The organism is Pseudomonas sp. A (assembly GCF_056270345.1).
In genome coordinates this window covers 5,180,339-5,236,177 of record NZ_CM149873.1, presented here as the reverse complement: position 1 = coordinate 5,236,177, position 55,839 = coordinate 5,180,339, and the positions used below count along the sequence as shown (strand labels likewise).

The window sequence follows — 55,839 nt, the reverse complement described above, 5'->3', positions numbered from 1 at the left end:
AAGGCGCTGGTCGAGGTGAACGTGGCGACCATCGACAACCAGAGCGGCCAGTTGATCGGCACCGACCGCGTCGAGGTGACGTCCTCCCATCTGGACAATCGTGGCGGCCTGCTGGGTGCGACAAAAGCGCTGAAACTCTCGGTCGACACCTTGGACAACCGCGGCGGTGAGCTGACCGGCAACAGCGATGTCTCGGTCACCGGGCTGAGCCTGGACAACAGTGATGGCGGCGTGGTGTTCGCCGCGGGCAACCTGGCGCTAGCCGTGCAGCGTGTTATCAACCACAGCCGCGGCCAGATGAACGGTCAGGGCGTGAGCCTGGTGGGGGCCAGCCTGAGCAACAGCGGCGGCTTCATCCGTGCGCAACTGCCGCTGGTGCTCAAGCTCAGCGGCGACCTGGACAACCAGCAGGGTACCCTGAGCAGTGAGTCGACCCTGGCGCTCACCGCCGACAGTCTCGACAACCGCAACGGTAGCCTGGGCAGCGCCGGCGCACTGTCCTTGAACCTCAAGAACGGGCTGGACAACACCCATGGCGAGCTGGTGAGCGATGCCAGCCTGCTGTTGCGCAGTGCCAGCCTGGTCAACGACCAAGGCAGCCTCAGCGCCAAGGGCGCGGTCGACCTTGTCACCGGGGCCTTGAGCAACCGTGGTGGCCGCCTCAACAGCGCGCAAAGCCTCGACCTCACCGCTGGCCAGGTCAGCAACGGCGGCAGCATCGGCAGCCTCCAGGCCCTGACCGCCAAAGTCACAGGTCTCGATCAGCTGGGCGGCAAGCTGATCAGCGACACCCGCCTGAGCCTCGACCTCCAGGGCGGCAAACTGGACAACCAGGGCGGCCTGATCCAGAGCGCAGGCCCGCTGCTGCTGGGCAACCTGGTCGATGTGAGCAACCGTTCCGGCGAAATCTCCAGCACCCAGGCGTTCACCCTCGAGGCTCGCAGCCTGGACAACGACAATGGGCGCGTGCTCGCCAGCCAGGACTTGAAACTGGTAATCGCCAAGACCTTGAGCAACATCAAGGGCCTGATCGGCGCCGCCAACCTGCGCATCGACGCAGGTAGCGTGGACAACCGCACTGGCCTGCTCAACAGCCGGGGCGACCTGCAACTGGACAGCGGAGGCCTGCTCGACAACCGCCAGCAAGGCCTGGTCAGCGCGGCGGGCACATTGAAGCTGCGCAGCGGCGACCTGAACAACCAGGGTGGCAGCCTGCTCGGCACCGGTAGCGTGGCCCTGGTCGCGCGCACGCTGAACAACAGCGCCTCCGGCCTGATCAATAGCCAGGGTCGTCTCGATATCACCGCCGAGGGGCTGGACAGCAGCAACGGCGAAGTCTCCGCGCGCGGTGACCTGGGCCTGAAGCTCGGTGCGTTGTCGGTGAACAACGGCCGCATCCTCGCGGAGCAGGCGCTGAGCCTGGACCTCGATGGCCACGACCTGAGCAACCGCAATGGCTTGATCCAGGCGGGTGGCGCGTTGAACGTGCAGCGCGTGGGTGTGTTCGACAACGTGGGCGGCGAGCTCTCCGCCAAACAGGGCCTGACCCTCTCGGCCAACCGTCTTGATAACGGCAATGGCAGGTTGATCGGTACTCGTCAGGTGTTCCTGAACGTCGGCAGCGTCGCCAACCAAAACGGCCTGTTGTCCGGTTGGCAAGGCTTGACCCTGTATGGCGGCAGTCTCGACAATCGCAATGCCGGTACCTTGTCCAGCCGCAGTGGCGCGCTGGACGTGCAACTGTCGGGGAGCCTGCTCAACAGCGGCGACGGAGCCCTGGTCAGCCAGGGCCGCATGGACATTGGCGCGGCCAGCCTCGACAACAGCGGTGGCGTGCTGTCCAGTGGCGACGCCCTGCAGCTGAACGTCACCAGCCTCGGCAACCAGAGTGGCAGCATCGATGCCCAGCAATGGATCACGGTCAATGGCACCGACCTCGACAACAGTGCCGGGCGCATCGCGGGCAACGGCAGCCTGACTCTGGATCTGCGCGGCATCTTGACCAATACCGGCGGCACCCTGGTCAGTGCCGACACCTTGCTGCTCAAGCAGGCGCTGCAAGTTGCCAACCAGGGCGGCAAGATTGTCAGCCGCGGCCGTCTGGAACTGAATGCGGGTAGCCTCGACAACAGCCAGCTTGGCACCCTTGCGGCCAAGGAGCAGGTCAAGGTCAACGCCAGCTCGATCCTGCGCAACAGCGCTCAGGGATTGATCTACAGCGAGAATGCTGATGTCCGGTTGCAGGCTGCCGAGCTGATCAACCAGCAGGGCGAAGTGCAAGGGCACAGCGGGCTGCTGCTGGATGTCGGTGCAGGGTTGGACAACCGTGGCGGCAAGCTGCTTGCCCAGGGTGGCAACCTTGTGGTGCAGCGTGCAGGCAGCTTGAGCAACCAGGGTGGCATCCTCGCCAGCCTCGCCGGCTTGCTGGACGTCAATGTCAGTGGCGTGCTCGACAATCGGCGCGATGCCAGCGGCAAGGGTGGGGTCGTGCAAGGCCAGCAGTTGCTGATGGTCGCCGGCGTGGTCGACAACAGCGGCGGTCGCATCGCCGCGCAGTCGGGTGATGCACGCATTCGTGGTGGGGATCTGATCAACGCCGGTGGCGGGCTTTACGCCAAGGGGCTGGTGCGGGTCGATGGCCTGGGGCTGGACAACAGCGCAGGACAACTGGCCGGTGGACGTATCGAGCTGGCGCTGGGTGATGAGCTGGTGAACCGCTCGGGCGTCATTGAAAGCGATACCCTGCTGCAGGTTTCGGCGGGGGCGGTGGACAACCAGAGCGGCCAGTTGCGAGCCCTGGGGGCGACAGGCAAGAGCGATTTCCAGATCCGAGGCGGCTTCGACAACCGCTACGGCCGGGTGGAAATCGGCAACACCGACCTGACCCTGAATACCGCCAGCCTGAGCAACCTCAACGGTATGGTGCTGCACGGCGGCACGGGCAACTTCGACGTGTCCATGGCGAACCTGGCCAATAGCGGTGGCAACTTGGTGACCCGCGGTGGTCTGACCCTGAACGCCGCCAGCTGGACCAACAGCAGCGTGATCCAGGCCGGGCGGCTGACCGTCAATGTCGGTGAACTGAACCAGACCGCCGAAGGGCGACTGCTGGCCTCGGAAAGCTTCAGCGGCAGTGGCAACAATTGGTCCACGGCGGGCGTGATCGCCAGTGACGGTCGTTTTGACCTGACGCTTGGTGGCAGCCTGAATGCCAGCGGGCGCACCAGCAGCCTCGGCGCCATGAACCTCACGTTGGGCCAATTGACCGTGGGAGGGAGCGCCAGCCTGTCGGCCGGCGACAACACCATGGTCAAGGTGGGCGGCCTGTTGAACAACGCCGGGCGCCTGACGTCCGCCGCCAACCTGACCCTCGAGGCCGGCGGCATCAACAACTACGGCTCGCTGGGCGGTGGCCAGGTGTTGACCGCCAGCACCACGAACCTGCTGAACCAAGGCGGGTTCATCTTCAGCGGCGCCGACATGGCGCTCTATGCGCAAAACCTGACCAACCGCGAAGGCGACATCTACAGCCTGGGCGCGATCCGCGTGGCCAGGGATGCGCAAGGCTCGCGGGCAGCCTTGCTGGAAAACATCTCCGGGACGCTTGAGAGCCTTGGCGACTTCACCATCGCGGCCACGACTGTCAGCAACAAGCGGGTGGACTTCGACCTGACGCCGACGGCGCAGTCCGGTTACATCGGTGTTCGTTGCTACAGCTGCTCCAGTTACATGAATGGCAGCGTGCCGATTTCACCGTCGTCGCATCTGGTGTGGGCGCAAACCTATGTGTATGACGCGGTTGGGCAGGTCGCGAAGCAGTCCAGCCTGTTCTCGGGCAGGAACCTCTCTGTCAGCAGCGACACGTTCGCCAACTCCAACTCCACGGTTTCCGCAGCCGGGAACATCGATATCAAGACCGGTACGTTCTCCAACACCGGAACTTCACTCAATGGCTACACGGACCTGAAGTACATCGATGTCGGAACGCCGGGCGGCGGACTGTGGAAAAGCATCTTCAAGTACAACGCCGAGAATGACCTTGGCTATAACGGTGGCATCCGCTTCTGGAATGCCGCAGGCGCAGAGTCGATGGCGGCGATTACCGGAGGGAGTCGTCCCATCGGCAGGGGAGAGACCCGTTCGTGGCTGAACTTCGCCAGTATGCAGCTGGACACCAGTCGGGATGCAGGCAAGGCTTACTACAGGTCTTCGGACTTCATGTATCCGGCCAACTATTCGAGCGGCTCGGCGGGCAATGCTCCGGCGGTCATTCAAGGTACCAATCCGTTTCTCATCAAGCGTGTCGAGAATGCCGGTTCCAACTACCTGCCCTCAGTGGTAGAGGCCGGCGGCGCCGTCTCCATTACCGCCGCCAGCAAGATCACCAATGGTGTCGAGCGCGCCTACAGCCGTGGCGCGGCAGGGGCTGCCCGCAGCCTGGACACCAAGGTGGCGGGCAGCGCGCCGGTCATCGTCCTGAACCGGCAACTGCCGCCCAACCTGGCCCAGCAACAGCTCAACCCGTTGAGCCTGCCGGGCTTCAGCTTGCCCACCAACCCGAACGGCCTGTTCCGCCTGAGCGACAAGGCTGCCAGCGCGGCAGGCGTTGCCCAGGGTGACAGCACTTCCGGCAATTGGACCTTGGGCGGTGCCAGCATCGATCTGGCACAGCGCGAGCAAGCCGTGCCTGGTGCCTCCGCACGCACCCTCAAGCTGGACGACATCGGTGCGCTTGCCGCAGGCGCGCACCAGGTGGCAGTGACCGCCCGTGAAGCCGCCGTCATCGATGGCAATGGCCGCTCGATCCAGGTGTCCCCGGTGACTGCCGTCGACAACGGCACCTGGCAATCGGGGCGCACCAGCGCCGACGCAATCACCCGCAACGAAGCGATCGGTAGCCAGACGTCCGTCGCTGACAGCACCGGTTCGGTCAGCGCGACGGGCCACGGGACCGGTAACACCGGCCCAGGTGATGGGCAGGTGGGTATCAGCCAGCCCACCCGGCCAGACCTGGCGCCTGTGGTGAGCCAAGTCCCGGTCGTGGTGCCTGCCAGCGAACGTGCGGACGTCCCTGGCGTCGATGCGCGCACGGCGAAAGTGACAGCGCCCGGCAGCACGCCGGCGACCGCGACGGCCAGCCAGGTCATCCAGCGCGTTCAGGGCCTGCCGGATCGTACGGTACCGCTCCAACCGCACAAATACCTGGTCGAAACCAACCCGCTGCTGACCGACCTCAAGCAGTTCATGAGTTCCGACTATCTGCTGGCCGGGCTGGGCTACAACCCGGACGAAAGCGCCAAGCGCCTGGGGGACGGCTTCTACGAGCAGCGCCTGATCCAGCAGGCGGTGGTGGCCGCCACCGGCCAGCGTTTCCTCGCCGGGCAGACCAGCGACGAGAAGATGTTCAAGTACCTGATGGACAACGCCATCGCCAGCAAGCAGCAGTTGAACCTGGCGGTGGGCGTGGGCCTGACCTCGGAGCAGGTCGCCGCGCTGACCCACGACATCGTCTGGCTGGAAGAAGCCACCATCAATGGCCAGAAGGTGCTGGTGCCGGTGGTCTACCTCGCCAACGCCAACAACCGCCTGGCGCCCAACGGTGCACTGGTGGCGGGTAAGAACCTCGACCTGATCGCCGGGCAGGACCTGGTCAACGTCGGCACCCTGCGGGCCACCGACAACCTGTCGGCCAACGCCGGCAACGACATCCTCAATGGCGGCCTGATCCAGGCCGGCAACCGTGTCGACCTGCTGGCGGGCAACGATATCGTCAACAAGGCCGGCGGCATCATCTCTGGTCGCGATGTCAGCCTCACCACGCTGCTTGGCGATGTTGTCAACGAGCGCTCGGTGACCAGCCATGTCACCGACAGCGCCCGCCTGTCCGCGCGCAAGGACTACGTAGACAGCGCCGCGCGCATCGAGGCCGCCAACGACATGAGCATCAACGCTGGCCGCGATCTTCTCAGCGCGGGCGGTGTGTTGCAGAGCGGGCGGGACACCACGCTGCAGGCAGGGCGCGACATCGTGCTGGGATCGGCCGAGGCCGTGGACAGTGCCGCCTACGGGCGCACCAAGACCCAGTCGATTTTCCAGAGCGGTTCCAGTGTCACCGCGGGCCGGGACTTCACCGCAGTGGCCGGGCGTGACCTGACCGCGGTGGCCAGCCGGATCGAGGCGCAACGCGATATCGATATTTCGGCTCGGGGTGACGTGACCCTGGCGTCGGCGGCGGATGAGCAGCACGCGTCCTACACCTCGAAGAAGCTCAAGACCCAGGAAGACCACGTCAGGCAGGTCGGGTCCGAGCTCAAGGCCGGCGGCGATATCGCCATCAGCGCGGGTGAAGACCTGGCCATGAGCGCCAGCCGCATCAGCGCGGGCGATGAAGCCTACCTCGTGGCGGGTGGCAAGCTTGCCTTGCTCGCCGCCGAGGACAGCGACTATTCGCTGTACGACAAGAAGAAGAAAGGCAGTTTTGGCGGTAAATACACCAAGCGTGACGAAGTCACCGATATTCGACATGTTGGTAGTGAAATCACGACTGGAGGTGACCTGACCCTGGAAAGCGGAGGGGACCAGTGGTACCAGGCGGCCAAGCTCCAGAGTGACGCCGACCTGACGATCAGCAGCAGTGGCAAAGTGACCTTTGAAGGGGTCAAGGACCTGCGTCAGGAAAGTCACGAAAAGAGCAAATCGAGCCTTGCCTGGAACAGCATGAGCGGTAGGGGTAGCACCGATGAGACCCTGCGGCAGAGCCAACTGTTGGCCAGTGGCGATCTTCTGATCAAAGCTGCCGACGGGATGAGCATCGATGTTCGACACATCGACCAGCAGAGTGTGAGTCAGGCAATCGATGCGATGGTCAAGGCAGACCCGCAACTTGCCTGGTTGAAGGATGCGCAAGCTCGTGGGGATGTGGATTGGAGGCAAGTCAAGGAAGTTCATGACGCCTACAAGTACAGCCATTCAGGGTTAGGGGCCGGGGCACAGCTGGTCATTGCCATCATCGTCACCTATCTGACAGCGGGTGCTGCCAGCGCTGCAATCGGTAGCGCGACAGGCGCAGCAGCAGGTTCTGGAACGGCGTTGGCCGCGAGTGGCACCGCAACCGCCAGTGCGGTGGCTGGTGGAGCGACGGCTGGTTCAACGGTGGCCGCGGGTTGGGCCAATGTGGCGTTGACTTCGGTTGCGACGGGACTAGCCAGCAATGCAACCATAAGCGCCGTTAACAATCGTGGTGACCTGGGCTTGGTGTTCAAGGACGTGACCTCCAGGGATTCGCTGCGAGGCTATGTGGTGTCCGGTGTAACAGCAGGTCTGACCGCCAGCATTTTCGACAAGATGACCAGCACGACCACGCAGGTGGACGGTGCCTTGCCCAATGTAAGCAAGGTCGTCGCCGAGGGCGGGTTGTCCAGTCTGGAGGGGATCGGTCGATTTGGCGCCAATCAACTTTTGCAGAATGGCACCTCGGCATTGCTGGATCGTGCTCTGGGCGGCGAAAGTCAGTTTGATGATGCGCTGCGCACTAGTCTTGCCAACACGTTTGCGGCAGCCGGATTCAATTGGGTTGGTGATGCGGGACAGAAGATCGACCCCGAGTTTCGCAGGCTGAGCAAGGTTGGGTTACACGCCATCATGGGAGGGCTGGCGGCGCAAGCCGCTGGAGGTGATTTCAAGACGGGAGCTTTGGCTGCTGGGTTGAACGCGTCGATGGTGGATACGCTCGCTCAACAGTATGCCTCGATGGCACCTGAGCAGCGCCAAAAGCTCTTGGTCATGAATGCGCAACTGATAGGGGTGTTTGCAGCCGCCGCAAGTGGAGGCGACGCAAAGAGCTTGCAGACGGGCGCTACGGTCGCCGCGCAATCGACCCAGTACAACTGGTTGCTTCACGAGGAAATTGAACGAATGGCGGCTGAAAAGGCTGCCTGTACCTCTATTGAGTGCGAAAGGGACATCGCCAAGCGATACAACGATCTCGATGTCAAGCGAAATGAAGGTCTGACACAACTGTGCAAGCTCGACAGCGCGGCTTGTAGCCGTGTAGTCAAAACCTTGCTGGACGATGTGCCAGAGATGGAAAGGGTACTGCAGACCTATCGGCACCAGGGGGATGCTGGCGTTTCCGCATTTATTGGACGAGTTATTGAGAGCAACACCGAAGCGATGCAGACAATCGCTTCGAGTCTCGGCAAGGATTCACCGCTCCTGGTAATGATCACGCAAGCGCTCTTGGGAAGAGGTGGCTCCAAGTCCAGTGTTTCACTGGGGCATGGCATCGGCGGCAAGTCGGAAAAGCCGGCTTCGATAGGGGCCAAGGCGGATGCCGAGGCGGGAATGCCCTATGAGCACCCGATCAAGCCAAATTCCAATGTAGACTTGAAACGCGCTTCAGGGGCAGCGTACGCGGCGGCTGACAATATCGATCTGTTCACTCCGAAAGACAAGCATGTCCTTGGTGGTGGGTCACAGTCGAAGGCGCGCTTCAATACCAGCGATGTGCAGGAGATCAGGGACATGATCAGCAACGGCTTACGTTCGAACTCGGCAGCGTTTTATGATAACCCGGCTCATCCGGGTACATTCAGGGTGGTCATTGATGCAGGTCGCCCAGTGGGTGTAAAGGGCCAAACGATGGTAAGGGTCATCGTCGGTGCGGATGGCAAAGTAATGAACGCGTTTCCCGTACATGAGAAATGAGTATGTTTGTAATCGACTTTGATTGGGTGACATTGCCGGATGACATGTCTGGCTACAATGCAGCGGCCTTCGTTGAAGGAGGGCTTAACATCGAGGTGCAAGGAGAACTTTTCCTGCAGGTTGAAAATTGCTTGTTACTGGAGTTGGCGGTGGTGATGAAGCAATGGCTGGCATCTGTGAAGAACGGCGCTGAACATGATTTTTACTATGCGTCGATGGATGAAGAGGAAGAGCCGATTCTCGCGTTGCGTTACTGCAGCGAGAAATCGAACTTCCTGTTGGAATCATGTTGGGTGGAAGCGCCAGGGCCCGCCGTGACACTGGCTGAGGTGATTGATTGCTTTACACGTTACATGAAACGGTTGACAGATACTCTTTACAGTCGCAGCGGTTACGTTTGGGAATAATGGTTGGCAGTAGCGAAGCGCGCTATGCCTCCTTACTTGAGCGTTTTATTGAGCGACTCGCGGTTTACGCCTGCACCCTGGACATATGGCCGAGTTTAAGGGAAACCCATTCTAGGCACATGTCGCCGATAGTTTTTGGCTCGTGAACGTGTGGCGGGCTTTGTGGCTCAATACCATAGAGGAATCACAAGCGTCCAGATCTATAAAATCTAGGTATACGAAGCATGAATGGCTTTTCTGAATCTACGTCCGAAGACAGCCATTTTATTTTTTTCAATGGATATAAGGAGGAACGGTTCGACGAGTTTGTCGAATTTGTTCTAACCACCTTGGGGGCTAGGAAGCCTGAGCGTGAGGAAGGGCCATATTCAACGCTGGTCATCACGGAGTACAAGGGGCAGAGGCTGGTTTTGACAAGCGGTTCATTCGAAGGCTGCTTTATTTCCATGGACAAGGAGGCTGCATGGTTGGCAAGGGAAATAATCAAGGCGTTCTGATATGGGGCCAGTAAGCGGCGTGTTTTTATGCGTCGGGTGCAGCGTGGTCCAAGGCGGGTGCCTGTATCGCAGGTGACGGCTGGGGCAGGATGGCGATGTCGCCTTTACCTGTTTGATAGAACGTCACGCTCAGAGCCGCCACCATTACACCCAACGCAACAGCGGTAAGCATGGCTCCCCAGATATTCAGCTTCAGACTTCCCAATCGATCGATGTCGCGGCGCACACCTGCGATCGAGTCGTCCAAGCGCTTGTCGCGCTCACTCTGGGCAACGAGAAAACCATCGATTTTCGATGCGATGGCTTCTACCCGAGCGTCCATCTTGATCTCGATGGTCTCGAGCTTGGCGTTGAGTTCGTCACGGGGCAGGTCATTCATGGTTACGGTACCCATCTTTTCTACTGGCGAGCCATGCCTACCCAAGCTCATGCCTGCTGCATAGAGCCGTTGAAAATAGTTGGCCCAGGGCTCCTGCAGCCGCCTGTCTGGCATATCGTTTTGAGGCATCTAGCCCTCCGCTTCGAATAGTGCCTGAGGCACCACGCTCTGCTCGTCCATGTTCTTCGATGCTTTTGGGCATCATCCATACGGCTTGTGGGGCGCCTGCAATGTTCTTGATAGTGCTGTCGATGAGGCAGCGATGAGGAGAGCCTAGAGCGCTACCTGGTCAGCGGCAATGCGTCGGCGGGCCTGGAGGCCCGATTCGGAAATGGACTACTCGCAACAGGGCAACAAGCTGGTATAGCCAAATGCCACCGTTTGCGTACCTGTCGTGCCTTGTAGAGAATCGCACCCTTTGCCTCGAAAGGATGCGTGCAATGAAGTTCGAAGGGACTTTCCAATACATGGGCAATCACGGGATCGTCTTCAACGTCTCGCAGATCACCCTGACCGACAGTGAGCGCGGACGCCTGCGCGAGCTGCATTTCGGTGAGGCGAGAAGCGCCCATTACGAGGTCAACAGCAAGGTCGTCGAGACCTACGACAGGATGCTGGCCAAGGGGCTGCCCTGCGTGATGAAGATTGGTATCTCCAAGCCTTTGACCCGCCAGCAGGGCGATACTCTCAATGCCCAGCGCACCAAGGTCGCCAACCTTGCCGCCTCGGCGTTCGCCGCCGCCGCGAGTTCTGTGGCATCGCCCTATGTTGGCGTGCCGGTGGGCGCTGGGGTGCGTGCCTATGCCAATGACGTCCTGCCCACCTACCATGCCGGCGATGTACTGGTCAGCATCGAGGCGCAGGTTAATGGCGGCATCGGGCCGCAGCACACCACCTCGACCCTGATCATCAAGACCTGAGGGAGACGCCTGTGTCCGAAATTACCTATGCGGTCATCGCCCTGGTGCTTTACGGCCTGTTGGATCGGTTCCTCAGGCCTTACCCGCTGCGCAAGTGGCTCGGGGTGGCGCTGGCGGTGGTCGGTGTCGTTGGTTGCATCCTTGTGAGCCAGACCCGTTCGTTCGGGTTGGACCTGGGATTGCTGTCGGTGCTTGCCACGGGGGTGGGCGTGGGCCTGTTCGTGAGGCGGCGGCGATTCGAGCAAGTTGGTTGAAGCGATAAAGGTTTTTACCCGAAAGCCCCGTAGTTCTTGCTACGGGGCTTTTTGCATCAAACAGCGGAGCTGTTCGTTACTGCGTGGGAGACATCTTGCGACAGTGCTTTGGCCATGCCGGTGAGATAGTGGGCGGCGGCCAACAAAGTAGGTGCGTTCTTCAGATCCTGAGTCAGTGCGATATCGCTCAGGGTGTAGGCGCAGGTTATCAAGTGGGTGGATTGTTCCAGGGCATAGTCCATGGGGTGGCCCGCAACGACCTGGAACAGTGGGGTTTCGTTGTCGATTTCACCGCTTTCGCCAAAGCTGCCGATGCCGACGGTGGTGATGCGCTTGTCTTGAGTCATACCTGTTCTCCTTGTTGTCAGGGCGCGATCAATGCCTTGCCTGTACACGGCTCAGGGCCATTTCGACCAAGCCGCGTGCGCTGTCGATTTCGTGCACGGCGGTCAGGGCCATGACCTGGCCCGGCGGCTTGCTGTGGATCATTGCGGCGTGCTGGGCGGCGGTGAGGGCGCAGACGAGGTACTCGGCAACTTGAACGAGCAGATCCTCGAGGGTATGAGGCGAGTCGGATGCTTGTAGCGGAGGGTCGGGGACAATTTTTATCATGGTAGTAACCTGAGCTATTTGGCGCGTCCACCACAAGCTGTCAAACCAATGGAGGCAGCTGTACGTAGGTTGACAGACCGAGGCTCAGGTTCCCGGCGCACACGAATGTGCCCCACGCACAACTGCCATGAAGCAGCCATTGCGTTCTGAGCTACGGCCTGTCAAAGCCGGTCGTTGAGTTGGCAACGACGGGTCGAGACTAGGCCGCGAACCGAGCAGCTGCAATGGCTTGAATGGGGAAAAAGTGTGCTTGGGAAATGGACTACAGGGAATCAGGAAAGTCTGATGAAAATCTGTAGGAAGCTGAAAGAAATTGCCAGGAAGTTGGTCTTCGCAACCTTCAGTTCGCTTATTTGCTTCCCTTGATGCAGATGGTGGCGGCCTTGAGTGGCCTGACTATCAGCTTTACTCCTGGAGCAATGTCTTTCAAGGCTTATGCGATTCTTGGGTATGAGCGCTCCAGTTCAAGATCGCCGGGGTCGCTTTGCGACCCTGTCGCGGCACAAGGCCGCTCCTACAGGGGGCGCGGTAGCTTGTAGGAAGGGGCGATCTGTGCGAACCACGCCAACCTGTAACGTTTTAGCAAGTAGATAAATACGCTTAGTTGCCGTGTCGACAACTTGTTAGTTGACCCTCGTCAACTAGTGCAACTGTACTAACGCCTTTCGCTCACACCCCCTTTTCCCGTATGATCCGCGCGCCATCAGTTTGATGGTGGATCATGGACTAAAGGATTTTTATGAAAAAGCTGATCAAAGCTACTGTCGCTGTTGCTGTCGTTTCGGGCGTTGCCCTGCTGTCCGGCTGCACCGGCCAGGTCTACAACCAGCCTAAGAACTGCTCGTACGACTATCTGTTCCACCCATCGGTTTCCATCTCCAAGATCATCGGCGGCTGCGGCCCGATCGATAAACTGCCTCAGCAGCAGTAATCTTGGAAATACCCTGATCGGGTCGTTCACGGCCTGATCCAAGACCCCCGACCATGGATGTGGCCGGGGGTTTTTGTTTTCCGGGGCGCGGTGGCTTGTCGCGTGGCAACCTGTCGTCTTGACGCCCCGGCGCGCGTTTGTTTGTGCTGGCAATTCGGTTACAATCCGTAAATCGTTTCAGCCTTGTCGGTCAATCCGACCAAAGGCTGGCGCGTCCAATGTCTCTCTGGCTGCTGAACAATGATCACAACAAGCCTGCGCTGAAGAACATGGAATACCTGGGCCAGCCACAGGCCCACCCTCCGTTCTACTGACTGGAATCGATCAATGTTCAAGAAAGCTGGCAAGACCTTGCTGGGTCTGGCAGTCGCGGCGAGCTTCATGCAAGCGCACGCCGAAGACACCAAGAAAGTCGACGTGCTGCTGGTTGGCGGCGGCATCATGAGTTCCACCCTGGCGGTCTGGCTCAACGAGCTGGAACCGAGCTGGTCGATGGAAATGGTCGAGCGCATGGACGGCGTCGCCGAAGAAAGCTCCAACGGCTGGAACAACGCCGGTACCGGCCACTCCGCGCTGGCCGAGCTGAACTACACCCCGATGGACAAAGATGGCAAGGTCAACATCACCAAGGCCATCGAGATCAACGAGTCGTTCCAGATCTCCCGCCAGTTCTGGTCCTGGCAGGTACGCCAGGGCGTGCTGAAGAACCCGCACTCGTTCATCAACACCACCCCGCACATGAGCTTCGTCTGGGGCGATGACAACATCAAGTTCCTGAAGCAGCGCTACGACGCCCTGCAGGCCAGCCCGCTGTTCCGTTCGATGCAGTACTCGGAAGACCACGCGCAGATCGCCAAGTGGGTCCCGCTGATGATGGAAGGCCGCGATCCAAGCCAGAAGCTGGCCGTGACCTGGAGCCCGATCGGCACCGACGTCAACTTCGGTGAGATCACCCGTCAGTTCGTCGGTCACCTGAAGACCAAAGAGAACTTCGACCTGAAGCTGTCCAGCGAAGTGCAGGACATCACCCGCAACGAAGACGGCTCCTGGCACGTCGAGTACAAGAACCTGAAGGATGGCACCGAGCACGCCACCGACGCCAAGTTCCTGTTCATCGGTGCCGGCGGCGGCGCGCTGAAGCTGCTGCAGAAGTCGGGCATCCCGGAAGCCAAGGAATACGCAGGCTTCCCGGTGGGCGGCTCGTTCCTGGTGACCGAGAACCCGACCGTTGCCATGCAGCACATGGCCAAGGCCTACGGCATCGCCTCGACCGGCGCGCCACCCATGTCGGTTCCGCACCTGGACACCCGCGTGCTGGACGGCAAGCGCGTGATCCTGTTCGGGCCATTCGCCACCTTCTCGACCAAGTTCCTGAAGAACGGCTCGTACCTGGACCTGCTGAGCAGCACCACCACCCACAACGTCTGGCCGATGGCCCGTGTCGGCATCGATCAGTACCCGCTGGTCGAGTACCTCGCCGGCCAGCTGATGCAGTCCGACGACGACCGTTTCGCCGCCCTGCAGACCTACTTCCCGAACGCCAAGAAGGAAGACTGGAAACTGTGGCAGGCCGGTCAGCGCGTGCAGATCATCAAGCGTGATGCCGACAAGGGCGGCGTGCTGAAGCTGGGCACCGAGGTCGTGGCTTCCGAAGACCGCACCATCGCCGGCCTGCTGGGCGCCTCGCCAGGTGCCTCGACCGCCGCGCCGATCATGCTCAACGTGCTGGAAACCGTGTTCAAGGAGAAGGTCGCTACCCCTGAGTGGCAGGCCAAGATCAAGGAGATCGTCCCGAGCTACGGTACCAAGCTGAACGATTCGGCCGCCGCCACCCAGAAAGAGTGGGACTACACCGCCGAAGTCCTGCAGCTGGAGAAGCCGCCGGTGATCGACCAGAGCGTCAAGACCAGCGTGGCGCCAGCCGCACCGGTCGAGAGCAAGCCTGCGAACGACATGGCGCTGTAAGGCCAGACGGTTGCCGGACTTGCCCGGCAACACCCACCACGAGCGTCGCCACCGGCGGCCTCGTGGTTTTTTTATGCCTGAGAATCGGGCAAGGGATTGACGCCTACCCCTGTAGGAGCGGCCTTGTGCCGCGAAAGGGCTGCGAAGCGGCCCCAGCATTTCGGCGTTGAGCAACGATCGCCGGGGCCGCAATGCGGCCCTTTCGCGGCACAAGGCCGCTCCTACAGGGATTGCGCAAGGCTTGAGGTTGGCGTGGCCGGGTGCACCTCAACGCTGCTCGAGAATACTGCCCAGCAACCCCGGAAAGCGGCTTTCGAGTTCTTCGCTGCGCAGCGAGTTCATATGCGTGGTGCCGACATTGCGGGTGTGCACCAGCCCGGAATCGCGCAATACGCGAAAGTGATGGGACATGCTCGACTTGGGCCGGCCGCCGTCCAGCTCGCCGCAGCTGGCTTCGGCGACACCGGCCAGGCGACGGACGATTTCCATGCGCACAGGGTCGCTCAGGGCGTAGAGCAGGCGCTCCAGCGTCAGTTCTTCGGGGTTGGGGTGGGTATAGGCTCGCATGGACGACATGATAACGGGGGTTTCACAAATTGCCATAGTTCGAATATGATCGAACAATCGTATCCAACCCCCGTCCCTGGAGTTACCTCATGGCCGCCTTGTTCGAACCCTATACCCTCAAAGATGTCACCCTGCGCAACCGCATTGCCATTCCGCCGATGTGCCAGTACATGGCCGAGAATGGCCTGATCAATGACTGGCACCAGGTGCATTACGCGAGCTTGGCCCGTGGTGGCGCCGGCCTGGTGGTGGTCGAGGCCACCGCGGTGTCCCCGGAAGGGCGCATCACCCCCGGCTGCGCCGGCATCTGGAACGACGCCCAGGCCCAGGCCTTCGTGCCGGTGGTCAAGGCGATCAAGGCTGCCGGTTCCGTGCCAGGCATCCAGATTGCCCACGCCGGCCGCAAGGCCAGTGCCAATCGCCCCTGGGAAGGTGACGACCATATCGCCGCCGACGATGCCCGTGGCTGGGACACCATCGCCCCGTCCGCCATCGCCTTTGGCGGCCACCTGCCGAAAGTGCCCAAGGCCATGACCCTGGACGATATCGCCCGGGTCAAGCAGGACTTCGTCGATGCCGCGCGCCGTGCCCGCGATGCTGGCTTCGAGTGGATCGAACTGCACTTCGCCCATGGCTACCTGGGCCAGAGTTTCTTCTCCGAGCACTCCAACCAGCGTACCGACGCCTATGGGGGCAGCTTCGACAACCGTACGCGTTTCCTGCTGGAAACCCTCGCTGCGGTACGTGAAGTGTGGCCGGAGAACCTGCCGCTGACCGCTCGCTTTGGCGTGGTGGAATACGATGGCCGTGACGAGCAGACCCTGCAGGAGTCCGTTGAACTGGCCCGTCGCTTCAAGGCCGGCGGCCTCGATCTGCTGAGCGTCAGTGTCGGCTTCACCATTCCCCAGACCAACATCCCATGGGGCCCGGCATTCCTGGGGCCGATCGCCGAGCGGGTGCGCCGCGAGGCGAAGCTGCCGGTGACCTCGGCCTGGGGCTTTGGCACGCCGGAGCTGGCCGAGGGCGCGTTGCAGGCCAACCAGCTCGACCTGGTGTCGGTGGGGCGTGCGCACCTGGCCGACCCGCACTGGCCGTATGCTGCAGCCAAGGCCCTGGGCGTGGACAAGGCGGCGTGGACGCTGCCGGCGCCTTATGCGCATTGGTTGGAGCGTTATCGCTGATATCGCATGGGGCCGCTCTGCGGCCCTTTCGCGGCACAAGGCCGCTCCTACACGGAACGCATCCCCCTGTAGGAGCGGCCTTGTGCCGCGAAAGGGGCGCAAAGCGCCCCCCGGCAATCTCAGAACCGATCCAACCGGTATGCCTGTTCCACCTCGGCCCCCCCAGCCAACCGCCCCACCCACTCCGCCGTCACCGCCGCCTGGGTCAACCCCAGGTGCTGATGCCCGAACGCCAGCAGCACCTTGCCATCGGCCACCCGGTCAATCACCGGCAGCGAATCCGGCAACGAAGGCCGGAACCCCATCCACGGCGTCGCCCCCTCGGCATCCAGCTCACGCCGGAACAAGCCCTTGCTCAGCCGATGCAGTTGCCACGCCCGCTGCATGCTCGGCGGCGCCTCGAGCCCGGCGAATTCCACCGTGCCGGCCAGGCGCAGGCCGTCGGCCATGGGCGTCATGATGAACTTGCGCTCCAGCGAGGTGACGGCGAATGGCAGGCGTTGATGCTCCGCTGGCAGCATCAGGTGGTAGCCGCGCTCGGTATCCAGTGGTACCTGCCGACCGGTCAGGGCGGCCGTGAGCCTGGCCGAATGTGCGCCTGCGCTGATCAACACCTGGCGGGCCTCGAGGTTGCCCTGGTCGCTGGCGAGGCTGATGCCCTGGCCATGCACCCGGCCACCATCGACCTCGGCGCGCAGGAAGCGCACGCCGCTGGCCCTGGCGGCGCTGAACAGTTCGCAGACCACCTGGTAGGGGTCGAGGAAGTGACCGGTGCGCGGGAAGAACAGGCCACCCAGGATCGACGGACTCAACTGCGGCGCCGCTTCGCTTACCGCCTCAGCCGACCACAGGTCCACGGGCACGGCCTGTGCCTGCAAGCGGGCGCGCAACGCCGCGAGCGCCTGGCGCGATTCGTGGCGTTCGAATACCAGCAGCGAACCGTCCTCCTTGAGCAGGTGGCTGCGGTCGATGGATGCGAGCAGCCGTTGCCAGGCGCCGAGGCTGCTTTCGTTCAACGTTCGAAGGCCCGCGACGCTACGCTGGAACGGCGCCGGTCGCAGGTTGAGCAGCAGGCGGGTGAACCAGGGCAGGGCCCGTGGCAGGTACTTCCAGTCCAGGCGCAGCGGGCCCATCGGGTCTAGCAGCATGGCCGGCAGGCGCTTGAGAATCGACAGGTCGGCGATGGGAAACACCTGCTCGGTGGCCAGGTGCCCGGCATTGCCAAACGACGCCCCGTGGCCCGGCGCCTGGCGATCGATCAACAGCACCCGGCGGCCCTGGCGGGCCAGCTGCAGGGCGCAGGCGACGCCGACGATGCCGGCGCCGACCACGGCGATGTCCGTGTCAGTGGCGGTCATGGTTCAGCCTTCCCGCCGGCCATCGAGCAAGCGGCGCAGTTGCAGCGGGTTGCCTTGTTGCAGCGCATCGGGCAGCAGTGCATCGGGGAAGTCCTGGTAGCACACCGGGCGCAGGAAACGCAGGATCGCCGCGGTGCCTACCGAGGTGCCGCGGGTGTCGGAGGTGGCCGGGAACGGGCCGCCGTGGACCATCGCGTCGCACACCTCGACCCCGGTCGGCCAGCCGTTGACCAGGATCCGCCCGGCCTTGCGTTCGAGGGTGGGTAGCAGATGGCGGGCGCAGTCTAGGTCGGCGGCGTCCAGGTGCAGGGTGGCGGTCAGTTGCCCTTCCAGGTGTTCGGCGACCTGGCGGACCTGCTCGTCGTTGTCGCAAGCGACCACCAGCGAGGCGGCGCCGAACACTTCGGCCTGCAGTGCCGGATCGGCGAGAAACGCCTGGGCCGAGGTGGCGAACAGGTGCGCCTGGCACTGGTTCGGGCCTTGATGGGGCTTGCCGCTGGCGATCTGGCGGGCATTGCGGTTTTCGCCCAGTGCGGCGACGCCGTTGGCATAGGCGCTGGCAATGCCGGGGGTGAGCATGGTCTGCGCCGCGGCTTGCCGGACTTGCTCGGCGGCGGCATTGATGAAGCGTTCGAGGGCCGGCCCCTGACGGGCGATCAGCAGCCCGGGGTTGGTACAGAACTGGCCGGCGCCCTGGGTCAGCGAAGCGACGAAGGCTTGCGCCAGAGGTTCCGCTCGGGCTTGCAGGGCGGCTTCGAAGAGGAACACCGGGTTGATCGAACTCATTTCGGCATAGACGGGGATTGGCTCCGGGCGTGCCTGGGCGGCCTGGCACAAGGCGAGGCCGCCGCTGCGCGAGCCGGTGAAGCCGACGGCCTTGATGCGCGGGTCGCTGACCAGACCGATACCGACCTCACGGCCGGCGCCATACAGCAGCGAGAACACGCCCTCGGGCAACTCGCACTGCGCGACCGCCCGGACTACGGCCTGGCCGACCAGTTCGCTGGTGCCGGGGTGGGCGCCATGGGCCTTGACTACTACCGGGCAACCGGCGGCCAGTGCCGAGGCGCTGTCGCCGCCGGCCACCGAGAAGGCCAGCGGGAAATTGCTGGCGCCGAACACCGCCACCGGGCCCAGGGCAACCTGTCGTTGGCGCAGGTCGGGGCGTGGCAGTGGCTGGCGCTCGGGCAGGGCGTTGTCCACCCGTACATCCAGCCATTCACCGGCCCGTACCACGCGAGCGAAGGTACGCAGTTGCGCGCAGGTGCGGCCGCGCTCGCCCAGCAGACGAGCCTTGGGCAGGCCGGTTTCGGCGTTGGCGCGGTCGATCAGGGCATCGCCCAGGGCTTCGATCTGCTCGGCGATGGTGTCGAGAAAGTGGGCACGTTGTTCGAGGGTGGTTTCGCGGTAGGCATCGAAGGCTGCCCAGGCCAGGGTGCAGGCCTGGGTTACCTGCTCGGCGCTGGCGCCGGCGTAGGGGGGGGCTAGGGCCTGGTTGCTGGCCGGATCGATGGCGCGGATCGGTGCTTCGGTGCCGACCACGGAGCGTTGGCCGATTAGCAGGTTGCCGGTGAGGGGCATGAGGACATCCTTTGGAATTAAATTCAGACTCAAGGGCGTACCGCAGCCCTGTGGGAGCGGGTTTACCCGCGAAACAAGCAACTCGGTGCATGGCACCGGCCTTGCCGGTGTTCGCGGGTGAACCCGCTCCCACAGGGGGGGCGGGCTGTCCTCGATATCAAGCCTGGTTCTGCTCGGCCGACCAGCTGGCGTACCAGGTGCGGAACAGCGCGTACTGCTGTTCGACGTAGTGGCGCTGGGCGTCGGTGAGGGCGTCGGTTTCGTTGAAGTGCAGGCGGTACTCGGTGTCGCCGTTGAGCACCATCAGGTGCTTGTAGTACAGCACCAGGTCGCAGCCTTCATCGAACGACGACAGCACCGCCAGCGCCGATTCCAGCTCCCGGGCCTGGCGTCGGGCCTTGGCATCGCCCTTGGCGGCACGCTTGCTCAGGTTGACCAGTTGCAGCACTTCGCGGGGCAGCGCGTTGCCGATGCCGGTGATGGCGCCGGTGGCGTTGCAGTTGACGAAACCGTGCACCACTTGCGTGTCGACGCCGACCATCAGGGTCACGTCATCGTCCTGGGAGGTGATGTGCTCGGCGGCGTAGCGCAGGTCGGCGGCGCCGCCGAATTCCTTGAAGCCGATCAGGTTGGGGTACTCGCGACGCAGGGCGAAGAACAGGTCGGCGCGGGTGGCGAAACCGTAGTAGGGGCTGTTGTAGATCACCGCCGGCAGCTTCGGCGCGGCGGCGAGGATCGCCGAGAAGTGATGCTGCTGGGCGGTCAGCGAGGCGCCGCGAGACAACACCCGGGGGATGACCATCAGGCCGGCGGCGCCGACCTTGGCGGCGTGGGCAGCGTGGGACACCGCTTCACGGGTGTTCACCGCGCCGGTGCCGACGATGGTCGGGATGCCGGCGGCCACCAGGCGCGCCACGCCCTCCTGGCGCTCGGCCTCGGTCAGCAGCGGCCAGTCGCCCATCGAGCCGCAGTACACCACCGCGCTCATGCCGGCGTCGATCAGTTCGCGGCCCTTGCGCACCAGGGCGTCGAAGTCCGGCTTGCGCTCGGCGGTGCAGGGGGTCATCAGGGCGGGCATGGTGCCGGTGAAGATGTTGTCGGTCATTGTTGTCACTCCTGGCGGTATTCAGTGGGAAATGAAGGGGTCAGATGCCCCAGGCGAACGGATCCTGCTCGTCGATCAGCAGGGTGTTGTCGGCGGTCATGTGGGCGCGGCCGGTGATGAACGGGCGAATGCGTTCACCGTTGCGTTCGTAGCGGCCGTGGAACTGGCTGCCGGTGATGCTGGCCTGGACCCAGGTCTGGCCTTCGGCGAGCTTGCCGTCGGCAGCCAGGCACGCCAGCTTGGCGCTGGTGCCGGTGCCGCAGGGCGAGCGGTCGTAGGCTTTGCCGGGGCACATGACGAAGTTGCGGCTGTCGGCGTTGGCGTCGTCGGCGAACAGCTCGACATGGTCGATCGGGGCACCGTGTTCGCCGGTGATGCCCTGGGCCTCGAGGGCCTTGAGCAGGGCCCAGGTGTAGTCGGTGAGGGCTTCGCGGTTGTCCAGTTCGATGCGCTGGCCGTGGTCGGAAACCAGGAAGAACCAGTTGCCGCCCCAGGCGATGTCGCCACGCACCAGGCCATGGCCCGGCACGTCCACCGCCACCTGCCGGCGGTAGCGGTAGGATGGTACGTTGCCGACGGTGACGGCGCCGTCGTCATGCAGGGTGGCGCTGACCTGGCCGACCGGCGTGTCGATCTTGTGCTCGCCCGGTTCGATCAGGCCCAGGTGGTGCAGCGAGGCGACCAGGCCGATGGTGCCGTGGCCGCACATGTTCAGGTAGCCGGCGTTGTTGAAGAAAATCACCCCGCAGGTGGCATCCGCAGAGACCGGCGGGCAGTACAGCGCGCCCACCAGCACATCGTTGCCGCGAGGCTCCAGCAGGCAGGCGCGGCGCCAGTGGTCGTGCAGCTCGCGCAGTTCGTCACGCTGTTCGGCCATGCTGCGGCCGTGCAGGGTCGGAAAGCCTTTCATCACCAGGCGGGTCGGTTCGCCGCCGGTATGGGAGTCGATGACGTGGATCTCTTTCATGGGTCAGTTCGTTCCAAAGTGTGGGGCAATCGTGGGAGCGGGCTTGCCCCGCGATGAGGCCGCTTGCCCTGAATCGCGGGGCAAGCCCGCTCCCACGAGTTCCCGTCAGTTCTCAGGAGGCCAGTGCAGCCGGCTCGTGCCCGCGATTGGCTTCGGTACCCGCTTCGCTTTCATCCTCGCCATCGAGCCGCACCAGCCGGGCCGGCACGCCGGTGGCCGCGCCCCAGTAGTAGATGCCCAGGGCACTGGCGGCGACGATCACGGTGTCCAGCGGATGGCCGATCACACCCAGGCCGCCAAAGCTGCCCAGCCAGGAGAGGAAAATGGTCACGGCGTAGAAGCCGATCAGCCAGGCCGACGAGCGCACCTGTTGGCCCAGCGACAGGTGTTCGGTGGGGACGAAGCGGCGGCACAGCAGGTACAGCACGAACATCACGATCTGCAGCGCCAGCAGCCAGGACACGGTGTTCCAGCCCGACCAGTAGACGATCAGCGCGGCGATGATGAACGACAGCGGGCCGAGCACGCCCATGCCCTTGACCCGGAACGGCCGGGCCATGTCCGGGGCGTTGCGGCGCAAGGCGGCGACCGACACCGGGGCCACCGCGTAGCTCAGCACCAGGGCGGCGGACACCACGTTGATCAACGCTTCCCAGGACGGGAACGGCAGGGTCCAGAACACCGCCAGGCCGAAGGTCAGCCACAGCGCCGGGCGCGGGATGCCGGACTGCTCGTCGATGCGGGTGAAGTACTTGAAGAAGGTGCCGGTCTGCGCCCAGCCATAGATCACCCGTGGGGTGGCATTCATGTAGATGTTGCCGCAGCCGCTGGGCGAGATCACCGCGTCAGCCACCACCAGGTAGGCCAGCCAGCCGACGCCCAGGGCCAGGGCGATGTCACGGTAGGGCAGGGCCAGCTCCTTGGTCACTCCGGCCCAGCCGTTGGCAATCATCTCGGTCGGCACGCTGCCGAGGAACGCCAGTTGCAGCAGGGCATAGATCGCGGTGGACAGCAGCACCGAGAGAATCAGCGCGATAGGGATGGTGCGCTGCGGGTTCTTCACCTCGCTGGCCACCGAGATGATCGGCGTAAGCCCCAGGTAGGCGAAGATGATGCCGCCGGCCGACACCGCCATCTCAACGCCGGACAGGCCGAACGGCGCGAAACCCTGGACCTCGAAGTTCTCCGGTTTGAAGAAGGTGAACAGCACGCCGATCACCAGCAGCGGCACGATGAACTTGAACACGCTGACCAGGTTGTTGGCCTTGGCGAAGGTCTTCACGCTGCGGTAGTTGAGCAGGAAGAACAATCCGAGCAGGGCGAACTGCACCAACCAGCCGAGCACCGTAGGGTCGCTGGAGCCTGTCTTGGTCAAGGCCGGGAACCAGGCTGCGGCGTACTGGCGCGAGGCGACCACCTCGATGGCGATCAGGCTGGAGAAGGCGATCAGGGTAATGAAACCCATCAGGTAGCCCAGCAGCGGGCCGTGGGAATACACCGGGTAGCGCACCACGCCCCCGGCCCGTGGCAGGGCGGCGCCGAGCTCGCAGTAGACGATGCCCAGCAGCAGCACGGCGAAGCCGCCGAGGAACCAGGAGAGGATGCCGGCGGGGCCGGCGATGGCCGAGACATGGCTGGCGGCGAACAGCCAGCCGGAGCCGAAGATGGCGCCCAGGCCGATGAAGGTGAGGTCCAGCAGGGACAGCTGTTTTTTGAATTTGCCTGACATGGTTGCGCCTTTTTGTAGGTTTTGGATAGGCAGGTCTGATGTCACGATGCGGCGGCATGCGCCGCGTTCTTGTAGGTCATGGGGCGGCTTGCGTGGGGCATAGAGTGGACCGATCGGGGCCGGGGTTCTTGATGGTTTTCTGCAAGGTGGGTGACGAAATCGGCATAGTCGAAGAAAAGACTGGCGAGCTGGGGCGGTGGCTGGATAGGCTGGATTGCATAGCCGGCAAGGGCTGGAGAGATGCAGTGGCAATACCGGCCTCTTCGCGGGGCAAGCCCGCTCCTACAGGTATTGCGCTTGCTTCAAGATCGGCGCGATCCCTGTAGGAGCGGGCTTGCCCCGCGAAGAGGCCGGCCCTGCCACCGGAGACCTGATTGAATGTCACACGACTCACTGGCAACCCTGTACCAGACCCTCGACCAGCACCGCCCCGAATCCCTCGAGGCCCTGCTCACCGGTGTGGTCTGGCTGCTGCCCATGCTCGACGTGATCGCCAATGCGGCGATCTTCATCAAGGACGACCAGGCCCGCTACGTCCTGGCCAACCGCACACTGGTCCAGCGCTGCGGCCTGAAGTACCTGCAACCGCTGCTGGGCAAGACCAGCGCCGAGGTGTTCCCGGCGCGCCTGGGCCCCGGCTACACCGAGCAGGATCGACGGGTGCTGGAGCAGGGCCTGGTGCTGGAGGACCAGCTGGAGTTGCACCTGTACGGCAGCCGCGAACCGGGCTGGTGCCTGACCCACAAGCGTCCGCTGTACGATCCGGCGGGGACGATCATCGGCCTGGTGGGCATTTCCGTCGACCTGCAGTCAGCCACCGACACCCATCCCGCCTACCAGCGCCTGGCGGCGGTGGATGCGCATATCCGCGCGCATTTCCACCAGCCGATCAGCATGGGCGAGCTGACCCGCATCGCCGGGATCTCGGTGGCGCAGCTGGAACGCTACTGCAAGCGGGTGTTCCACCTCACTCCCCGGCAGATGATCCACAAGGCCCGCCTGGAGCATGCGCACCAGTTGCTGCACAGCGACCTGCCGATCATCGAGGTGGCTCTGCGCTGTGGCTACACCGACCACAGCGCCTTCAGCCGGCAGTTCAGGCAACTAACCGGTTTCACGCCGCGGCAGTACCGGATGGCAACGAATTAAAGGTCGATGCATAAATGCATTGATTTATTATGCTTTTATGCATATATTGGGTTTCAACGCTACTCAGTAGCGTGCATAAACTCAATCGATACAGGATGTTCACGATGACAACCGCTTACACCGCCAAGAATTCCCTGCCTTTTGCAGCGCTACCCACTACCGATGGTGTCGTTCAGTACTTTCGTGCGACCAGCACCAACGTAGCGGATGCGTCCTATGCTCCCGATGGTCTGGCAGCCGCGCCGATCTACGGCCTCGGTGGGCAGCTGTTGCAAGGCAACGAGATTGTCGCTGGCGGCAACGTGACGCTGGTTTCCTACCTCGGTCCACTGCTCAACCAGGGGGCCCTGTGCTGGATCCTGCTGAACTGCGAGGGTGGTGCCCAGCAGGTGGCCAATGCCACGCATAGCCAGCATGCCGTGACGCTTGGCCAGATCATCGGTTTCTCCGGAGCCGCGCCTGGTGACATCAAGTTCTCCGCAGCCAACGAGGCGCCAGTGGGCTGGCTGAAGGCCGATGGGGCATTGGTGTCTCGCGCCGAGCATGGCGCATTGTTCGCCGCCATCGGCACCACCTATGGCGCTGGCGATGGTGTCACGACCTTCGGCCTGCCTGACCTGCGCGGTGAGTTCATCCGTGGCTTCGATGACGGCCGTGGGGTAGACCAAGGCCGGGCGTTCGGCTCCTGGCAGAAGGGCAGCCTCTACCCTTACGACACCACCCAGAACATAGCCAACGGCGTCTGGAGTGCATCCACCACGCAGAACACAGGTCCCGCTTCGCAAGTCGCGATGGGCGTGGATGCCTACTCCACCGACGAGTATTCGACCATTTCGCTGGGTGGGGTCGATGCGCGGGTCAACTATGCATTGCCAGGTCTGTTCGGTGACCGTGGTTACTCCGGGATCACCCGCCCACGCAACATGGCCATGCTCGCATTGATCAAGTGCTGATCACTCGCTGCTGAACAGGGCACGCGCCTCGTCGAAACACTGCTCGGCGATGGCCGAGCGCGGCTCGCTGCGGCGCAGCAGCAGGCCGACCGGGCTGTGGATGCTGGCTTCCTGCACCGGGATGATGCGCATGTGCTTGCTGAGGTCTTCCAGGCCGCAGTCCAGCGGCATGATCGCGCAGCACACGCCGGTGTTGATCGCCTGGATCAGCTGGAAAGTCGAGTCGCTCTCGAGCACGGCATTGGGCGCAAGGCCCCGGCTGCGCAAGCTCAGGTCGAGGGATTGGCGGTAGTGCATGCCTTTGCTCAGCAAACCCAGCGGCAGCTCGCCGAGGTCTTCCCAGCGCAGGCTATCGGCCTCGAACTGGAAGTGCCGGGTGTCGTGCAGCAGGCCCATGGTGGTGGTGCTCAGCTCGATCACTTCGAAGAAGCTGGTGTTGACCTGGTCGAGGTAGCAGATGCCCAGGTCGAGCTGGTTGCGGCTCAGGCCGTCGATCACCTGCTCGGAGCTCAGCGACGACAGCTGGAAGTGCAGCTCGGGGTACTTCTCGCGCAGGGGCATCAGCAGTTGCATGGGGTTGAAGCTGGCCAGCGGCACGGTGCCCAGGCGCAGGCTGCCGACCACCTGGCCGCGGCAGCTGGCGGCCTCGGCCTGCAGGCCGTCATGGGCGGCGAGCAGGGTGCGGGCCCAGGCCAGGATGCGCTCGCCGGCTTCGGTGAAACCTTCGAAGCGCTGGCCGCGCTTGACCAACACCAGGTCCAGTTCGTCCTCGAGGTTGCGCAGGCGCATGGACAGGGTCGGCTGGGTAATGTGGCACAGCGCCGCGGCCTGGCCGAAGTGGCGGGTCTGGTCGAGGGCGATGAGGAACTTGAGCTGTTTGATGTCCATGGTGCGGCCTGGGGTTGCGGGGTGGGTAGACCTTAACCAAGAGTGAAGCACCTGGCTAATCCTTGATGAACATTTCACCGACCCGGTAGCGGGTCCGAGATCGGCGATAGAAATCGTCGATCACCCGGTACGCCCTATCGATTGGACGCTGCCGGGGCTTGTCTCTAACGTGGCCGCGAAGCCAATCCTGGAGCAAAGGCCATGAGCGTGAAACCGGACGCGGTGTTCGTACCGCTGAACATCGCGGTGCTGACCGTCAGCGACACCCGCACCTACGACACCGACACCTCCGGCGAGCTGCTGGCCAGCCGCGCCGTCGGCGTGGGCCACCGCCTGGTGGCGCGGGAGCTGCTCAAGGACGACCTGTACAAGATCCGCGCCCAGGTCGCCACCTGGATCGCCGACGACCAGGTGCAGGTGGTGCTGATCACCGGCGGCACCGGCTTCACCGGACGCGACAGCACGCCGGAGGCGGTGGACTGTCTGCTGGACAAGCGCATCGACGGGTTCGGCGAGCTGTTCCGCGCCCTGTCGATCCTCGATATCGGCACCTCGACCGTGCAGAGCCGGGCCCTGGCCGGCATGGCCAACGGCACCCTGGTGTGTTGCCTGCCGGGCTCGACCGGCGCCTGCCGCACGGCCTGGGAAGGTATCCTGGCCGAGCAGCTGGATGCGCGGCACCGGCCGTGCAACTTCGTCGCGCACCTGAAGCCAATCGGGGCATGCGACAGCCGAGGTTAGTGCTTTCCTGTACCGGCCTCTTCGCGGGCAAGCCCGCTCCCACAGGCGTGGATTGCCCCCAAGAAGTTGGACGCCAATCCAGCCCTTGGGGCAGTCCAGGCGCCAGATTATCCTGTGGGAGCGGGCTTGCCCGCGAAGAGGCCGGTACAGATGAACCCGACTTTTCAGCTCAGCACATGATCCACCGGCACCAACGCCGGTGGCAGCGGCTCATGCCCCAATGCCCCCAGCACATCGCGCTCGACGGTGCGCACCAGCGCATCGGTCGGCAGATCGTTCTCGTCCCGGCCGAACGGGTCTTCCAGTTCGTTGCCAATCGCATCCAGGCCGAAGAACGTGTAGCTGACGATGGTGGTGAACAGCGGTGCCAGCCAGCCCAGGGGTTCTGCCAGGGCAAACGGCAGCAGCAGGCAGAAGATGTAGATGGTGCGGTGCAGCAGCAGGGTGTAGGGGAACGGCAGCGGCGTGCCCTTGATTCGCTCGCAGGTGGCCTGCACATCCGACAGGCCGGCTAGGCGCTGCTCCAGGAGGGTGTAGCGGAACTCGCTGATCGCGCCGTCCTTCGCCAACCGTGAGCACTGGGCACCGATATCGCGCAGGATACCGTCGCACACGTTGTGCGCGGTGATCGGCGCGCCCTCGGCCAGCCAGGTTCGCGCCAGGGGCAGTTCGTCTTCGTTGCGCAGTCGGGCATTGAGGGCATGGGCGAAGCCGCACAGGCCACGCAGCATCTGCGCGCGCAGCTGCTGGTCCTCGATCGCCACGCTTTCGCGCACGAACGAGCGCACCTCGATGATCATCCGTCCCCAGGCCTTGCGGCCCTCCCACCAGCGGTCGTAGCAGGCGTTGTTGCGAAAACTCATGAAGATCGACAGCGACAGCCCCAGCAGGGTGAAGGGCGTGGCGCTGACCGGGTAGAACAGCGCCGGGTAGTGCCGCTCGACCAGCACGATCAGCGCCGCCAGCAAGGTCACCGCCAGGCAGCGCAAGGCGATACGCTGGACAATCGAGCCCTTGAGGGTGAACAGCACGCGCAGCATGTCGGGGCGTGAGTGGACGATCAAGACGGTTCCAGAGGCGGCCGATCAGCCGCCGGTCATGTTCATGAAGCGCAGGATCTGCACCTCGCCGCCCACTTCGAAGTGGTGGCGGTAGGGCTTGAGCTGCATGGCGTCGCGCAGGGTCTTTTCCAGGCGGGCGCTGTCGCCGGGGTGTTGGCGCAGGACCTGCTTGAGGTCCACCGAGTGCTCGTTGCCCAGGCACAGCAGCAGGCGGCCTTCGACGGTCAGGCGCACGCGGTTGCAGGTGGCGCAGAAGTTGTGGCTGTGCGGCGAGATGAAGCCGACCCGGGTATCGGGGGCTTCGGCCAGGCGCCAGTAGCGCGCCGGGCCCTGGGAGGATTCGGCTGACTCGACCAGGGTGAAGTGCTCGGCCAGGCGGGCGCGCACGTCGTCGCTGGAGCAGAAGGACTCGCCGCGCTCGTGTTCGCTGATGACGCCCAGGGGCATTTCTTCGATAAAGGAGATGTCCAGCTCGCGGTCGATGGCGAAGCGCACAAGGTCGACGATTTCGTGGTCGTTGCGGCCCTTGAGCACTACCGCGTTGAGCTTGGTGCGGCGAAAGCCCGCGGCGCGCGCGGCGTCGATACCGGCGATCACCTGCTTGAGGTCGCCGGTACGGGTCAGGGCGCGAAAGCGCTCGGGGTCGAGGCTGTCGAGGCTGATGTTCAGGCGCGAGACGCCGGCATCGAACAGCGGCTGGGCCAGGCGGCCGAGCTGCGAGCCATTGCTGGTCAGGCACAGTTCGCGCAGGCCGGGCAGGGCGGCGATGCGCTCGCACAGCCCGACGATGCCCTGGCGCACCAGGGGCTCGCCACCGGTCAGGCGGATCTTGCGGGTGCCCAGGGCGACGAAGCGCTCGGCGACCAGGTACAGCTCCTCGAGGCTGAGAATCTGCTGGCGCGGCAGGAACTGCATGTCTTCGGCCATGCAATAGACGCAACGAAAATCGCAGCGGTCGGTGACCGACATCCGCAGGTAATCGACTTTGCGGTTGAAACCGTCGATCAGGGCCTGGGGGTTCTTTTCCACGTTCGCGCTCGACCTGTGCAGTGGCTGGGGGCGGCGAAAGGCCGCAGACAAGGTTCAAGCTATAACCTGCGCCCAGTGACGTCAAATTGCTTTCCCCGACCGTTCGATCAGTCTCGTCTATCACGGCTGCAGGCCACGGAGCTCAAGGGCTATACCGGGTGATCGAGACGGTTTATCACGCTGTCATTTATTTCGATTGGACGCACTGGGAGCGGCTTCTTAGGCTGGAAAAAACACCGTGCGGAGAAGCGCAGCATGAGCCAGGACGAACACATCAGGGACTACAAGGGGCCGGCCGCCGGCTGGGGCGCGCTCAAAAGCGTGACCAAGAGCTGGCTGGGCAGCGAGAACGCCTTCAAGAACCTGCGGGCCATGCTCAAGACCAACCAGAACGGCGGTTTCGACTGCCCGGGCTGTGCCTGGGGCGAGTCGCCGGAAAGTGACATGGTCAAGTTCTGCGAGAACGGCGCCAAGGCGGTCAACTGGGAGGCCACCGGCCGCTCGGTGGATCCGGCGTTCTTCGCCCGCTACAGCGTCAGCGCCCTGCTCGAGCAGACCGACTACTGGCTCGAATACCAGGGCCGCATCACCCACCCGATGCGTTACGACGCAGCCACCGACCATTACGTCGAAACCAGCTGGGACGAGGCGTTCGCCCTGATCGCCCGGCACCTCAACGGCCTCGAGTCGCCGGACCAGGCCGAGTTCTACACCTCGGGTCGGGCCAGCAACGAGGCGGCGTTCCTCTACCAGTTGTTCGTGCGCGCCTATGGCACCAACAACTTCCCCGACTGCTCGAACATGTGCCACGAGGCCAGTGGCGTCGGCATGGCCGAAACCCTCGGCGTGGGCAAGGGCACCGTGGTGTTCCATGACCTGGAGCTGGCCGATGCGATCTTCGTCATCGGCCAGAACCCTGGCACCAACCACCCGCGCATGCTCGAACCGCTGCGCGAGGCGGTCAAGCGCGGCGCCCAGGTGGTCTGCTTCAACCCGCTCAAGGAGCGGGGCCTGGAGCGCTTCCAGCACCCGCAGCACCCGTTCGAGATGCTCAGCAACGGCTCCGAACCGACCAACACCGCCTACTTCCGTCCTGCACTGGGCGGCGACATGGCGGCCATGCGCGGGATCGCCAAGTTCCTCCTGCAGTGGGAGCGCGAGGCGCAGTTGAACGATGAGCCACCCGTGTTCGATCACGCGTTCATTGCCGAGCACACCAGCGGTGTCGAGGATTATCTGACGCTGGTTGATACCACTCCGTGGGAACACATCATCGAGCAGTCGGGCCTGAGCAAGGCCGAGATCGAGCTGGCCGCGCGCATGTACCGCAAGGCCGAGCGGGTGATCATGTGCTGGGCCATGGGCGTGACCCAGCACCGCCATTCGGTGCCGACCGTGCAGGAGATCGTCAACCTGCAGCTGTTGCGCGGCAACGTCGGCAAGCCAGGTGCCGGCCTGTCGCCGGTGCGTGGTCACAGCAACGTGCAGGGCGACCGCACCATGGGTATCGACGAGAAGCCCAAGGCGGCGCTGCTCGATGCACTCGAGAAACGCTTCCAGTTCAAGGTACCTCGCGAGCATGGCCACAATGCGGTGCTGGCGATCCAGGCCATGGAGGAGCGACGGGCCAAGGTGTTCATTGCCCTGGGCGGCAACTTCGCCCAGGCGACTCCGGACACTCCGCGTACCCACGCGGCGCTGCGCAACTGCGAACTGACCGTGCAGATTTCCACCAAGCTCAACCGCTCGCACCTGGTGACTGGGCGTGATGCGTTGATCCTGCCGTGCCTGGGCCGCACCGAGATCGACATCCAGGCCGAAGGGCCGCAAGGCGTCACCGTGGAAGACACCTTCAGCATGGTGCATATCTCCCATGGCCAGCTGAAACCGCGCTCGCCGCTGCTGCGCTCGGAGCCGGCCATCGTCGCCGGCATGGCCAAGGCCACCTTGGGCAGCAAGCCGATTGACTGGGACTACGCGATTGCCGACTACGCTCGCATCCGCAGCATGGTCGCCGACGTCATCCCGGGCTTCAGCGAATTCAACGAGCGCCTGCAGCATCCGGGTGGCTTCCACCTGGGCAACAATGCTGCGGACCGTAATTTCCGCACCGCCACCGGCAAGGCGCGGTTCACCGCGAACGTGCTGCCCGAGCAGTTGGTCAACGCCCAGGTGCTGGCCCGTGGCGACAAACCCGACCTGATTCTGCAGACCCTGCGTTCCCACGACCAGTACAACACCACGTTGTACGGGCTGGACGACCGCTACCGTGGGGTGTTCGGCCTGCGCGAGGTGGTGTTCGTCAATGAGGCGGACATCCGCCGGCTGGGCTTCGAGCCGGGCGAGCAGGTGGACCTGGTGTCGCTCTGGGAGGATGGTCGCGAGCGGCGGGTCTCGGGGTTCCGCCTGGTGGCCTATGACGTGCCGCAAGGCCAGGCGGCGGCCTACTATCCGGAGACCAACCCGCTGGTGCCGCTGGAGAGTTATGGCGAGGGGACCTATACGCCGACCTCGAAGTTCGTGGCGATCAAGCTGGAGAAGGCCAGGGCCGGGAACCGGATCGAGGCGATCACCACGGAGGTGTAGGAGCGGCCTTGTGCCGCGAAAGGGCTGCGTAGCAGCCCCGACAATCTCACATGATGCCGAAAACCCGGGGGCGCTGCGCGCCCCTTTCGCGGCACAAGGCCGCTCCTACAGAAGAGGGGCGCGCTGTTGCACTTTCAGCGACGTACCGGATACGCCGTGGTGTACTTCATCTGCTCCATGGCAAAGCTGGAGGTGATGTTCGACAGCCCGTCGGTGCTGGTAATCAGCTTCTTGTAGAAGCGGTCGTAAGCGGCGATGTCGCCCACCACCACCCGCAGCATGTAGTCCCAGTCACCGGACATGCGGTACACCTCCATCACCTCCTCGAATGCCGTCACCGTGGCGGCGAACTGCGCCAGCCAGGCGCTGTCGTGGCGCTGGGTCTTGAGCTGGACGAACACCGTCAGGCCCAGGCCCAGGCGCTCGGGGTCGAGCAGGGCGACGCGGCCGCGGATGTAGCCTTCCTCTTCCAGGCGCTTGACCCGCTTCCAGCACGGCGTGGTAGACAGGTTGACCGCCTCGGCCAGGTCCTTGAGGGACAGCGACGCATCACGTTGGAGCAGGGTGAGGATGTGCTGGTCGAAATTGTCCATGGCGTCATCTGGCAGATTTGAGGGAAAGTTTTCCAAGGTTAGCCGTACGAGGCGAACGTTGAAAGCCTTTCGGCTGGTTCTTCGACAGCAACGTTCTGTTGGCGCCCGGGCCTTGCGGATATGAGATAGTGGCGGTTTTCCATCCTCAGTCAATGGACCCGACCATGTCCGACAAACCGCGCAATTTCGCCACCCGCACCATCCACGCCGGTGAGCAGTCCAGCGTCGCCGACAACGCCATCTTCCCGGCCATCGTCACTTCCAGCTCGTTCATCAAGCGCGGCCTGGACGACAACCCCGAATACGCCTACAGCCGTGTCAGCAACCCGACCCGGCACGCCTACGAGACCTGCGTGGCCGCACTGGAGGAGGGCGTCGGCGCGGTCGCCTGCGCCTCGGGCGTCAGCGCCACCGCCACGGTGCTCGAGCTGCTGTCCAAGGACGCCCACGTGGTGGTGATGAACGGCGTCTACGGCGGCACCTTCCGCCTGCTGGAAGACTACCGCGGGCGCACTTCGGGCCTGACCACTACCTATGTCGACCTCAACGACGTCGAGGCCGTGGCCGCGGCGATCCGTCCGGACACGCAACTGATCTGGATCGAGTCGCCGACCAACCCGCTGCTGCACCTGGTGGACATCAAGGCGGTCTGCGACCTGGCCCGCGCCCGTGGGGTGATGACCTGCATCGACAACACCTTCTGCTCGCCATGGAACCAGCAGCCGATCAACCTGGGCGTGGACCTGGTGATGCATTCGGCGAGCAAGTACATCGGCGGCCACTCCGACCTGACCGGTGGCGTGGTGGTGGCGGCCAATCACAAACTGCTGGGCCGTTTGCGCAAGATCAGCATGGCGGTCGGCGCGATCCAGGGGCCGTTCGACTGCTACCTGGCGCTGCGCGGGCTGAAGACCCTCGACGTGCGCATGGAGCGCCAGAGCGCCAACGCCCTGCGCGTGGCGCAGTTCCTCGAACAGCATCCGCAGGTCGAGCAGGTCTACTACCCGGGGCTGGAAAGCCACCCGCAGCATGAGTTGAGCAAGCGCCAGATGCGCACCGGCGGTGCGGTGGTGGCGCTGCGCATCAAGGGGGATCGGGCCGCGGTCAACCGCCTGGTCGAGGCGCTGTCGATCTTTGTCCTGGCCGATTCGCTGGGTGGGGTGGAGAGCATGATCAACCACTCCTGGAGCATGTCGCACAACTCCCTGAGCCCGGAGCAGAAGGGCGTGATGGGGATCAGCGAGAACCTGGTGCGGTTGTCGATCGGGATCGAGGATTACCGGGACCTGATCGAGGACCTGGACGCGGCGCTGAAGGCTTCAGCTTCCGTGTGATGGCTGCCGGCCCATTCGCGGGTAAACCCGCTCCCACAGGTACAGTACTGATTTCAATGTGGGTGGTGGCCCTGTGGGAGCGGGTTTACCCGCGAAGAGGCCGGCAAATGTTCTGGTTCAGTCAGGATTTGGGCGGATGGACGATCCGTTCGATCTCTTCCTTGATCAGAGCGCGTTCTTTTCGAAGTCGATTGAGGTTGTCATCCGTAGTGAGGCCGGTTTTCTCAACGTTCTCAATGTCATGATCCTTCTCGGTGTAGCGTTTCTTCAGCTCTGCGAGTTTGTGGTTTTCCTTCGCAAGCGCATTGAAGTCATCTTCCTTTACGCCAAGGTCTTCAAATAGATTGTGCGGAACTGGCATTTCTCCACCTCTCTCAGGGTTGGTAAGCGAACCTGAACCAAGAGGATAGTCGCCTTTGCCGCATTGCGGGACTGGGTTAGGCTGTCGCCCATCCCTGCGTAACCGGAACCTGCGCCATGCCTCACCTGAACCTGGAATACAGCGACAACCTGCGCGAGCTCAATGTCGACGTGCTGCTGCTGCGCCTGAACCACGCCCTGGTCGGCAGCGGCCAGTTTGCCGAAGAGCTGGACATCAAGAGCCGTGCCCAGGCCTTCGCCCAATACCGGGTCGGTACCGCGCCGGGCGAGCGGGCCTTCGCCCATGTACGCCTGGCGATCCTCAACGGGCGCACGCCGCAAGTGAAGCAGCAATTGTCCAACAGCCTGCTCGAGGTGCTGCGCGAGGCGATCCCCGGCCAGGCCGGCCTGGACATCCAGCTGTGCGTGGAGGTCCTGGATATCGATCGCGAGCCGTACGCCAAGCTTCGCCTGCCTGGCTGAATGGCAGCTGAATGAAAGTTGTTTAATGGATGAAAGACGTCGGCATACTAATTGTTGGCGTCTTTTTCACAAAAAATTGATGCTAGGCTTTCTAGAGTTCGGCCAACTTCCCAACCTGCCCGTCCGGGCGTGTTGGCCGCTGATGAACTCTTGTTGCGAACGCCATGCTGAAACTCAAATCCCTGCGGACCGAATGGGTCACGTTGCTGGCCAGCCTGTACCTGTTGATCGGCTTCAATAGCTTGCTTTGGCAACACCTGGAATCCATCGTGCCGCCGGGCATGGTGGGGCTGTGGCTGAGCCTGGCGTTCGCCGTGCTGATGCTGTTCGCCTTCAATCTCATACTTACCTTGCTGGCGTTTCGTTATGTCCTGAAACCGGTATTGATCGTGTTGTTCCTCAGCGGTGCAAGTGTCGCTTACTTCATGAATCAATATGGTGTGCTTATTGATGCCGGCATGTTCCGCAATGTTGCCGAAACCAATGTGGCAGAAGTACGCGATCTGCTCTCGCTGAAGTTTGCCCTGTATATCCTGCTGCTCGGTGTGCTGCCGTCGCTGCTGGTGTGGAAGGCCAGGATCGCCTATCGCCCCTGGCACCGCGAACTGCTGGGCAAGCTGGTGGTGAGTGGGGCCTGCGTCGCGGCCCTGGGCTCGGTGGCGCTGGTCAACTACCAGGGGTTGGCGTCGTTGTTTCGCAATCACCATGAACTGCGCCTGATGCTCACGCCAAGCAACATTGTCGGGGCCTCCATCGGTTATGTCAGCGAACAGGTGGGCAGCGCCACCCGGCCATTTCAGCGCTATGGCGAAGATGCCCGTCGCGATAGCGCCTGGCAGCAGCATGCGCGCAAGTCGCTGACCGTGCTGGTGGTCGGCGAGAGTGCCCGGGCGGACAACTTCGGCCTGCTCGGCTATGCCCGCGACACCACGCCACGACTGGCCAAGGAGCAGGGCCTGCTGAGTTTCACCGACGTCCACTCCTGTGGCACCGAGACCGCCGTGTCGGTGCCCTGCATGTTTTCCGGCATGCCGCGCAAGGACTACGACGCCCGCGTGGCCAAGAACCGCGAGGGCCTGCTCGACATCCTCCAGCGCGCGGGCCTGGCGGTGCAGTGGCGTGACAACCAGTCCGGCTGCAAAGGCACCTGCGACCGGGTGCAGTTCATCGATGTGAGCAACCTCAAGGAGCCGGCGCTGTGCGCCAGTGGCGAATGCCATGACGAGATCCTGCTGCAGGGCCTGGCCGAGTTGCTGGACAACCTCGACCAGGACACCGTGCTGGTGCTGCACCAGATGGGCAGCCATGGCCCTGAATACTTCAAGCGCTACCCCGCGGGCAACGAACCCTTCTCCCCGGTGTGCCGCAGCAACGCCCTGAACCAGTGCAGCCAGCAGGAGATCGTCAACGGCTACGACAACACCCTGGCCTACACCGACAAGGTGCTGGCCACCCTGATCGATACCTTGCGCAGCCGACAGGACAAGGTCGACACCGCGATGATCTATCTTTCAGACCATGGCGAGTCGCTGGGCGAGTACAACCTGTTCCTGCACGGCACGCCCTACATGATCGCGCCGGACCAGCAGAAGCATGTGCCGCTGCTGGCCTGGTTCTCCGACAGCTACCGCCAGGACTTCGGCCTGGACACCGAATGCCTGGGCAAGCTGCGCGATGCGCCGTTGTCCCAGGACAACCTGTTCCACTCGATGCTCGGCCTGCTGCAGGTGCGCACCGAGGTCTACCAGCGATCGCTGGACATGTTCGCCAGCTGCCGGCCGTGGCTGGCGGCCAAACGCTGAGCGGTCGACCGCCCGGCACCATGGATGGCGCGAGGTTTCACCCCCAGGGGCCGCGCCGTATATACTGCGCGCCAATGTTAGTGGGAGAGCCTCGTGGCCATCGAAATACACTGGATCCGTGACGACCAGACCCTGGCCGAACACTGCCGAAGCTGGCGCGAACAGCCCTTCGTGGCCCTCGACACCGAATTCATGCGGGTCGACACCTTCTACCCCAAGGCCGGCCTGATCCAGATCGGCGTCGGCCAGTGCGCCTATCTCATCGACCCCCTGCTGATCCGCGACTGGCAGCCGCTGGCCGGGCTGCTCGAGGACAGCGGCGTGGTCAAGGTGCTGCATGCCTGCAGCGAAGACCTGGAAGTATTGCTGCGACTGACCGGCAAGCTGCCCCAGCCGCTGTTCGACACCCAGCTGGCCGCCGGCTACCTGAACATCGGTTTCTCCATGGGCTACTCGCGCCTGGTGCAAGAGGTGCTGGGGCTCGAACTGCCCAAGGGCGAGACCCGCTCGGACTGGCTGCAACGCCCGCTGTCGGACACCCAGGTGAGCTACGCCGCCGAAGACGCCGTGCACCTGGCCGAACTGTTCGACGCCCTGCGCCCGCGCCTGTCGGATGACAAGTACGCCTGGGTGCTGGAAGACGGCGCCGAACTGGTCGCCGCGCTGCGCCGCGAAGTCGAGCCCGAAACCCTGTACCGCGACGTCAAGCTGGCCTGGAAGCTCGGTCGCCAGCAACTGGCCGTGCTGCGCGAACTGTGCGCCTGGCGCGAGCGCGAGGCCCGCAGCCGCGATGTGCCGCGCAACCGCATCCTCAAGGAACACTCGCTGTGGCCCATGGCCAGGAGCCAGCCAGACAGCCCGTCGGCGCTGGCGAAAATCGACGAGATGCATCCGCGCACCATCCGCCAGGACGGTGAGCAGCTGATCCAGCTGATCAAGCGCGCCGCCAGCCAGCCCCAGGAGCAGTGGCCCGAGCCGCTGCCCGAGCCGCTGCCGATCGAAGCCGCCGGCATTCTCAAGCGCCTGCGCGCCATCGGCCAGGCCGAAGGCGAGCGGCTGGGCATCGCCCCGGAACTGATGCTGCGCAAGAAAGCCCTCGAAGCCCTGCTCAAGAGCGGCTACCCCGACGGCCCCTATCAACTGCCCGATGCGCTGCGCGGCTGGCGTCGCGAGCGCATGGGCCAGGCCCTGCTGGACGACCTGGCGGGCGCCGGAGATTCCCGATGAAACGTATCTGCTCGATCTACAAGAGCCCACGCAAGAACGAAATGTACCTCTACGTGCTCAAGGCCGAGGGGCTGGAGCGTGTGCCTGAGGCGCTGCTGCCATTCTTCGGCAAGCCGGTGCATGCCTTCGACCTGGTGCTGACGCCTGAGCGCACGCTGGCCCGCGAGGACATCGCCAAGGTGCTGGAGAACCTCGACAAGCAGGGCTACCACCTGCAGATGCCGCCGCCGGATGACGACTACATCGAGCACCTGCCCGAAGAACTGCTGCGCCGCAACGACCCGGCCTGATCCAGGCACGGTCCCCTCTCTGATTGCGGCCCGCCTGGCGGGCCGCTTCCGTTGTTTGCCAAGGTTGTGTTTCACATGCGCGTTCTGATCGCTGAACAGGATCATGCCAACTATGCTCGCCTGCTGGGCGAGGCGGCGCCGGACCTGGAGGCCCTGACCAGCGGCGACTCCGCCGAACTGGCGCGCCTGGCCCCCGACTGCCCGGTGTGGCTGGGCCAGCCGGACCTGCTGGCCAGTCTGTTGCGCCAGGGCCACAAGCCTCGCTGGATGCAGTCGACCTGGGCTGGTATCACCCCGTTGCTGGCCGACGGCCTGCCACGCGACTACCGCCTGACCCGGGCGGTGGGCATCTTCGGCCAGGTGATGGCCGAGTACATGCTGACCTACATGCTCGGCCATGAGCGCGATGTGCTGTCGCGCCTGGTCAGCCAGGTCGAAAGGCGCTGGGATGACCGTCCTGGGCGGACCCTGGAGGGACGGCGGGTGCTGATCGTTGGTACCGGCGACATCGGCCAGCGCGTGGCGCAGTTCCTCGTGCCGTTCGGTGTCATCCTGCAAGGCGTGGCCAGCAGCGCCCGCGAGCAGGCGCCCTTCGTCGAAGTGGCGGGCCTCGACCAGTTGCCGCGCCTGGTCGGCCAGGCAGACTACGTAATCAACCTGCTGCCCGATACCCCGGCCACCCACGACCTGTACGATGCGGCGCTGTTCAAGTGCTTCCGCCCCAGCGCCTTGTTCATCAATGCCGGGCGTGGCGTGGCGGTGGTCGATGCCGACCTGGTCGAGGCGCTCAAGCAGGGCCACCTGGCTGGCGCGGTGATCGATGTCTGTCGCCAGGAGCCGTTGCCCCAGCGCCACCCGTTCTGGACCGCCTGGGGGCTGCTGCTGACCGGGCACAGCTCGGCGCCGACCTCGCCGGCGGCGATGGTGCGGTTGTTCGTCGCGAATGCGCGGGCGTATGTGGCGGAGCAGGCACTGCGGGGCGAGGTGGATTTCCAGCGAGGCTATTGACCTGAACCGGCCTCTTCGCGGGTAAACCCGCTCCCACAGGGATATCACCGCTCACAAGAGCAGTGACACACCTGTGGGAGCGGGCTTGCCCGCGAAGAGGCCGGCCCAGGCGATAGAGAATTACAGGCTGAACTCACCCTCGGCCGCCAGCTCGCTCAGCGGCCGGCGCGGGCTCGGCACTTCGCGGGCCTGCAGGCCTTCGGCCAGGGTCGCCTTGTCACCCAGCTTGCCGATCGCCACCATTGCATGCAGCGCGTAGCCCTCGGGAATTTTCAGCTCGCGGCGGGCCAGGTCCTGGTCGAAACCGGCCATGCCGTGGCTGTGCCAGCCGCTGATGCTCGCCTGCAGCGCCAGATGGCCCCAGGCCGAACCGGTATCGAAGGTGTGCCACAGTGCAGGCTTTTCCTCATCGGAGCCGGGCGCAGCGAAGGTGGTCTTGGAGATGATCAGCACCAGCGCCGAAGCGTGCTGCGCCCAGCTGCGGTTGAACTCGTTGAGGATGCCCAGGTAGCGCTCCCAGCTTGGCGTGTCGCGGCGGGCGTAGAGGAACCGCCACGGCTGCGAGTTGTAGGCCGAAGGCGCCCAGCGCGCGGCCTCGAGGAAGCTCAGCAGGGTTTCCTGGCTGATCGGCTCGGCGGTGAAGGCGCGGGGCGACCAGCGATTGATGAACTGCTCGTTGATGGCATAGTCGGCGATGCGTGGGGTGGCGCTCATGGGTGCTCCTGCAAGGGCGGGGGAAAATACCGCACGCTACTGCGTCCGGTGAGCACTGACAAGCGGTCTGGCGTTGCCGCCGGACTGCCTCTAGACTGGCGCCGCCGCGCGCCGCGGCTTGACGTTGACTGCAGGAAACCGTGTGATGATCGCCGATACCGCGCCCTTCTGGCGGCGCAAGACCCTCGACCAGCTCGATGACAAGGAGTGGGAGTCGCTCTGCGACGGCTGCGGCCTGTGCTGCCTGCAGAAACTCGAGGACGAGGAAGACAACAGCGTCTATTACACGAGCATCGCCTGCAAGCTGCTGGACCTGCAGACCTGCCAGTGCAGCGACTACCCCAATCGCTTCGAACACGTTCCCGACTGCATCCAACTCACCCCCGGCAAGGCCGACCAGTTCAAGTGGCTGCCGCCCACCTGCGGCTATCGCCTGGTCAGCGAAGGACAGGACCTGCCGGCCTGGCACCACCTGATCAGCGGTGATCGCCAGCAGGTGCACGAGCAGCGTATTTCCCGGTCGGGGCGCATGCTCAGCGAAAACGACGTGGATGAAGACGACTGGGAAGACCATCTGATCTTCCGCGCGGGTTGAGTGTCCGGGAAACAAGGAGTTTTTTATGCGTCGCCCGTTGTTGCTGATTGTCGGCCTGCTGGCCAGTTCGCAGGTCCTGGCGAAGAAAGTCGACCTCGATTATCAGGTGCGCCTGCTGCCGCAGAGCGGCCAGGCCGAGGTGCGCCTGACCCTGGCCGACGGCAGCGCGGTGCGCAGCCTGGACTTCGACCTGGGCAAGCCCGGTGCCTACAGCGATTTTCTCGCCGATGGCCAGTGGCAGGTGCAGAACGGGCGTGGCGTCTGGCACCCGGCGGCGGGCAAGACCAGCCTCAGTTACCGTGTGCTGCTCGACCAGCAACCCCGAGGCGCCGCCCATGAGGCACGCATCACGCCGCACTGGGCGCTGTTTCGCGGCGACCAGCTGGTGCCGCCGGCGCGCCTCGACCAGCAGGACGGCACCGAACTGGTCTCGCGGCTGACCTTCGACCTGCCGGCGGGCTGGAAAAGCGTCGAAACCGCCTGGCCACGCATCGGCCGGCAGAAATTCCGTATCGACGATGTGTCGCGGCTGTTCGACCGCCCCACCGGCTGGATGCTCGCCGGCAACCTGGGCAGCCGTCGGGCGCGCCTGGGCGACACCGAGGTGACCGTGGCCGCGCCGCAGGGCCAGGGTATGCGGCGCATGGACACGCTGACCTTGCTGACCTTCGTCTGGCCGCAGTTGCAGGCGGTGTTCCCGCGCAACCCGCCGAAGCTGCTGCTAGTCGGTGCCCGGGACGAGATGTGGCGGGGCGTGCTGGCTGGCAACAACTCGCTGTACCTGCACAGCACGCGCTCGCTGGTCAGCGAGAACGGCACCAGCCCGGTGCTCCGTGAGCTGGTGCAGCTGTTCGCCCAGATCAACGACCGCGACGGCAGCGACTGGCTGGGCGAGAGCCTGGCCGACTATTACGCCACCGAGCTGCTGCGCCGCGCCGGCGGCATGAGCGATGACCGCTACGAGGCGCTGCAGGCCCGTCAGCACAAGCTGGCGGCCAAGGTGACCCACCTGAAGGGTGCCAAGGCCGATGCCGCGCAGGTGGCCCGTGGCGTGCTGCTGCTCCAGGCGCTGGATCGCGAGATTCGCCTGCACCACCACGACAAACGCTCGCTGGACGACGTCGCCCGCGCGCTGATGCGCCTGTCGAGCGTCAGCACCGAGGAGTTCGTGCAGATCAGCGAGAACGTGCTCGGGCGACAGTCCGAGGTGCTGCAGAGCAAGGTGCTGCGCTAGTACGCTCCGCTGTAGGAGCGGCCTTGTGCCGCGAAAGGGCTGCAAAGCAGCCCCAGGTTTTCAGCGTCAAGGCAGAAATTGCCGGGTCCGCTGCGCGGCCCTTTCGCGGCACAAGGCCGCTCCTACAGGGGGGGGCAAGGCGCGATGGTTACTTGAACTTCGGCCCCGAGCGGGTATTCAAGCCTTTGGCCATGCGATCGTACAGCACCACATTCACCGTCGCCGCCAGGTTCATGCAGCCTTCTGTCGGGATGTAGATCGTCTCTTCGCACCAGCCCCGCACGTCTTCACTCAACGAGCCATCCTCGGGCCCGAAGATGTAGATCGCCCGGTCCGGGTGGGTGTACTCAGGCAATGGCCGTGCGCCTTCCACCAGCTCCACGGCCACCGGGGTGCAGCCCAGGGGAATGATGCGCTGCAGGTCGTCGATGCCGATCAGCGGGATGTCGTAGTGCACACGCTTGGTGTCGGTGACGAAGTCGCGGGCGCGCTCATAGCGCTTGCCGGTGTAGAACACCGAGTTGACGCCATAGCAGCCCGCGGCGCGCATCACCGAGCCCACGTTTTCCGCGGATTTGGGGTTGAACAGGCCGATGCAGCTGTACCGTTTGTTCGCCACGTGTCGGGGCCCTTCGCAAAAAAAGAGCGCGATTATACGGGCTTGCCGGCACGCCGGGGGCGCGAATCGACGTTCAGTCCTTCTTCATCAGCGCGGCCAGGTTGGCGAACGGGTTGTGGGTCGCCACGGCGACTTTCGGCGTGCTCAGCGAGCCTTCGCTGAAATACTGCTGGTCGGTGTAGCGGGCGTGCTCGTTGTCGTGGCAGTACAGGCACAGCAACTCCCAGTTGGAGCCGTCCTGGGGGTTGTTGTCGTGGTTGTGGTCGCGGTGGTGCACGGTCAGTTCCGACAGGCGCTTGCCGGAGAACTCGCGGGTGCAACGACCGCAGACGTGGGGATACATCTTCAGCGCCTTGTCGCGGTAGCCCATTTCCTTGTCGCGCTTGGCGTCGGCGAGGATGCGGTCGAGGCGGGCGGTGGCGTCGGAGGTGGAGCTCATGGTGTTACCTTTTTTCTGATCAGGGCAATGACGGTTATGCCTTTGAGTCTAGCGCGCCTGTGGGGCGGGCGGACAGGCAAAATCACGCCATTGGGCGTAGCCTGTAGGGTCTGTACGAAATGTGTCTGCGCGAAGGTCAGACAAGGCGAAACGGGGGGAGGAAGCGGAGTGTACTGGAGTACATGAGCATTCCGAGCCCCGTTTCAACGCAGTATGGGCGAGTGCAGATACATTTCGTACAGAGCCTAGGAAGGTTTCTGACAGGAGGCTGCCGATGTTACATGCGATCCTCGCCGCGCTGTTGCTTGGCGCTGTATCCACGGCCGACGCCGCGGGCCAGCAGCGGCCGCTCACGACGGTCCCCGGGGCACCCGGCACCGCGACGCCGACACCTTACCCGCAGATCACCCCGAGCACGCCGCCCAAGGCCGGCGCCAACCGGCCGGGCGCGCCGCTGTTGCCGCCGATGCCGCTGCCGGGCCCACCCAAGGACCAGCCGTTGCCCGGGTTGAGCCAGGACCCGCCGAAGCCGCCTGACAAGGGGCGCTAGACCTGCTGCGCCAGGCGCTGGCCATCCTGCATGCGCAGGCGTTTTGACAAGGCCACGGCGAGGGCGCGGATGATCCGTGCGGCGATGCGCGGCGCTTCGTTGAGCATCTTTTCCAGCGCGTCCTTGCCCAGGGTCAGCAGTTGGCAGTCGCTGGCCGCCACGCAGGTGGCCGAGCGGCGTTCGCCATCGAGCACGGCCATCTCGCCGAAGGCCCGGCCCTTGCGCAGGGTGGCGATCTCCACCTGGACGCCGTTGCCGTCGGTCTTGCGCACCGAGACCACGCCGCGATGGAGGATGCACATGAAAGTGCCGGCGTCGCCTTCGCTGAACAGGGTCTGGCCCTGGGCGACGGCGGTGAGGCTGAAGTAGCCGGCGGCGGCGAGGAAGTCACCGGGCTGCAGGGTGTCGAACAGGCCGCAGTCCATGAGCATGTCGCGGATCTCGGCGTTCAGGTGCTGGGTGTCGGGCATGTGTTGTTCTTCTTCGAATGTCTGGAAAGCGCCACAAACTGCTGGGTAGGTAGTGAGGCATCGTGGGAGCGGGGCAAGCCCGCTCCCACGTCAGCTTGACGCTATGACAACGAAAATCGCGTTTTACGCCACGCCCAGCTCATTGAAGACGAACGCATACTCCAGCGCCACGTCGCGCAGCCCCTGGTAGCGCCCGCTCATGCCGCCGTGGCCCGCGCCCATCTCGGTCTTGAGCAGCAGCAGGTTGTCGTCGGTCTTGCGCGTGCGCAGGCGCGCCACCCACTTGGCAGCCTCCCAGTACTGCACGCGGCTGTCGTTGTAGCCGGCGACCACCAGCAGCGCCGGGTAGGCCTGCGCCTTGACGTTCTCGTAAGGGGCGTAGGCCTTGATCCGTTCGTACACCTCAGGCTCCTCGGGGTTGCCCCATTCGTCGTACTCGGTGACGGTCAGCGGCAGCTCGGGGTCGAGCATGGTGTTGAGCACATCGACGAACGGCACTTCGGCGATGGCACAGCGGAACAGCTCGGGGCGCAGGTTGAGCACTGCGCCCATGAGCAGGCCACCGGCACTGCCGCCGCTGATCGCCAAGCGCTCGCGGCTGGTCACGCCTTCGGCGACCAGGTGTTCGGCGCAGGCGATGAAGTCGTCGAAGCTGTTGTGCTTGTGCTCCTGCTTGCCGGCCCGGTACCAGGCCTCGCCCAGCTCGCCGCCGCCGCGCACATGGGCGATGGCGAAGGCCACGCCACGCTCCAGCAGGCTCAGGCGAGCGTGGGAGAACCAGGGGTCAAGGCTCTCGCCGTAGGCGCCGTAGCCGTAGAGGTAGAGCGGCACGCACTTGCCCTCGTCGACACGGCGGCGCACCAGGCTGATCGGCACCCGCGTGCCATCCTTGGCCACCGCCCACAGGCGCTGGCTGACGTAGTCGTCGGCGTCGAAGGCGCCGAGCACCGGGGTCTGCTTGAGCACCTGCTGGTCACCCGTGGCCAGCTCCAGCTGGCGCACCTGGGCCGGGCGGTTGAGCGCTTCGTAGCGCAGGCGGATGCGCGTGCTGGCGAATTCCAGGCTGTCCTGCACGTAGAGGCTGTAGGCGGCGTCTGGCAGCTCGACGCGGTAAACCGGCAGGCCTTGCGGGTGCACTTCGATGATCGGCAGGCCGCCTTCGCGCAGGCTCAGGGACAGCGCCGTGGCATTGAGGCTGAGCCCTTCGAGCATGACGTCGTCGCGGTGCGGTACCAGCACCTGCCACTGCGCGCGTGTCGGCACGCTGTCGGCCGGCGCGTGGTACAGGGCGAAGTTGATGCCGTCCTGGTTGCTGCGCACGAACCAGCGCCACTGGCCGTCGAGCTGGCCGTGGTCGGGGAAGTATTCATGGCCTTCGACCCGCGGCGCCAGGCAGGTGAAATCAGCCTGTGGCGTGGCGGCATCGAGCACCCAGGCCTCGCTGGTGGTCTTGCTGTTGAGCAGCAGCACCAGCTGGCGCTCGGAGCTGGCGCGGTAGCAGTGCAGGAAGAAGCGTCCGTCGGACTCCTCGAACACCGTGATGGCGCCAGCCTCGCCCAAGGTGTGGCGGCGCAGGCGCCAGGGGCGGTGGGTGTCGTCCAGTTCGGCGAAGAACAGCGTCTGGCTGTCGTTGGCCCAGGTCATGCTGCCGTCGCAGTCGTCGAAGGGCAGGGCGCTCAGCGCGCCGCTGGCCAGGTCCTTGACGTACAGGGTGTAGATCTCGTCGCCGCTGGTGTCCAGGCTGTAGGCCAGCAGGCGGTGGTCGGGGCTGACGCTGAAGGCGCCGAGGGAAAGAAAGCCGCCATTGGCCAGGGCGTTGGGGTCGAGCAGCAGCTCCTCGCAGCTTTCATCGACGGTGTTGCTGTCGTCGGCCGGGCGCGGGCAGCGGTAATGACGCGGGTATTCGTCGCCCGCGGTGGTACGGGTGTAGTAGAGGTACGGGCCCCAGGGCGAGGGCAGCGACAGGTCGGTCTCGAGGATGCGGCCCTTGATTTCTTCGAACAGCTGTTCACGCAGCGGCGCCTGGTCGGCGAGGACGGCTTGCTGGTAGGCGTTTTCCGCTTCCAGGTAGGCCAGGACCTCGGGGGTGTCGCGCTGCTGCAGCCACGCATAGGGGTCGGTGCCTTCGGCCTGGCGGGCGATGGGGGGGCGGGGGGCATTCGGCATGGGAGATCTCTTGGTTGGGGCCTCTGGCCTCTTCGCGGGTAAACCCGCTCCCACAGGTAAAGTGTTAGCCTGTGGGAGCGGGTTTACCCGCGAAGAGGCCCTGACAGGCTAGGGGCAGCCTGCGCCGGGAAAAGTGTTTATCATAGGCATCTCTTTGCCTGGCTTGCACCCACACCATGACCGAACACGACTATACCCTCGCCTGGGGCCTGTACGCCGTTGCCGCCCTGGGCTGCCTGCTGGTGGGCTTCAAGCTGACCGGCTGGATGTGGCGCTGGCTGCGCGAGCCGCTGCGGGTGATCATCGCCGTATTGCTGTTCTCGCCGACCATCGTCGACCCGGTCAAGGAAAGCTTCGCCCCGGCCATCGCCATCACCGCGCTGGACGTCGCCTTCAAGGTCGGCAACAACGCCTGGCGCGCCGCCTCCGACCTGGCCATGTACGGCATGCTCGCCTTTGCCCTGTACATCGTCTTCGTGCTGATCCGCTGGCCGCTGGAAAATCGTGCCCGCGAGCGCCGAGCCCAGCGTGAGGCCGTCGCCCAGCGCCAGGCCAAGGAAGAAGACGAGGTCGTGGCCGAAGCGTCCCTGGCCGCCAACCGTCAAGACCGCTACCGCGACGATCCTCCGCCCGCCCCAGTACGCCGCTCCGGCCCCGGGCAGGGCCGCGTCGAACCCCGTCTGTAAACCAGGAGCCGCAACATGTGCGAACTGCTGGGCATGAGCGCCAACGTCCCCACCGACATCGTCTTCAGCTTCACCGGCCTGATGCAGCGCGGCGGGCGCACCGGCCCGCACCGCGATGGCTGGGGCATCGGTTTCTACGAAGGGCGCGGCCTGCGTCTGTTCCAGGATCCGGCGGCGAGCAGCGAGTCGGAAGTGGCCAACCTGGTGCAGCGTTACCCGATCAAGAGCGAAGTGGTCATCGGCCATATCCGCCAGGCCAACGTCGGCAAGGTCTGCCTGTCCAACACTCACCCGTTCGTGCGTGAGCTGTGGGGCCGCAACTGGTGCTTCGCGCACAACGGCCAGCTGGGCGATTTCAGCGGCCAGCGCACGTTCTACCGGCCGATCGGCGACACCGACAGCGAAGCGGCTTTCTGCGACCTGCTCAACCGTGTGCGTGAAGCCTTCCCCGAGCCGGTCGAGGTCGAGCAGTTGCTGCCGGTGCTGGTCGAAGCCTGTGCCGGTTACCGTGGCCAGGGCGTGTTCAACTGCCTGCTCAGCGATGGCGACTGGCTGTTCTGCTTCTGCTCGACCAAACTGGTGCATATCACCCGCCGCGCACCGTTCGGCGCGGCGCGGCTGAAGGATGTCGACCTGATCGTCGACTTCCACACGCAAACCACCCCCAACGACGTGGTCACGGTGATCGCCACCGAGCCGCTGACCGAGAACGAGACCTGGAACCGCTACGAGCCGGGTCAATGGGGGCTGTGGCGGCATGGCGAGTGCATTGCCCACGGCCATAGTTAAGGACGCTCCATGTTCAGAAGTTACCTGCGTTTGCTGTTGTTCACCTTCGGCCTGCTGGCCGGTCTCCAGGTGCCGGGGCTGGTCAAGGACTACAGCCAGCGCGTCGAGGCGCACTTGCTCGAATCGCGCCAGGCGCTAGACGGCTTCCGCCAGACCGCGCAGCGTTTCTTCAACGGCGACCTGCAGGCGCTGGTGCGGCATTACCGGGGCAGCGACGATCCTGTGTTCAACAGCGATGCCAACAGCATCGAGAGCCTGTTGATTCGCAACCAGTTGCTTGAGCATGAATGGCAGGCCCTGCAAGGCTCGTGGGTGAGCCGCACCTGGCATGTGCTGGTGCAGCCGGAGCCGGCACTGCGCGAGGAAACGCTCAAGGGCTACAGCTATCAGATTCTGCTGGTACCGGAGGTGATCGGCTGGGGGATCGGCAGCGGGTTCGTGCTGGCGTTTGTGGTCGAGAGCCTGTTGCTGGTGATTGGTTGGGTGATTCTTGGCGGGCGGCGCAAGGTGGTGAAGGAAAGCTGGCGCTAGTTTTTCCGGCCCTGCGGCAGCGTTTCTCAGATCAGCACAATCCGCTGCCCGCCCACATCCCGCGCATAGCGCTCCAGCACCTGCCGGCACACGCCCACCACCTCGTCCACCAGCGCCACACCGGTCTGCCAGGCCACCACCAGCTCCAGGCTCGGCGGTGGCTGCAAGCCTTCCAGCAACACCAGCTCGCCACGGCTTAGTTCGCCATCCACCAATGCCGGCGGCAATGCGCCAATACCGAAGCCGTCGCGCAGCAGGCGGGTGATGGCCGCCACCGAGTTCACGCAGTTCAGGCGCGGCGCCTCGGCTCCGGCGGCCTGCAGCAGGCCGAGCACTTCCTGGTGCGGCCGCGAGTTCTTCGAGAAGGTGACGATGCGCTCGCGGGCCAGCTCCGCCAGCGAGGCGTAGGTACGGTGGTGCGGCGAGCCGGCGGCGACGATCCAGCCCATCGGGTAGCGCGCCAGGTCGTGGCTGCGGATCGACTGCTCGCGCAGCAGGTCGGTCTGCAGGATCACGTCGAGAAAACCCTTCTGCAACTGCTCGCGCAGGTTCAGCGCGGTATCGGCCACCAGCTCGATCTCCACCTGCGGGTAGCGCTCGCCCAGCTCCGCCACCAGGGCGCTCATCCAGGTGTGGATGACCGTGTCCATCACCCCCAGGCGGATGCGCCCGGTCTTGGCCCGGTCGCTGTCCAGCGACTGTTTCATGGCCTTGGCGGTGTCGAGCATGCGTTCGGCGTACTCCAGCACCTTGGCGCCCTCTGGCGTCAGGCTGACCCCGCGGGAGTCGCGCAGCAGCAGTTTCACGCCCAGGTCGGCTTCCAGCGCGGCGATGCGGCTGGACACCGAGGCCTGGGTGGTGAACAGCTTCTCGGCGGTGAGGCGGAAGCTCCTGAGCCGGGCGACCCAGACGAAGGTTTCGAGGAAACGAAGGTTCATGATCAGTTTTTCTTGTTCCAGACCGGCGGTTTTTCTCGTTGGACGCAGGCGACGCGGCCTCTGAACATGAAGCCCAGGCCGCGACGCCCGACGTCGCCCATAGAACAATACCAACAAGCCGAGGCAACCATGAACCCGACCGGCGTGCAGCAGCAGGCCCCCGCCCGAACCTCGAGCGGCCCCTTCGCCTGGTACCGCGACATCGACTCCCAGCAACGACGCACCTTCTGGAGCTGCAAGATCGGCTACGGCCTGGACGGCATGGACACCCAGATGCTGAGTTTCGTCATCCCCACCCTGATCATGGTGTGGGGCATCAGCACCGCCGAGGCCGGGTTGATCCACACCAGCACCTTGATCGCCTCGGCCCTGGGCGGCTGGATCGCCGGCATTCTGTCCGACCGCATCGGGCGGGTGCGCACCCTGCAGCTGACGGTGCTGTGGTTCGCCTTTTTCACCTTCCTCTGCGGCTTCGCCCAGAGTTACGAGCAACTGCTGATCGCCCGCACCCTGATGGGCTTCGGCTTCGGCGGCGAATGGACCGCCGGCGCGGTGCTGATCGGCGAGGTGATCCGTGCCCAGGACCGCGGCAAGGCAGTGGGCATGGTGCAGTCGGGCTGGGCCATCGGCTGGGGCCTGACGGCGATCCTCTATGCCCTGCTGTTCTCCTGGCTGCCGGCCGAGCAGGCCTGGCGCGCGCTGTTCCTGCTGGGCCTGCTGCCGGCGATCTTCGTGATCTTCGTCCGGCGCCTGGTCAAGGACCCGGAGATCTACCGTCAGGCCAAGGCCGAAGAGCAGGCCGAGGCGCCCGCGCAGTTCTACGAGATCTTCGCCCCCGGCATGCTCTGGACCACGATCCGCGCCTCGCTGCTGACCACCGGCGCCCTGGGCGGCTACTACGCCATCACCTCGTGGCTGCCGACCTTCCTCAAGAACGAGCGCGGTCTGAGCGTGCTGGGCACCGGCGGCTACCTGGCGATGGTCATCGTCGGCTCCTACATCGGCTACGTGGTCAGCGCCTACCTGTGCGACCTGCTGGGGCGCAGGAAGAACTTCATCCTGTTCGCCGTGGGCTCGTTCGTCATCGTCCTGCTCTACACGCAGATGCCGGTCAGCGACGGGGTGATGCTGTGGCTGGGCTTCCCCCTGGGCTTCTTTGCCTCGGGCATCTTCAGCGGCATGGGCTCGTTCCTCACCGAATTGTTCCCGACCCGGATCCGCGGATCGGGGCAAGGCTTCTGCTACAACATCGGCAAGGTGGTCGCGGCCATGTTCCCGCTGCTGATCGGCCTGCTCGGCGAGAAAGTGCCGTTGGGCCTGGGAATTGGCGCCTTTGCCGCGGTGTCCTACGGTGTGGTGATCGTGGCGGCCCTGAGCTTGCCGGAAACCCGCGGCAAAGCACTCCAGGCGCGCTAAGGTAGGCACCATGAACATTGATACGGAGGTCCGCCAGGTGAAACGCCTGCTACTCAATTGCGACATGGGCGAGAGCTTCGGCAACTGGCGCATGGGCCAGGACGCCAAGGTCATGCCGTTCATCGACTGCGCCAACATCGCCTGCGGCTACCACGCCGGCGACCCGGGTACCATGCGCCGCACCGTGGCCCTGGCCCTGGAGCACCGGGTGGCCATCGGCGCGCACCCGGCCTACCCGGACCTGATGGGCTTCGGCCGCCGCTCCATGGCCTGCAGCAGCGACGAGATACGCGACCTGCTGCACTACCAGATCGGTGCCCTGGATGGTATCTGCAAGGTGCTCGGCGGGCGGGTGGCCTACGTCAAGCCCCACGGCGCGCTGTACAACGACATGATGGCCAACCCGGACATCCTGCGCACCGTGCTCGAAGCGGTGGCGGCGTTCGACAGCGGCCTGCCGCTGATGCTCATGGCTACCGCCGACGATAGCGCCGCCCAGGCCCTGGGCGACGAGGTCGGTGTGCCGCTGTGGTTCGAGGCCTTCGCCGACCGTGGCTACACCGCCAGCGGGCACCTGATGTCGCGGCGCCTGCCGAACGCGGTGCACCACGATCCGGCGCTGGTGGTCGAGCAGGCCTTGCGCCTGGCCAAGGGCGAGGCCCTGGTGGCAGACGACGGCAGCGACGTGCGCTTGAACGCCAGCACCCTGTGCGTGCATGGCGACAACGACGGCTCGGTGGCCGCCGTGCGCCAGATCCGCCAAGCCCTGGATGCACTGGAGCAAGCATGACGCCACGTATCGAAGTGGTGGCCATCGACAGCCTGATGGTGCGGCTGTTCGATGCCATCGATGAAGGCAACATGCCGTGGATCCTCGCCGCCAGCCAGCGCTTGCGGGATGCTTTCGGCCAACAGTTGATCGACCTGGTGCCGTCCTACACCACGCTGATGGTGCAGTTCGACCTGGCGCCGGGCGAGGCGCGCCAGCGTATCCAGCACGCGCTGGAGGGCCTGCGGCCGGATGCCGGCCAGGCCGGGCGTCGGCATGAGATCCCGGTGTGGTACCACGCCAGTGTCGGCCCCGAGCTGCCGGTGCTGGCCGCGCGCGGCGGGATGAGCGAGGCCGAGGTGATCCGCCTGCATTGTGGTCGCGACTACCCGGTGTTCGCCCTGGGTTTCGCGCCGGGCTTCGGCTTCATGGGCCTGGTCGACGAACGCCTGGCCACGCCGCGCCTGAGCACCCCGCGCAAGCGCGTGGCAGCGGGCAGCGTCGGCATCGCCGAACGCCAGACTGCCGCCTATCCCGCCGTGTCGCCGGGCGGCTGGAACCTGATCGGTCGCACGCCGGTGCGCCTGTTCGACCGCGAGCGCGAGGGCTACAGCTTGCTGCAACCTGGTGATCGGGTACGTTTCGTGGCCGTTGAACGGGCCGAATTCATCAACCTGGGCGGTGATGACAGCCCGCTGGAGGCCCAGGCATGAGCCAATTGAGAGTCGAGGCCAGCACCGCGTTGTGCCTGTTGCAGGATGCCGGGCGTTTCGGTGTGCGGCACCTGGGCGTGACCCAGGGCGGCGCGCTGGACTGGGTGGCGATGCGTTGGGCCAACTGGCTGCTGGACAATGCCCTGGACAGCACCGTGGTGGAAATCGCCCTCGGCGGCTTCAGCGTGGTCGCCGAGCAGGACTGCGTGATGGCGCTGGCCGGGGCCGACCTGGATGCGCAGGTCGACGGGCAGGCCGTGGCGCCCTGGACCCGCTTCAACCTGGGCAAGGGCCAGCGCCTGACGCTGCGTCAGCCTCGTCAGGGGGTACGTGCTTACCTGGCGGTGCCGGGCGGGTTTGTGGGCGAGCCGGTGCTGGGGAGTTGTTCTACCGTGGTACGGGAAGAACTGGGTGGTTTAGACGGCCAGGGCCGGGCGTTGGTGAAGGGCGAGGTGCTGCACGCTGCCGGGGCAGTCGTGGGGCAAGTCCGCTCCCACGTGCCTGAAGCGCTGCGACCGGTGTATGCCGAGAAGCCGGTATTGGACCTGGTGATGGGCGCGCAGATCGGTGATTTTGGCGGCACCAGTCTGTTCGAGGCGTTCAACCGTGACTGGACGCTGGACAGCCGGGCTGATCGCATGGGTATTCGCCTGCTTGGGCCACAGCTGGTCTACCAGGGCGCGCCGATGATCTCCGAGGGGATCCCGCTCGGCGCCGTGCAGGTGCCGCCGGACGGGCAGCCGATCGTGCTGCTCAATGATCGGCAGACGATCGGTGGGTATCCACGACTGGGGGCGTTGACGCCGTTGGCGCTGGCGCAGTTGGCACAGTGCATGCCGGGGTCTGCGGTGCGGTTTCGGGCGGTGGTGCAGGACGAGGCTTGGCGGGAGCAGCAGCTATACCTGCTCCGTTGGCGGTGAAGCTGCTGGCCCTTTCGCGGGTAAACCCGCTCCCACAGGTCAGATACAGCCCCCGAGAGTGGCGCTGTACCTGTGGGAGCGGGTTTACCCGCGAATAGGCCAGAACAGGCAACATCACTTGGACAGGTAACGCATCCCGTCTTCCAACCCCTGCAAGGTCAGCGGAAACATCCTGTCCTCGATCAGGTCCCGCACCAGGTGGGTCGAAGCGGTGTAGTCCCAGGCCTGTTTGGGATACGGGTTGATCCAGATGATCTTCCTGAACTTCTCCATGAAGCGCTGCATCCACACATACCCGGCCTCTTCGTTCCAGTGCTCGACGCTGCCGCCCGGCTGGGTGATCTCGTAGGGCGCCATGGCCGCGTCGCCGACGAACACCACCTTGTAGTCGTCACCGTACTTGTGCAGCAGGTCGAAGGTGGAGAAGCGCTCGGAAGTCCGGCGCAGGTTGTTCTTCCACACCGACTCGTAGATGAAGTTGTGGAAGTAGTAGTACTCCAGGTGCTTGAACTCGGTCTTGCAGGCCGAGAACAGTTCCTCGCAGACCTTCACGTGGGCGTCCATCGAACCGCCGATGTCGAACAGCAACAGCAGCTTGACCGTGTTGCGTCGCTCGGGGCGCATCTGGATGTTCAGCAGGCCTGCGTCACGGGCGGTGTGGTCGATGGTGCCGTCGATATCCAGCTCCTCGGCGGCGCCTTCGCGGGCGAACTTGCGCAGGCGGCGCAGGGCCAGCTTGATGTTGCGCGTGCCCAGCTCGACCTGGTCGTCGAGGTTCTTGTACTCGCGCTGGTCCCACACCTTCACCGCCTTGCCCTGGCGCTTGCCGGCCTCGCCGACGCGGATGCCCTCGGGGTTGAAGCCGCCGGAGCCGAACGGGCTGGTGCCGCCGGTGCCGATCCACTTGTTGCCCCCGGCGTGGCGCTCCTTCTGCTCCTCAAGGCGTTTCTTGAACTCCTCGATCAGCTTGTCCAGGCCGCCCAGGGACTGGATCTGCGCCCGTTCCTCGTCAGTCAGCGAGCGCTCGAACTCCTTGCGCAGCCAGTCGTCGGGAATCAGGGCCTCGATATGCCGGTCGAGGTTTTCCAAGCCCTTGAAGTAGGCGGCGAACGCGCGGTCGAACTTGTCGAAATGGCGCTCGTCCTTCACCAGGATGGCCCGGGCCAAGTAGTAGAAGGCGTCCATGTCGGCGAACACCACGCCCTTCTGCAGGGCATGGTGCAGGTCGAGCAGCTCGCGCACCGACACCGGTACCTTGGCCGCGCGCATTTCATTGAACAGGTTGAGCAGCATGGCCCGGCTCCTGTCAGCGGTTGCCGCGCCGGCTCATGAAGGCCAGGCGCTCGAGCAATTGCACGTCCTGCTCGTTCTTGACCAGGGCACCGGCCAGCGGCGGGATGGCCTTGGTCGGGTCGCGTTCGCGCAGCACGGCCTCACCGATGTTGTCGGCCATCAGCAGCTTGAGCCAGTCGACCAGCTCGGAGGTGGACGGTTTTTTCTTCAGGCCCGGGACCTTGCGCACGTCGAAGAACACGTCCAGTGCCTCGCTGACCAGCGACTGGCTGATATTCGGGTAGTGCACGTCGACGATCTGCTGCAGGGTGGCGCGGTCGGGGAAGGCGATGTAGTGGAAGAAGCAACGGCGCAGGAAGGCGTCGGGCAGTTCCTTCTCGTTGTTGGAAGTGATGATGATGATCGGGCGTTGCTTGGCCTTGATGGTCTCGTCGATCTCGTAGACGTAGAACTCCATCTTGTCGAGTTCCTGCAACAGGTCGTTGGGGAACTCGATGTCGGCCTTGTCGATTTCGTCGATCAGCAGGATCACCCGCTCGTCGGCCTCGAAGGCCTCCCACAGCTTGCCCTTCTTCAGGTAGTTGCGCACGTCGTGGACCTTGTCCACGCCCAGTTGCGAGTCGCGCAGGCGGCTGACCGCGTCGTACTCGTACAGGCCCTGGTGGGCCTTGGTAGTGGACTTGATGTGCCAGGTGATCAGGCGGGCGCCGAAGGAGGCGGCGAGCTGCTCGGCGAGCATGGTCTTGCCGGTGCCCGGCTCGCCCTTGACCAGCAGCGGGCGCTCCAGGGTGATGGCCGCGTTGACCGCCAGCTTCAGGTCGTCTGTGGCGACGTAGTCGCGGGTGCCTTCGAACTTCATGAACCGATCCTCTGGGTGGCTGGGCCCGACTCATCGCGGGGCAAGCCCGCTCCCACAGGATTTGAGCGCAACCTGTGGGAGCGGGCTTGTCCCGCGATGAGGGCAGTGCAGCCAACGCATGTTTATTGATGTGTCAGCGACTATAACCCCGCACCCGCCGCCTGCAAACGCAGACCGGGTATTCAGTCCCTGAATGGTCCGTCACCCCCGGTAACAGAGCAGGCTTTACGCCCCACCCCGGCAGGCTTACCCTTTTAGGTCCACCTGCCAGCCCTGCATTCAAGGACCCCTGCCATGAGCCGTATCTACGCCGACAACGCACATTCCATCGGCAACACGCCGCTGGTGCAGATCAACCGCATCGCCCCGCGCGGAGTGACCATCCTGGCCAAGATCGAGGGGCGCAACCCGGGTTATTCGGTGAAGTGCCGGATCGGCGCGAGCATGATCTGGGACGCCGAGGACAGCGGTAAGCTCAAGCCAGGCATGACCATCGTCGAGCCCACCTCGGGCAACACCGGCATCGGCCTGGCCTTCGTTGCCGCCGCCCGTGGCTACCGCTTGGTGCTGACCATGCCGGACTCGATGAGCCTGGAGCGGCGCAAGGTGTTAAAGGCTCTGGGCGCCGAGCTGGTGCTGACGGACAAGGCCAAGGGCATGAAGGGGGCCATCGAGAAGGCTAACGAAATCGTTGCTTCCGACCCTGCCAAACACTTTCTGCCGGGCCAGTTCGACAACCCGGCCAACCCGGCCATTCATGAGAAGACCACCGGCCCGGAAATCTGGAACGACACTGATGGCGCGGTCGACGTGCTGGTGGCCGGGGTCGGCACCGGCGGCACCATCACCGGGGTGTCGCGCTACATCAAGCACACCCAGGGCAAGCCGATCCTGTCGGTGGCTGTGGAGCCGGTGAACTCGCCGCTGATCAGCCAGACCCTGGCCGGTGAGGAACTCAAGCCCAGCCCGCACAAGATCCAGGGCATCGGTGCCGGTTTCGTGCCGAAGAACCTCGACCTGTCGATCGTCGACCAGGTCGAGACCGTCACCGAGGACGAGTCCAAGGCCATGGCCATCCGCCTGATGCAGGAGGAGGGCATCCTCTGCGGCATTTCCTGTGGCGCGGCGATGGCGGCGGCGGTGCGCCTGGCCGAGAAACCGGAGATGCAGGGCAAGACCATCGTGGTGATCCTGCCGGACTCGGGCGAGCGCTACCTGTCGAGCATGCTGTTCAGCGACATGTTCACCGAGCAGGAGAACCAGCAGTAAGTCTGGGGCTGCTGCGCAGCCCATCGCGGCACAAGGCCGCTCCTACAAGGACGCGATTGCCTGTAGGAGCGGCCTTGTGCCGCGAACGGGGCCCGGGATATACGGGCCACCGCTGATCCGGCGCAATGTCGGCCTCTCTCGTTTATTGCACAATCCCTGACACTGCGATCCGGCACCGGTTGTTTTTACCCGGCCCGGATGGGTTT

General features: G+C 64.5%; 51 protein-coding genes (1 of these 51 running past the window's edge). 29 read left to right on the top strand and 22 right to left on the bottom strand.

All coding sequences use genetic code 11. The features are described 5' to 3' along the window. The 3 genes from AC0MAZ_RS23290 to AC0MAZ_RS23280 form a co-directional block, all read left to right on the top strand. Positions 1–8,706, top strand: partial view of a two-partner secretion domain-containing protein gene (locus AC0MAZ_RS23290; protein ID WP_475859352.1) — the 3' portion only. It extends 5,991 nt beyond the left edge of the window; 8,706 of the gene's 14,697 nt are visible here — the last part of the coding sequence; its start codon lies beyond the left edge, outside the window; it ends in the stop codon at positions 8,704–8,706. 2 nt (positions 8,707–8,708) lie between these two features. Beyond that, a complete protein-coding gene (locus tag AC0MAZ_RS23285; protein WP_110697890.1) occupies positions 8,709–9,113 on the top strand; it encodes a DUF7878 domain-containing protein in 405 nt (134 codons plus the stop codon). Positions 9,114–9,337: 224 nt separating this feature from the next. After that, the gene (locus tag AC0MAZ_RS23280; protein WP_475859349.1) at positions 9,338–9,610 is read left to right on the top strand and encodes a hypothetical protein; all 273 of its coding nucleotides are present in this window, start codon (positions 9,338–9,340) and stop codon (positions 9,608–9,610) included. 25 nt (positions 9,611–9,635) lie between these two features. On the opposite strand, the gene AC0MAZ_RS23275 is transcribed toward AC0MAZ_RS23280, so the two are convergent. Next, entirely contained in the window at positions 9,636–10,118 is a 483-nt protein-coding gene (locus AC0MAZ_RS23275) for a hypothetical protein (RefSeq protein ID WP_475859347.1), read from the bottom strand. 311 nt (positions 10,119–10,429) lie between these two features. Here AC0MAZ_RS23275 and AC0MAZ_RS23270 point away from each other — a divergent pair, with 311 nt between their 5' ends. Then, a complete protein-coding gene (locus AC0MAZ_RS23270) occupies positions 10,430–10,909 on the top strand; it encodes a hypothetical protein (protein WP_050704288.1) in 480 nt (159 codons plus the stop codon). Between the two features lie 11 nt (positions 10,910–10,920). Next, complete coding sequence (locus AC0MAZ_RS23265) at positions 10,921–11,163, top strand: hypothetical protein (RefSeq protein ID WP_475859345.1); 243 nt, start codon at positions 10,921–10,923, stop codon at positions 11,161–11,163. Positions 11,164–11,219: 56 nt separating this feature from the next. Here the strand turns inward: AC0MAZ_RS23265 and AC0MAZ_RS23260 are convergent, their stop codons facing one another. Further along, positions 11,220–11,510 (bottom strand): DUF3077 domain-containing protein, encoded by a 291-nt coding sequence (locus AC0MAZ_RS23260; RefSeq protein WP_330104484.1) that lies wholly within the window; start codon positions 11,508–11,510, stop codon positions 11,220–11,222. Positions 11,511–11,538: 28 nt separating this feature from the next. Then, positions 11,539–11,775 carry a hypothetical protein gene (locus AC0MAZ_RS23255; protein WP_475859343.1) on the bottom strand — a complete coding sequence of 79 codons (237 nt, stop codon included), beginning with the start codon at positions 11,773–11,775 and terminating at the stop codon, positions 11,539–11,541. Between the two features lie 739 nt (positions 11,776–12,514). On the opposite strand from AC0MAZ_RS23255, the gene AC0MAZ_RS23250 reads away from it, so the two are divergent. Beyond that, complete coding sequence (locus AC0MAZ_RS23250) at positions 12,515–12,706, top strand: DUF4223 family protein (RefSeq protein ID WP_023630554.1); 192 nt, start codon at positions 12,515–12,517, stop codon at positions 12,704–12,706. Positions 12,707–13,033: 327 nt separating this feature from the next. Further along, complete coding sequence (gene mqo, locus AC0MAZ_RS23245; RefSeq protein WP_198744485.1) at positions 13,034–14,671, top strand: malate dehydrogenase (quinone); 1,638 nt, start codon at positions 13,034–13,036, stop codon at positions 14,669–14,671. Between the two features lie 267 nt (positions 14,672–14,938). On the opposite strand, the gene AC0MAZ_RS23240 is transcribed toward mqo, so the two are convergent. Continuing rightward, complete coding sequence (locus tag AC0MAZ_RS23240; RefSeq protein ID WP_475859341.1) at positions 14,939–15,274, bottom strand: ArsR/SmtB family transcription factor; 336 nt, start codon at positions 15,272–15,274, stop codon at positions 14,939–14,941. Positions 15,275–15,327: 53 nt separating this feature from the next. Between AC0MAZ_RS23240 and AC0MAZ_RS23235 the strand changes: the two genes are divergently transcribed. Further along, complete coding sequence (locus tag AC0MAZ_RS23235; RefSeq protein WP_232857177.1) at positions 15,328–16,419, top strand: NADH:flavin oxidoreductase/NADH oxidase; 1,092 nt, start codon at positions 15,328–15,330, stop codon at positions 16,417–16,419. A gap of 119 nt (positions 16,420–16,538) precedes the next feature. Here the strand turns inward: AC0MAZ_RS23235 and AC0MAZ_RS23230 are convergent, their stop codons facing one another. The 5 genes from AC0MAZ_RS23230 to AC0MAZ_RS23210 form a co-directional block, all read right to left on the bottom strand. Then, positions 16,539–17,777 (bottom strand): NAD(P)/FAD-dependent oxidoreductase, encoded by a 1,239-nt coding sequence (locus AC0MAZ_RS23230; RefSeq protein WP_475859339.1) that lies wholly within the window; start codon positions 17,775–17,777, stop codon positions 16,539–16,541. Between the two features lie 3 nt (positions 17,778–17,780). Continuing rightward, the gene (locus tag AC0MAZ_RS23225; RefSeq protein ID WP_475859338.1) at positions 17,781–19,358 is read right to left on the bottom strand and encodes an aldehyde dehydrogenase (NADP(+)); all 1,578 of its coding nucleotides are present in this window, start codon (positions 19,356–19,358) and stop codon (positions 17,781–17,783) included. A gap of 157 nt (positions 19,359–19,515) precedes the next feature. Then, complete coding sequence (locus AC0MAZ_RS23220) at positions 19,516–20,463, bottom strand: dihydrodipicolinate synthase family protein (RefSeq protein WP_475859336.1); 948 nt, start codon at positions 20,461–20,463, stop codon at positions 19,516–19,518. A gap of 40 nt (positions 20,464–20,503) precedes the next feature. Continuing rightward, positions 20,504–21,430, bottom strand: a complete 927-nt coding sequence (locus tag AC0MAZ_RS23215) for a 4-hydroxyproline epimerase (protein WP_475859335.1) — start codon at positions 21,428–21,430, stop codon at positions 20,504–20,506. 112 nt (positions 21,431–21,542) lie between these two features. Next, positions 21,543–23,159 carry an APC family permease gene (locus tag AC0MAZ_RS23210; RefSeq protein ID WP_475859333.1) on the bottom strand — a complete coding sequence of 539 codons (1,617 nt, stop codon included), beginning with the start codon at positions 23,157–23,159 and terminating at the stop codon, positions 21,543–21,545. Between the two features lie 378 nt (positions 23,160–23,537). Between AC0MAZ_RS23210 and AC0MAZ_RS23205 the strand changes: the two genes are divergently transcribed. After that, positions 23,538–24,308: a PAS domain-containing protein gene (locus AC0MAZ_RS23205; RefSeq protein ID WP_475859331.1), complete on the top strand. Its 771-nt coding sequence runs from the start codon at positions 23,538–23,540 to the stop codon at positions 24,306–24,308. Positions 24,309–24,412: 104 nt separating this feature from the next. Continuing rightward, complete coding sequence (locus AC0MAZ_RS23200; protein ID WP_475859329.1) at positions 24,413–25,261, top strand: tail fiber protein; 849 nt, start codon at positions 24,413–24,415, stop codon at positions 25,259–25,261. On the opposite strand, the gene AC0MAZ_RS23195 is transcribed toward AC0MAZ_RS23200, so the two are convergent. Beyond that, a complete protein-coding gene (locus AC0MAZ_RS23195; protein WP_475859327.1) occupies positions 25,262–26,149 on the bottom strand; it encodes a LysR family transcriptional regulator in 888 nt (295 codons plus the stop codon). Between the two features lie 201 nt (positions 26,150–26,350). Between AC0MAZ_RS23195 and moaB the strand changes: the two genes are divergently transcribed. Next, a complete protein-coding gene (gene moaB / locus AC0MAZ_RS23190) occupies positions 26,351–26,890 on the top strand; it encodes a molybdenum cofactor biosynthesis protein B (RefSeq protein ID WP_475859325.1) in 540 nt (179 codons plus the stop codon). Positions 26,891–27,054: 164 nt separating this feature from the next. Here the strand turns inward: moaB and AC0MAZ_RS23185 are convergent, their stop codons facing one another. Together AC0MAZ_RS23185 and moaA are read right to left on the bottom strand one after the other, a co-directional pair. Continuing rightward, positions 27,055–27,930 carry a bestrophin family protein gene (locus AC0MAZ_RS23185; RefSeq protein ID WP_475861488.1) on the bottom strand — a complete coding sequence of 292 codons (876 nt, stop codon included), beginning with the start codon at positions 27,928–27,930 and terminating at the stop codon, positions 27,055–27,057. Between the two features lie 45 nt (positions 27,931–27,975). Further along, positions 27,976–28,980, bottom strand: a complete 1,005-nt coding sequence (moaA, locus tag AC0MAZ_RS23180; protein WP_050704307.1) for a GTP 3',8-cyclase MoaA — start codon at positions 28,978–28,980, stop codon at positions 27,976–27,978. A gap of 255 nt (positions 28,981–29,235) precedes the next feature. On the opposite strand from moaA, the gene AC0MAZ_RS23175 reads away from it, so the two are divergent. Then, positions 29,236–31,566, top strand: coding sequence for an FdhF/YdeP family oxidoreductase (locus AC0MAZ_RS23175; RefSeq protein ID WP_475859323.1), 2,331 nt, complete (start codon positions 29,236–29,238; stop codon positions 31,564–31,566). 134 nt (positions 31,567–31,700) lie between these two features. Here AC0MAZ_RS23175 and AC0MAZ_RS23170 read toward each other — a convergent pair whose 3' ends face one another. Next, positions 31,701–32,159 carry an Lrp/AsnC family transcriptional regulator gene (locus AC0MAZ_RS23170; RefSeq protein ID WP_203651322.1) on the bottom strand — a complete coding sequence of 153 codons (459 nt, stop codon included), beginning with the start codon at positions 32,157–32,159 and terminating at the stop codon, positions 31,701–31,703. Positions 32,160–32,311: 152 nt separating this feature from the next. Between AC0MAZ_RS23170 and AC0MAZ_RS23165 the strand changes: the two genes are divergently transcribed. Beyond that, positions 32,312–33,493: a trans-sulfuration enzyme family protein gene (locus AC0MAZ_RS23165; protein ID WP_475861486.1), complete on the top strand. Its 1,182-nt coding sequence runs from the start codon at positions 32,312–32,314 to the stop codon at positions 33,491–33,493. Positions 33,494–33,614: 121 nt separating this feature from the next. Here AC0MAZ_RS23165 and AC0MAZ_RS23160 read toward each other — a convergent pair whose 3' ends face one another. Next, positions 33,615–33,854 (bottom strand): HP1242/YdcH family protein, encoded by a 240-nt coding sequence (locus tag AC0MAZ_RS23160; RefSeq protein ID WP_081100331.1) that lies wholly within the window; start codon positions 33,852–33,854, stop codon positions 33,615–33,617. A 116-nt stretch (positions 33,855–33,970) separates the two neighbouring features. Between AC0MAZ_RS23160 and AC0MAZ_RS23155 the strand changes: the two genes are divergently transcribed. The 5 genes from AC0MAZ_RS23155 (at position 33,971) to AC0MAZ_RS23135 (ending at position 38,663) form a co-directional block, all read left to right on the top strand. Next, positions 33,971–34,336, top strand: a complete 366-nt coding sequence (locus AC0MAZ_RS23155; protein WP_232857189.1) for a 5-carboxymethyl-2-hydroxymuconate Delta-isomerase — start codon at positions 33,971–33,973, stop codon at positions 34,334–34,336. A gap of 164 nt (positions 34,337–34,500) precedes the next feature. Continuing rightward, a complete protein-coding gene (locus tag AC0MAZ_RS23150; RefSeq protein ID WP_475859321.1) occupies positions 34,501–36,138 on the top strand; it encodes a phosphoethanolamine transferase in 1,638 nt (545 codons plus the stop codon). A 93-nt stretch (positions 36,139–36,231) separates the two neighbouring features. Continuing rightward, positions 36,232–37,365, top strand: coding sequence for a ribonuclease D (gene rnd, locus AC0MAZ_RS23145; protein ID WP_234560250.1), 1,134 nt, complete (start codon positions 36,232–36,234; stop codon positions 37,363–37,365). Further along, positions 37,362–37,655, top strand: a complete 294-nt coding sequence (locus AC0MAZ_RS23140; RefSeq protein WP_110739238.1) for a YcgL domain-containing protein — start codon at positions 37,362–37,364, stop codon at positions 37,653–37,655. Before rnd ends, AC0MAZ_RS23140 begins: the two co-directional genes overlap by 4 nt. A gap of 75 nt (positions 37,656–37,730) precedes the next feature. Continuing rightward, positions 37,731–38,663 (top strand): D-2-hydroxyacid dehydrogenase, encoded by a 933-nt coding sequence (locus AC0MAZ_RS23135; protein ID WP_475859320.1) that lies wholly within the window; start codon positions 37,731–37,733, stop codon positions 38,661–38,663. 120 nt (positions 38,664–38,783) lie between these two features. Here the strand turns inward: AC0MAZ_RS23135 and AC0MAZ_RS23130 are convergent, their stop codons facing one another. Then, positions 38,784–39,377: a nitroreductase family protein gene (locus AC0MAZ_RS23130; protein ID WP_203651331.1), complete on the bottom strand. Its 594-nt coding sequence runs from the start codon at positions 39,375–39,377 to the stop codon at positions 38,784–38,786. A gap of 145 nt (positions 39,378–39,522) precedes the next feature. Here AC0MAZ_RS23130 and AC0MAZ_RS23125 point away from each other — a divergent pair, with 145 nt between their 5' ends. Both AC0MAZ_RS23125 and AC0MAZ_RS23120 read left to right on the top strand, forming a co-directional pair. Next, entirely contained in the window at positions 39,523–39,972 is a 450-nt protein-coding gene (locus tag AC0MAZ_RS23125; protein ID WP_475859318.1) for a YcgN family cysteine cluster protein, read from the top strand. A gap of 25 nt (positions 39,973–39,997) precedes the next feature. Further along, a complete protein-coding gene (locus AC0MAZ_RS23120) occupies positions 39,998–41,206 on the top strand; it encodes a hypothetical protein (protein ID WP_475859317.1) in 1,209 nt (402 codons plus the stop codon). A 148-nt stretch (positions 41,207–41,354) separates the two neighbouring features. Here the strand turns inward: AC0MAZ_RS23120 and AC0MAZ_RS23115 are convergent, their stop codons facing one another. Further along, the gene (locus tag AC0MAZ_RS23115; RefSeq protein ID WP_028693028.1) at positions 41,355–41,825 is read right to left on the bottom strand and encodes an RNA methyltransferase; all 471 of its coding nucleotides are present in this window, start codon (positions 41,823–41,825) and stop codon (positions 41,355–41,357) included. A 73-nt stretch (positions 41,826–41,898) separates the two neighbouring features. After that, complete coding sequence (locus AC0MAZ_RS23110; protein ID WP_050704320.1) at positions 41,899–42,264, bottom strand: YajD family HNH nuclease; 366 nt, start codon at positions 42,262–42,264, stop codon at positions 41,899–41,901. A gap of 274 nt (positions 42,265–42,538) precedes the next feature. Here AC0MAZ_RS23110 and AC0MAZ_RS23105 point away from each other — a divergent pair, with 274 nt between their 5' ends. Beyond that, the gene (locus AC0MAZ_RS23105; RefSeq protein WP_028693029.1) at positions 42,539–42,814 is read left to right on the top strand and encodes a hypothetical protein; all 276 of its coding nucleotides are present in this window, start codon (positions 42,539–42,541) and stop codon (positions 42,812–42,814) included. Here the strand turns inward: AC0MAZ_RS23105 and AC0MAZ_RS23100 are convergent. Together AC0MAZ_RS23100 and AC0MAZ_RS23095 are read right to left on the bottom strand one after the other, a co-directional pair. Further along, complete coding sequence (locus AC0MAZ_RS23100) at positions 42,811–43,284, bottom strand: cyclic nucleotide-binding domain-containing protein (protein ID WP_203651334.1); 474 nt, start codon at positions 43,282–43,284, stop codon at positions 42,811–42,813. The two genes, AC0MAZ_RS23105 and AC0MAZ_RS23100, sit on opposite strands and share 4 nt — an antisense overlap. A 123-nt stretch (positions 43,285–43,407) precedes the next feature. After that, positions 43,408–45,450: a S9 family peptidase gene (locus AC0MAZ_RS23095; protein WP_475859313.1), complete on the bottom strand. Its 2,043-nt coding sequence runs from the start codon at positions 45,448–45,450 to the stop codon at positions 43,408–43,410. Positions 45,451–45,626: 176 nt separating this feature from the next. On the opposite strand from AC0MAZ_RS23095, the gene AC0MAZ_RS23090 reads away from it, so the two are divergent. From AC0MAZ_RS23090 to AC0MAZ_RS23080, 3 genes are read left to right on the top strand one after another with little or no spacing between them, the layout of a single operon-like run. Further along, complete coding sequence (locus tag AC0MAZ_RS23090) at positions 45,627–46,136, top strand: MFS transporter (RefSeq protein ID WP_475859311.1); 510 nt, start codon at positions 45,627–45,629, stop codon at positions 46,134–46,136. 15 nt (positions 46,137–46,151) lie between these two features. After that, positions 46,152–46,925, top strand: a complete 774-nt coding sequence (locus AC0MAZ_RS23085; RefSeq protein ID WP_203651335.1) for a class II glutamine amidotransferase — start codon at positions 46,152–46,154, stop codon at positions 46,923–46,925. 9 nt (positions 46,926–46,934) lie between these two features. Then, positions 46,935–47,456 (top strand): DUF2937 family protein, encoded by a 522-nt coding sequence (locus tag AC0MAZ_RS23080; protein WP_475859309.1) that lies wholly within the window; start codon positions 46,935–46,937, stop codon positions 47,454–47,456. A gap of 26 nt (positions 47,457–47,482) precedes the next feature. On the opposite strand, the gene AC0MAZ_RS23075 is transcribed toward AC0MAZ_RS23080, so the two are convergent. Then, entirely contained in the window at positions 47,483–48,394 is a 912-nt protein-coding gene (locus tag AC0MAZ_RS23075) for a LysR family transcriptional regulator (RefSeq protein ID WP_254464628.1), read from the bottom strand. Between the two features lie 129 nt (positions 48,395–48,523). On the opposite strand from AC0MAZ_RS23075, the gene AC0MAZ_RS23070 reads away from it, so the two are divergent. Genes AC0MAZ_RS23070 through AC0MAZ_RS23055 form a run of 4 tightly spaced genes read left to right on the top strand, consistent with a single transcriptional unit; the run spans position 48,524 to position 52,212 of the window. After that, positions 48,524–49,810 carry an MFS transporter gene (locus tag AC0MAZ_RS23070; protein ID WP_475859307.1) on the top strand — a complete coding sequence of 429 codons (1,287 nt, stop codon included), beginning with the start codon at positions 48,524–48,526 and terminating at the stop codon, positions 49,808–49,810. Between the two features lie 10 nt (positions 49,811–49,820). Beyond that, the gene (locus AC0MAZ_RS23065; protein WP_028693037.1) at positions 49,821–50,600 is read left to right on the top strand and encodes a 5-oxoprolinase subunit PxpA; all 780 of its coding nucleotides are present in this window, start codon (positions 49,821–49,823) and stop codon (positions 50,598–50,600) included. Beyond that, a complete protein-coding gene (pxpB, locus tag AC0MAZ_RS23060; RefSeq protein WP_475859304.1) occupies positions 50,597–51,292 on the top strand; it encodes a 5-oxoprolinase subunit PxpB in 696 nt (231 codons plus the stop codon). Before AC0MAZ_RS23065 ends, pxpB begins: the two co-directional genes overlap by 4 nt. Then, positions 51,289–52,212 (top strand): 5-oxoprolinase subunit C family protein, encoded by a 924-nt coding sequence (locus AC0MAZ_RS23055; protein ID WP_254464631.1) that lies wholly within the window; start codon positions 51,289–51,291, stop codon positions 52,210–52,212. Before pxpB ends, AC0MAZ_RS23055 begins: the two co-directional genes overlap by 4 nt. A gap of 114 nt (positions 52,213–52,326) precedes the next feature. Here AC0MAZ_RS23055 and AC0MAZ_RS23050 read toward each other — a convergent pair whose 3' ends face one another. Both AC0MAZ_RS23050 and AC0MAZ_RS23045 read right to left on the bottom strand, forming a co-directional pair. Further along, positions 52,327–53,505, bottom strand: a complete 1,179-nt coding sequence (locus AC0MAZ_RS23050) for a vWA domain-containing protein (RefSeq protein WP_232857271.1) — start codon at positions 53,503–53,505, stop codon at positions 52,327–52,329. Positions 53,506–53,518: 13 nt separating this feature from the next. After that, on the bottom strand, positions 53,519–54,364 hold the full coding sequence (locus tag AC0MAZ_RS23045) for an AAA family ATPase (protein ID WP_011535085.1): 846 nt from the start codon (positions 54,362–54,364) through the stop codon (positions 53,519–53,521). 294 nt (positions 54,365–54,658) lie between these two features. Between AC0MAZ_RS23045 and cysK the strand changes: the two genes are divergently transcribed. Beyond that, positions 54,659–55,633 (top strand): cysteine synthase A, encoded by a 975-nt coding sequence (gene cysK, locus AC0MAZ_RS23040; RefSeq protein ID WP_203651363.1) that lies wholly within the window; start codon positions 54,659–54,661, stop codon positions 55,631–55,633. Positions 55,634–55,839: the final 206 nt, after the last annotated feature.

What these genes read in the sequence shown, in the direction of transcription:
- AC0MAZ_RS23260 (WP_330104484.1), bottom strand. Translation starts at nt 11,510, where the DNA reads ATGACTCAAGACAAGCGCATCACCACCGTCGGCATCGGCAGCTTTGGC.
- AC0MAZ_RS23220 (WP_475859336.1), bottom strand. Translation starts at nt 20,463, where the DNA reads ATGACCGACAACATCTTCACCGGCACCATGCCCGCCCTGATGACCCCC.
- AC0MAZ_RS23130 (WP_203651331.1), bottom strand. Translation starts at nt 39,377, where the DNA reads ATGAGCGCCACCCCACGCATCGCCGACTATGCCATCAACGAGCAGTTC.
- AC0MAZ_RS23150 (WP_475859321.1), top strand. Translation starts at nt 34,501, where the DNA reads ATGCTGAAACTCAAATCCCTGCGGACCGAATGGGTCACGTTGCTGGCC.
- moaB (WP_475859325.1), top strand. Translation starts at nt 26,351, where the DNA reads ATGAGCGTGAAACCGGACGCGGTGTTCGTACCGCTGAACATCGCGGTG.
- AC0MAZ_RS23120 (WP_475859317.1), top strand. Translation starts at nt 39,998, where the DNA reads ATGCGTCGCCCGTTGTTGCTGATTGTCGGCCTGCTGGCCAGTTCGCAG.
- pxpB (WP_475859304.1), top strand. Translation starts at nt 50,597, where the DNA reads ATGACGCCACGTATCGAAGTGGTGGCCATCGACAGCCTGATGGTGCGG.
- AC0MAZ_RS23050 (WP_232857271.1), bottom strand. Translation starts at nt 53,505, where the DNA reads ATGCTGCTCAACCTGTTCAATGAAATGCGCGCGGCCAAGGTACCGGTG.
- AC0MAZ_RS23215 (WP_475859335.1), bottom strand. Translation starts at nt 21,430, where the DNA reads ATGAAAGAGATCCACGTCATCGACTCCCATACCGGCGGCGAACCGACC.
- AC0MAZ_RS23045 (WP_011535085.1), bottom strand. Translation starts at nt 54,364, where the DNA reads ATGAAGTTCGAAGGCACCCGCGACTACGTCGCCACAGACGACCTGAAG.
- AC0MAZ_RS23200 (WP_475859329.1), top strand. Translation starts at nt 24,413, where the DNA reads ATGACAACCGCTTACACCGCCAAGAATTCCCTGCCTTTTGCAGCGCTA.
- AC0MAZ_RS23230 (WP_475859339.1), bottom strand. Translation starts at nt 17,777, where the DNA reads ATGACCGCCACTGACACGGACATCGCCGTGGTCGGCGCCGGCATCGTC.
- AC0MAZ_RS23185 (WP_475861488.1), bottom strand. Translation starts at nt 27,930, where the DNA reads ATGCTGCGCGTGCTGTTCACCCTCAAGGGCTCGATTGTCCAGCGTATC.
- AC0MAZ_RS23065 (WP_028693037.1), top strand. Translation starts at nt 49,821, where the DNA reads ATGAACATTGATACGGAGGTCCGCCAGGTGAAACGCCTGCTACTCAAT.
- AC0MAZ_RS23275 (WP_475859347.1), bottom strand. Translation starts at nt 10,118, where the DNA reads ATGCCTCAAAACGATATGCCAGACAGGCGGCTGCAGGAGCCCTGGGCC.
- AC0MAZ_RS23235 (WP_232857177.1), top strand. Translation starts at nt 15,328, where the DNA reads ATGGCCGCCTTGTTCGAACCCTATACCCTCAAAGATGTCACCCTGCGC.
- AC0MAZ_RS23125 (WP_475859318.1), top strand. Translation starts at nt 39,523, where the DNA reads ATGATCGCCGATACCGCGCCCTTCTGGCGGCGCAAGACCCTCGACCAG.
- AC0MAZ_RS23270 (WP_050704288.1), top strand. Translation starts at nt 10,430, where the DNA reads ATGAAGTTCGAAGGGACTTTCCAATACATGGGCAATCACGGGATCGTC.
- AC0MAZ_RS23095 (WP_475859313.1), bottom strand. Translation starts at nt 45,450, where the DNA reads ATGCCGAATGCCCCCCGCCCCCCCATCGCCCGCCAGGCCGAAGGCACC.
- AC0MAZ_RS23090 (WP_475859311.1), top strand. Translation starts at nt 45,627, where the DNA reads ATGACCGAACACGACTATACCCTCGCCTGGGGCCTGTACGCCGTTGCC.
- AC0MAZ_RS23155 (WP_232857189.1), top strand. Translation starts at nt 33,971, where the DNA reads ATGCCTCACCTGAACCTGGAATACAGCGACAACCTGCGCGAGCTCAAT.
- AC0MAZ_RS23170 (WP_203651322.1), bottom strand. Translation starts at nt 32,159, where the DNA reads ATGGACAATTTCGACCAGCACATCCTCACCCTGCTCCAACGTGATGCG.
- AC0MAZ_RS23075 (WP_254464628.1), bottom strand. Translation starts at nt 48,394, where the DNA reads ATGAACCTTCGTTTCCTCGAAACCTTCGTCTGGGTCGCCCGGCTCAGG.
- AC0MAZ_RS23250 (WP_023630554.1), top strand. Translation starts at nt 12,515, where the DNA reads ATGAAAAAGCTGATCAAAGCTACTGTCGCTGTTGCTGTCGTTTCGGGC.
- AC0MAZ_RS23100 (WP_203651334.1), bottom strand. Translation starts at nt 43,284, where the DNA reads ATGCCCGACACCCAGCACCTGAACGCCGAGATCCGCGACATGCTCATG.
- AC0MAZ_RS23160 (WP_081100331.1), bottom strand. Translation starts at nt 33,854, where the DNA reads ATGCCAGTTCCGCACAATCTATTTGAAGACCTTGGCGTAAAGGAAGAT.
- cysK (WP_203651363.1), top strand. Translation starts at nt 54,659, where the DNA reads ATGAGCCGTATCTACGCCGACAACGCACATTCCATCGGCAACACGCCG.
- AC0MAZ_RS23055 (WP_254464631.1), top strand. Translation starts at nt 51,289, where the DNA reads ATGAGCCAATTGAGAGTCGAGGCCAGCACCGCGTTGTGCCTGTTGCAG.
- AC0MAZ_RS23085 (WP_203651335.1), top strand. Translation starts at nt 46,152, where the DNA reads ATGTGCGAACTGCTGGGCATGAGCGCCAACGTCCCCACCGACATCGTC.
- AC0MAZ_RS23240 (WP_475859341.1), bottom strand. Translation starts at nt 15,274, where the DNA reads ATGGCAATTTGTGAAACCCCCGTTATCATGTCGTCCATGCGAGCCTAT.
- AC0MAZ_RS23255 (WP_475859343.1), bottom strand. Translation starts at nt 11,775, where the DNA reads ATGATAAAAATTGTCCCCGACCCTCCGCTACAAGCATCCGACTCGCCT.
- AC0MAZ_RS23285 (WP_110697890.1), top strand. Translation starts at nt 8,709, where the DNA reads ATGTTTGTAATCGACTTTGATTGGGTGACATTGCCGGATGACATGTCT.
- AC0MAZ_RS23175 (WP_475859323.1), top strand. Translation starts at nt 29,236, where the DNA reads ATGAGCCAGGACGAACACATCAGGGACTACAAGGGGCCGGCCGCCGGC.
- AC0MAZ_RS23195 (WP_475859327.1), bottom strand. Translation starts at nt 26,149, where the DNA reads ATGGACATCAAACAGCTCAAGTTCCTCATCGCCCTCGACCAGACCCGC.
- mqo (WP_198744485.1), top strand. Translation starts at nt 13,034, where the DNA reads ATGTTCAAGAAAGCTGGCAAGACCTTGCTGGGTCTGGCAGTCGCGGCG.
- AC0MAZ_RS23070 (WP_475859307.1), top strand. Translation starts at nt 48,524, where the DNA reads ATGAACCCGACCGGCGTGCAGCAGCAGGCCCCCGCCCGAACCTCGAGC.
- AC0MAZ_RS23280 (WP_475859349.1), top strand. Translation starts at nt 9,338, where the DNA reads ATGAATGGCTTTTCTGAATCTACGTCCGAAGACAGCCATTTTATTTTT.
- AC0MAZ_RS23205 (WP_475859331.1), top strand. Translation starts at nt 23,538, where the DNA reads ATGTCACACGACTCACTGGCAACCCTGTACCAGACCCTCGACCAGCAC.
- AC0MAZ_RS23165 (WP_475861486.1), top strand. Translation starts at nt 32,312, where the DNA reads ATGGACCCGACCATGTCCGACAAACCGCGCAATTTCGCCACCCGCACC.
- AC0MAZ_RS23210 (WP_475859333.1), bottom strand. Translation starts at nt 23,159, where the DNA reads ATGTCAGGCAAATTCAAAAAACAGCTGTCCCTGCTGGACCTCACCTTC.
- AC0MAZ_RS23225 (WP_475859338.1), bottom strand. Translation starts at nt 19,358, where the DNA reads ATGCCCCTCACCGGCAACCTGCTAATCGGCCAACGCTCCGTGGTCGGC.
- AC0MAZ_RS23140 (WP_110739238.1), top strand. Translation starts at nt 37,362, where the DNA reads ATGAAACGTATCTGCTCGATCTACAAGAGCCCACGCAAGAACGAAATG.
- AC0MAZ_RS23110 (WP_050704320.1), bottom strand. Translation starts at nt 42,264, where the DNA reads ATGAGCTCCACCTCCGACGCCACCGCCCGCCTCGACCGCATCCTCGCC.
- AC0MAZ_RS23080 (WP_475859309.1), top strand. Translation starts at nt 46,935, where the DNA reads ATGTTCAGAAGTTACCTGCGTTTGCTGTTGTTCACCTTCGGCCTGCTG.
- AC0MAZ_RS23105 (WP_028693029.1), top strand. Translation starts at nt 42,539, where the DNA reads ATGTTACATGCGATCCTCGCCGCGCTGTTGCTTGGCGCTGTATCCACG.
- AC0MAZ_RS23135 (WP_475859320.1), top strand. Translation starts at nt 37,731, where the DNA reads ATGCGCGTTCTGATCGCTGAACAGGATCATGCCAACTATGCTCGCCTG.